Source organism: Bacillus sp. MYb78 (assembly GCF_002975115.1).
GTDB classification, from domain to species: domain Bacteria; phylum Bacillota; class Bacilli; order Bacillales; family Bacillaceae_G; genus Bacillus_A; species Bacillus_A cereus.
The window spans coordinates 57,672-115,342 of sequence record NZ_PCOB01000017.1 but is presented as its reverse complement, the minus strand read 5'-3'; the positions used below and the strand labels follow the sequence as shown (position 1 = coordinate 115,342).

Sequence of the window (57,671 nt, the reverse complement as noted above, 5' to 3'; positions counted from 1 at the left end):
AGAGCCATTCGTGGATAAAGCAGAACAACTTTCCCCTTCTTATGCCATACTTATCCTTTATTGTTCCTTTATACCTTTAGTAATTGTGTATCGGTAAGGCTTATCGCCTTCTCATACAACTTTGGATGAAGTGAATAGCTGAAAATAAAAGGAACTCTCAGAATAAAGTTTTTAATCAAGTGCGTTCCTTTTATTACTTACTATTTAGCCTACGTACATATTACATAGTGTATTTTTTTATCCAATAAATTGGATTAAAACCTGGTTAAACTTTTCCCGCTCTTCCCAGAATGTGCCGTGACCACTGAATTGAAAAGGTACAAGTTGTGCATTTCCCAATAATTTTTGCGTCTCTTCTCCCTTAGTAAATGGAACAATTTTATCGTGAATACCGTGAATAATTAGCGTCTGTACATTTATTTTACCAAGATCGCTATACACATTTTCATCTCTCAATGTTCTCATAATCGCAGCTGTCGACCAACTAGCCGCTTCCAATCCTAACTGTAGAAACCATTCGAAAAATGGTCCAGTGATTTTCTGAAAGAAAAATTGATCTGTTACACCCTGCAACATATTAGGGCGATCGTTCAGTGTGTCTGTAATGAACTTATTCGCAATCCCTTTTTCCACACTAGTTGGAGATGCAGCACCAATTAGGACTAATTTGGATACTCCAAATCCTTGATAACGAGCCATATAACGAATTGAAATTGCACCACCTGTGGAGTGTCCTGCTAGTGTGACATCTTTAAGCTGTAACGCTTTAATTACTACTGCTATATCATCTGCCAATCTATCAAAATTGTATCCACTGTATGGTTTGTCTGAATTGCCGTACCCCCTCCAATCAATGCCTATACATCGATATCCCATTGCTGGAAGTACATTGTACTGATATTCGAATTGCTTATGGTTTAATGGCCACCCATGTATAAAAAGTATTGTTTTCTTACCTTTCGGATTTATATCTTCTACAAAAATTCTTACATCAGATTCAACAGGTATTAAGTATCCCATGCAGACTCCCCCATGTAATAAAGATTGCCTCTACAATAAGATATTCAGCTTAAGTGAATCTATGCTGTTTCAAGTCTACTCTAAATTGCCCTAAGGAACAGTTCGACTACAAATAATGATTCATGAAATTCGCGTTACATATACAATCGCAACGGTTGTGTTAGATAGAGAGCCTACTTTCAATTCCTTCATTTGTAAATAAGGTGTTGGAAGCTTTCTACGTACTAAATTTAAGTTTACATCTAAATCTTCAACAAACGCGATTTGTGGACCCACGATATTGTATTCAATTTCAGCTTTTGTAATATCTCTTTTTTCTTTCTTTGCCACATTGATTAACAAGCCATTTAATTTATCTGTATCGAACTGAATAAGTATATAGCCGTTTAAAATACTATCCTGAATATCTTCCATTTGATTTGTTATTTTTGAATTTTCAAAGGGTAAGACAGACCGAATATCTTGTAATGAATCGAAGCTCTTCTCTTTTATATAAGTTAAAACCTCTTCATGAAATATATTTACATCGATCAAGGTTCTAAAATATGAAATGACTATAGAGGATTTGTTTGAAGCGATCTCCAACGTTATAAAATCTTTAGATTTTTTTAGTAATTGCATTAATTCCTGCAAAGATTTTATAGAGTGAACAGGTACTTTTTCATGTGGTTTCAATTGATAATACCCTTCCTTTCAAAAAGAACCTATATATAGTTTTTAGAAATTTCTATTTTAAAAATGAGGGATATTTATATGTCAATATGCTCATTAAAAATAATACCTTTTTAACTAACTTAACCAAAATTAGTTAAAAAATGTATTACAAGTAAAAATTTGAAATGTCCCCAAGAAAAATTACAATATTAAAAACATCCTTTCTTTTGGTTCTAAAGAAAGGATGTTTTTATAACAGGCTTTTTCAAGTGTCTATTCTATAGGGTACATTTACCAGTGTTCTTCTCTTTATTATTTCATTAAGTAACATTGGCATTACATTCTGTATGGTTTCTTAAAAAATTTCAGTAAGAGAATATCTTAATTTTGAAGTGTACAAATAGGGAGAGTGACTTCAACTGTAGTCCCCTTATTCATTTCACTCTTAATAAATATCTTTCCCTGATGTGTTTCAATGATTTTATAACAGATCATTAATCCTAAGCCAATCCCCTCTTCTTTAATACTATAAAAAGGTTCTCCGAGGTATGGTATACGTTCTTTTGGAATCCCACACCCTTGATCGATAAAACGAATGCTTACTTGATTATTATCAAGTATATTTATTTGAATCAGAATTTCCCCTCCCATCGGCATAGATTCAATTGCATTTTTTAATATATTAACAAATACTTGTTTTAATTGATTTCCTTCACATGAAATCAATGGAATACCAGGGTTAAGATCGATTCTAAATTTTATATTATGCATCATTGATTGAGGTTGTAGTAGCATTAAAACTTGATCCATTAGCACACTAATGTTATTAGGTTGCATTTTTACTACCTGTGGTTTGGCTACCGCCATAAATTCAGTTGTTATGCTCTCTATACGCTCAATCTCTGATGATACTATATTAATATAACCCTGATTATTCTCATTTTCCGTTGATTTTAGTAATTGCATGAACCCTTTCATTGCAGTTAATGGATTATTAATCTCATGAGCCATTACAGTCGCTAATTGTCCTACAACAGCAAGTTTTTCAGATTTTCGTAATAATTCTTCTGTTTTTAGCCGTTCAGTGATATCACGAGAAATACTTAGAAAAACTTTTTTACCATTTAAGTTAAAAACACGAACACTAAACTCAGTTGTTATTACTTTTCCTGTTGGAAAAACATATTCATCTTGCAAAGTGAAGGAAGTTTGTCCCTTTTTAATTTTTTCTAATAACCTTACGGTTATTTTAGAATCTTGTGGTACTATATTTGAAAATGATAATGAGAGCAACTCTTCTCTACTATATCCAAATCTTCTACACCCAACAGGGTTTACCTCAATAAATCGACTTGGAGCATTATCTTCATTCAGCTCTACTACATATACCGCATCAGTTGCTTGTTCGATTAGTGCACGGTACTTCATTTCACTATCTCTTAATTGCTGGTGTAATCGATGCCGTTCTCTTTCTGCTTGTTTTCTTTCAGAGATGTCTCTACATATTGCTGATAAAGCTATCACATTTCCTCTTACATCTAGTATAGGAGAAACTGTCAGACTGATATCAAGAAGACTCCCATCACTCCGTTGTCTAACAGTTTCTAATCTAGTAACCACCGATTCTCCTGTTAGAATTTTCTGAATATTTTTAAGTGATTCTTCCATTAAAAAATCTGGTACACAAGGTAATCTCTTACCTATGATTTCTTGTGATGACCACCCAAATATCTTTTCATAAGCTTTATTGGCTTGTAAAATATGCCCTTCTCGATCAGAAATGGTAATAGCATCTAGATTGTGCTTTATAAATGATTCCAATAATTCTTTGGTAGCGCTTAATTCTGATTCTACCTTTTTCCTTTCGGTTATATCAACTGTAGAACCAACAACTTCAATAACTTGTCCATTTCGTTTAATCGGCCTAAGCGCAATAAGAATAATAGTTTTATCATTTGGCCAAGGTAATTCAAATATAATTTCTTTTCCTTCCCATGCCTGAAGATAGTACTTCATCAATTGTGGAACTAAATGCGGAGGAACAATAGAAGCATCAATAGTACGTAAGCTTTTTCCTACCACCTGTTCAGAATAAAATCCGTTTTGATAATAAAACTGTCCATCACATAAAGTGTGTATAAAGTGCTTATCCACTTTTTTAAATTTAAAAATTCCTCCTTGAAGCTCATGTACGGTATCTGCAAGTTCTTGCTTCGATTTTTTTAATTCTCGATTCATTTTAGATAAGTCCTGTGTTAAATAATACAATCTCTGGTAGGCTTCCATAAGAAATAGCCCAATTAAAAGTCCTAACGCTATATATAATAGGCCTCCTGTGTAAAGTAATGTAGTATTAAATAATACGCCAACTAACCACTTTATTCCAATAAAAACAGAAAAATATAACGATGCACTTTTAAAAGGATGTAGTTTTTTAAAATAAGTTTTAAAAGTAGAAAATAGAATCCCCATACCTAAATAAGCAATCACAGGAGGTTCCCAATACCCTCCAGTGTAAAAGATACGCATTACAATTATGCTAATTAACGTAATCCAACCAGCAATACGACCAAAGTAAATAAAAGATAGAATAAGAGGAACAACTCGAAGATCGTAGGAAAATCCCATGTATGGAAAAGAAAAGAACATTAACGTAACTGCAATAATCCCTCCATAGAGCTTTTCGAAATATCGACTAGAATTAATTGTAAACACTTGAATAAATATTGCTGCGCTAACTAATAAAGAAAAAATAGAAAGGTTGATGAAATAATCTTTAATAATCATGTAATGTCCCTCCTTGCATTAAGTGTATTCGACAAAAAAACTAAAAATCCTACAAATAGTATAAACAGTTCAAATGCATAAAATTTAAACTAGGATAAAATCTAGAAAAGAAAATAAGGCGAACAGCAGATAAGATATTTTAATGAAAAATAGTTTAAAAAAGATAATAGCAACCGTTAAATACTATTATCTTTTTTCTTTAAGTTATCGTAATATGTCTGATACTTTAAGGGACGTGGTATGTCATTTCATCGAACAATGATTATATGCCGAGTCATAAATATAGAAATTTCAGCCGTAATTTTTAAAAAATAACACAAAAAACAAAACTATCTTTGAAAATGGAAAAAACCTATATAAATGTCAACTAATCTATGTACAAAAACGTTCACTTAATTTTGCATAAAATTACTCCACTTAGGAAGCGAAGTAGTTCTTCAAGGTCGATAAGAACACCTGTAGATGCTTCAGGATAACTACATAATTGTATGGGTAATGTACTTGAAACCTTTCGGTAAAACCATACACATAATACAACTAACTCCTTGGTTCAATATTTACTTTTTCGCTGAACAAATTCTTTTTCTTGAGCAAAATATTCTAGGATATAAGGAGATTTTTCGATTAACTTGGTGTCTAGTTTATTCTCCAGCTCCAATTACTTCGTTACTTTCAGATTCAGTTCATTATATTTTGTACTTTGTCTTTATACACAACATATTCTTTACCATCCACTACTGCTACTACCGCAAATTCATCATTTGGATTGAATGAAAGCCAATCAGCCCACATGTTAGTATTAGCCCCTCCACTCCACATATTATGAACAGTGTTTTTCGTTAAATTCATAACTTTATAAGACGCATTTGGCGCATTTGTTCCAGTCTTTATTTCAAAAGTGTATGCGTTATGAATTTTTTTATAAAAGTAGAAAACGTTTGATGGACGAAGCTGATTCAAAAAATCCTGTTCTTTTTTCTCTGCAATTTTTATCCCTTCTTGCAAAGTGACAACATCTGTTTTTAATGTTTTCCAACTGTTTTTCGCTGCATTCAAGCTAGGGGTTAAGAATTTATATTTATTTTGATCAGCTTTTTGATCAGCTTTATCAATATGTCCCAGTACACCCGAATATTGAGAATCTAAATCCTCCCATTGCGTAGACATATAAGTAAGAGCAGTGATAGCACTATCAAGCATACTATGCATATCACTAATATTATGAAATGCAACTCCAACTACACGATTCAATGTTATTTTATAATCTACAGTCTGACGCAATTTTGCTAATTCAGGTTCTAGCCAACCTAACTTACCTCTTGCATCACCTATCATTATGCCACCAGCAATCAAGGTTGGAATAAAGGGGATTTTCACCATGTCTAACCCCTTAGATTCTATGTCTTTCTGATATTTTACTTGTCCTAAAAGGTCCTCTAGACGCTTTTGGTCCGCCTCCACATCAGCACCTTGGTTTTTTAAAATCGATTGCAATGTCTCTTTATGACTTCCAAATGTTCTAACATCTTCTCCAATAGCATTTTTTAATTGAATTAATTCTTCTATTAATGCTTTTGCAGACTTTTGATTTTGTTGAATTCCTCCCTGTAGATCTTTAATCCCTTTTTTTAAAGTATCTCCATTTCCAGTATTGATCGCCTCTACTAATGTTTCATAATGATTTTCAAATTTTGTATCGTATTCTATAATGCCTGTCAATGTATCAAAAAGTTGTTTTTTTACTTGTGTATTCCATGTAACAGCATGTGCTCTTGCATTCTTTTGATCTTGTACAATTTTACTAGGTAAATCTGCATTTCCATTAATAGTTATTCCTTCAAAACTCACATCTGGATTATGAATTAGCAAATAAGAATATTCATTCATAGCTTTTGCAAATAAACCAGCATCTTGCAAAGCTTTTTTCATCTGTTCTTCATTTGCTGAAAGAGATATATTTTCATTGTTCGTTTGTTCAATTTCAATCGCAAAAGTTTCTAGTGGTATGACTGCATAAGTAGTTGTTATAGTTAAAAACGCTGATACAGCGAGTAGTTTATTAGGGATTTTTTTCATCATTTCGTATTCCTCCTATATAAGGTATGGTTTCAAGTTCTAATCTTATTAAAAAGCGATGTCTTTCAAAATGAGTTCTACATCTTTTATCAGTATCGTTTGAACTTTCTTTAGCAGCCTTCAAATCATTAAGTATTAAAGAAAATGTATATAATCTGCTTCAAATTAACCGATTCTGTTGCAAATTTTAAAAAAGCAATTAAACTACAAGGTTATTTTTTATTCGAATCATACTTATATATAATTGAAAGGCGAAGTCTTTAATGAGACTCCGCCTTTCTGTTATATAAGGATTTATTAATTATTACTTTTCTGTTTAACAGTGTAATCATAGACTTTCTATGTTTTAGTTCACTTTACGCAGAATTAATATTTCCCTATTTTTGTGGAGTAACAGTTTCCACTTTTAATTCCTTTATTCCTTCTTTTAATGTAACAGCATCTGTTCGTAATGTTTTCCAACTGTCTTTCGCTGCATTTAAATTAGGTTTTAAGAATTTAAATTTATTTTGATCGGCTTTTTGAGCTGCATTCTCAATATGCCCTAGAACGCCCGAATATTGAGAATCTAAATCATGCCACTGCGTGGACATATAAGTAAGAGCGTTAATAGCATCATCAAGCGCCTTGTGCATTTCATTAATATTACTGTAAGCAACTCCAACTACACGATTTAAGGTTACTTTATAATCCACGGTCTGACGTAATTCTGCTAATAAAGGCTCTAACTTACCTAAATTCTCCCTTGCTACTCCCACTATAATACCGCCAATTATTGGTAGACCCAAAATAGCACCCTTCATTACATTAAACCCATCAGATTCTAATTGTTTATAATAGTTTACTGATCCTAATACTTCTTCTAGACGCTTTTGATCGGCATCAACATCTGCACCTTGATTTTTTAAAATTGACTGCAAGAGCTCTTTATTACCTCCAAAAGCTCTAACATCATGTCCAATAGAGTCTCTTAATTTAGTTAATTCTTCTATTAGTTGTTGTGCATACTTTTGATTTTGTTGAATTTCACCTCGCAAATCTGTAATCCCTTCTTTTAAAGTTTCTCCATCCCCTGTATTAATCGCTTCTACCATTGTTTCATAATAATTGTCAAATGTTGTATCGTATTCAACAATACCATTCAATGTATCTAAAAGCTGTTTTTTTACTTTCGTATCCCAAGTAACAGCATGTGCCCTTGCATTCTTTTGATCTTGTACGATTCTACCAGGTAAATCTACATATCCATTAATGGTAATTCCCTCAAAATTCACATCAGGATTCTTAATTAACATATAAGAATAGGCATTCATAGATTTTGCAAATAATCCAGCCTTTTGCAAAGTCTCTTTCATTCTCGCTTCATTTGCAGAAAGAGCCGTATCTCCATTGTTCGTTTGTTCAATTTCACTTGCAAAAGTTGTTACTGGTGAAACTACATTAGCAGTTGTAATAGTTAATAGCGTCGATACAGCTAGTAATTTATAAGGGATTTTTTTTATCATTTCATTTTCCTCCAATTTAGGTTTTAAATTTCAGTTCTACTCCTGTTTAAAAGCAATATCTTTTGAAATGAATTCTGCATCTTTATGAATATCATTCCAACTTTCTTTAGCGGCTTTTAAATCATCTGGTATTAAAGAGAATTTGTGGTCTTGCATAGAATCGATATTATCCAGTAAATCTGTATAATTTGCGCCCATTGTATTCCATTGCTTTTGAATATTTGTTAGAGACAATATCGCTTGATCTACAGTCTGATATAAATATGCCAATGTTTCTTTCGCGTTAGTAAGCGAAAGAACTGCTTGATTAGCACGATCTGCTTTCATACTTAATTCTCCGATTTTGTTAGAAATTTCATTATAGGAGTCCATATGCTTAGATGCTGTGACACCAGCCGCTGTTCCTAAACCAATACCAGCTGCGCCAAGAGCCGAGAGTCCACCAACAACAGCCGGTGTTGCTGTACCGCCAGTTACAACAATAACTACCGCTCCTCCAATAGCTGCAATAACTAAAATAGCTGCTCCCAATCCACCACCAATTGACCATGCTAATACATCATCAAAATGTTTTTTCTGAGTAGAACGAAGTTGCTCAATTTCAGCTTGAAGTTGTGGAATCGTTGCCTGTTGACCTGCTAATATTGCAGTTAATCCACCTTTCCCATCTGGACCACCAACATTATTTTTAAAATCTGTAGAATTTTGATATAGTTTCCCTTTGAAGTCTTGTAGCATCTTAATCACATCTGTAACTTCGTTTGAATTTGTATTGATTGTAGTAATTAAATCATTTATACCCTCTTTTAGACCTGCCTTATCTTTCTTTTGTACAGTTTCTACTAATGTGTCGTAATAATTTTGAAATTGTTCATCGTAATTTACAATATTACGAGCAGTTTTTTGAATCTGTGGCTTCGCTGTATCTAACCAGTAATTCGCATTGATTCGTGATAGCTCTTGATTAAGGTGAATATTTTTGAGCAACTCTCCCCCCTCTGAGCCTAAATCGATATTAGATAAATTTACATTTGGTTGCTTAATCATTGTTTTTGCGTATAAATCCATTACTAGAATATGAGACCCTGTTTCAGCTAATGCTTTCTTCAGTCCTTCGGGGCCTAATGCATAATTGCCTACTTTTTGTTCTTGAGCGGTCGTTTCTTGTGCAAATGCATGAATAGTGTTACCGGTAGTAGCAGTTATAACAGTTGCTAATGTAGCTAAAGTTAGTACTTTGAATGGAAATTTTTTCATGACTATTCTCCTTCTTTCGCTAAATGCTTATACTCTTTATGGATTTCCAAAAACGTAATATCAAAATTTATATACTTGCTCTTCAAGGTAACTTATTACATTTTTTAATTGTCTTAATGTATCTTTTTGAGACTGCTCGTTAGTTGTATCAACATTAGTAGATAATTTTGTAATGCTATTTTTTATTAGATTTAAATCTTCTTTATAGCGCTTTAGTAGATCAAGTTCTACATCTACTTGATTTGCAAACGTATGCAAATCATTTTGTGTAAGAAGAAGCATTGATTTTTGTAAATCAGCTATTGATAATTTCGTTGTTAAATCATATATTTTTTGATTTTGTTTCTCTAAATCATCTAAATATGCTCGCTGCTCTGCTGTTAATTTATTTACTTCAGCAAAAACGCCAAATGTTTTCTTAATCTTTTCGGTATCAATGACCTTCATCAGGTCATACTCTTGTGTTTTTGCTGCGGCTGCGGCTGCTATTTCACCTTGTTTGCTTTTCTCAATTGCTTCACGAGCTGCTTTTTTTGCTGATTCAATCTCTAGAGCAGTTTTACCTTGCTCTGTTGCTTCTTGCACTGCTTTTTTCTCAGCTTCTAGAATAGAGTTCTTAATTTCTTTTCCTTTGTTATACGCTGCCACCCCTGCTTGAGCAGCTGGTTCAATAATTTCTTTTGAAAGACTATAAACTTCTTTGAATATAGCAAATCCCTGTTCATTTAAAGCCCCTGGTATTAATGCAATTTGCTGTAAATCATTTTGAATTGCTTTTTTGGTATTTAATATTTCATTTTTTAACTGGTCTATTTTTCCTGTTCCATCTGTACTTAGTATGCCTTGAGCAGTTGCCACATTGGTATCAAAATCTTTTAATTTTTTATCAAGCTGTAATTTAAGATCTGTTAATTCATTGATTTGCCGTTGCGTATTTTCTTGATTCGTCATAGCCATTTCTTGAAGTACTTCAAGTCTATCCGAAAACCCTTCTCTATCTTCTTTATTGTCTACAAACGATTTTAATGTCGGGTAATAGCTATTAAATTTTGTTACAAATCCTTTACTTTTTGAATTTAATAGAATTAACTGTGGATAGAGTTCCGATGACCATTCCTTCATATCTTGTTTGATTAGGAATTGATTTGTATTTAAAGCTGTGACTTCCTCTAACTGTACATTAGGACTCATTAAAGATTGATCAATATACGTTTGGATTAATTTAGATTGCGCACCTAATTTTCGTAATGAAGAGGAAATATCCATGCCTTCCTGTTGAGTTTCCGCTTGAACGGTTGGTGTTGCGAGAGTATTGATAGGAATATTTCCTCCAGTTACAATGGATGTGACTAATAATCCTGTAATTATTTTAGTTTTCATTCCGTACACTCCTTTACCATTGTTTTTATAACTTAATTCATATAACTTGTACGACCTCTCTCTTTGTAAACTGATTAAGAAGGAGAAATCTTTCAGATAGGATAATATCGTTATTTTTTACTTCTAATAGGATGTAAGGATTTTACTTACTTCTCACTTCGATACTTTATTTTTTCAAATATAAATAACAAAAATTTATTAACTATATTTGAATCAAGCACCCTATGAATAGTAAATGAGTAATTCTTCCCTAGAATTGCGGTTTAACTTACAGAACTGCGAGAATCAATAAACCAATGCTTACAGTTAATCTTGTCATAACATTGTTTAATTTAAATTTAATAATATTACTCTTAGTTTTATCAGCAAGCTCCTTACTAGACTACAAAAGGTGAAATTATACTGTACATCGCTTATACTTTTATTGCGGAATAACTTCACTTTTGTTATGCAGAAACTTAGAACAGGTTTATTACAAATTTGATTCTTGACCTCTTGTAAATAAATTGACTATTCATAAAATTATTAACGACATAATGTTACTTACAACTTCACTATAATTCCTATTAGCGTAACCTTATCCTTTCTGTCTGGTCATACCAGTTATGTTGTTCATTAAAACATTAAATTTTTAATGCGTAAATAGAAAAATTTTGTCGATTACGATCGATAATTTACTGTTAAATAAAAATATGAACCGAAAAAATTATATAAATATAGTTATCCGTAAATTTCATTTCTGTAATTGTAATGATTACAAATTAATGTGTATACGGTTAAAAATAACTATTTTAGCTCAACCAAGAAATTTTATTTTAGAAAAAATACTTATAGAATAATATAATAGGTCTTTTTATACTTTTTTACCTTTATTTAGTTATGTATAATTGCATAAAATGTAGATATATTTAGTAATATATGTTATATTGTTGATTTTTTCACAAAACATCCTAATATCATTATTAATAAATATTTAGTATGAAGATATTAGTCTATAAACTTATCATCGTTATAAACATAGGTTTTAAATTACAAAAAAGCTGCAAAGCTTACTTGAAACACTTTGCAGCCTTCTGTCTTTTTGTTTTCTTTAGCAAAATAATGGTTAGTGTATTTTCATTTTTTGGGATACTTATACCCATGTTTAAGTCTTTACATTGAAGACAGCAGATAACAAGCTTATATTACTGTATATTTTTCACGGTACTGCCTAGGAGTCATACTAGTGATTTTTTTGAAAACTCTTATAAAATAACTTTGGTCATTAAAGTTAAGCCACGCACAGATATCTGATAACGAATAAGTAGTGAGTGTTAATAATTTTTTTGCTTCTTCCACTCTTTCCCTTTGAATATATTCGCTTAAAGTAATTCCCATTTCTTTTTTAAATAGTTTAGACAGATAAGTAGGCGTAATTTCTAAATGATTAGCAAGTTCATTCAGAGATATTCCATCGTAAACATTTTTATTAATATGTTTTATACATGTAGTAACCGCGTAAGAATACTTTTTTGCATTGTATTCTTTCACACGATCTGCAAAGGTACGTAAAGCGTCCCCTGACAATCGCTTTACAGATTCTACATTATCTAATTGTTCTAGGGTTTGTATATATAAAATACTATGGGCAAAAGCAATATCTGGTGGCAGGTTTCCTTCTATTGCATATCGAGTGGCTAAGGTAATCGCAATAATTCCAAGGTTTTTTTGATTCCTGAGCGGATCCTCTATTAGCATAAGTTCAACATCTTCTTGCGAAACCGCATACATATACTGTATTAACTTTTTTTTATTCCCTTCTTTAATAGTCGAAAAGAAATCATTTACTAATGCCATATTGTGCGTTTTAGGTTTGTTTTGTCGGCGTTTTAAAATATATAAATCAGGTTTCACATTTTTATTAGGAATTTCCTCTAGTACTTTATTTTTTTCCAAGACAATATCTACATCTAACTTTTCATTGAAAATCATGTAATGTAATAAAATTCCCATATCAATTAATGTAGTTTTTTTAATCTCAGATAAACACTGATAATAGGCAAGTCTTTCTTGAATGTTATCATTTGATTTAAATTCTTTCTGAAATTTTATGATCATATCATCTGAATCTTTTGGATGTATAGTAGGACCGATTATGATAGTCCCTTTAATATCATCATGATTTTCTATATGAATTAGAACAAAATTTTCAAGATAGTTGTTACTTCGGAAAAGTGGCAAGTTAAAGGGATCGTTTTCTTGATAAATATCAGTAAGATGTTCTTCTTTTGAAGAATAAAAAGGACTACAAACATTATCAGATGTAGAATGATATAAAATTTTTTTGTCTGCAGATAAAATATGTACAGGGGCATTAAATGCTTTATGTGCAAGATCACACAAGTGTTGTATATCGATAGAAGTATTCATTACATTCTCCTTTATAGATCCATAAAATATATTCTGTTATATATAATTCACGACAAATAATACTATAAAATATCAAATTAGTACAATTCACAACAAAATATTACTATATCTTTTTTATAAAAATCATATATTATTTAATTGTAGTTAGCATCTAAATATCAGAGTAGATAAGTAAAGTAAAGGAAATAAGCTAAGTTCTTTTCTTAATTCTACAAAATATAATTATTGAACTTGAGAAAATAGTGAAGTACTACAAAATACAGTGGTAGTCAATGCGAGGACCAAGCTGGAAAAAGATTTAAAATACAGCGAAAGTAACAGGAGATACTGTACCACCGCAAGAAACAACAGTCAAAGTTCCAATTCAATCACTTATACAAATTGAATTCAAAAAAATAAATACTGCTAATTTAAATATGAAACTGAAAAACTATTTTGCTCCAAATTTTAAAAAAAGATAATAAAGAAGTTGTGAAATTGGAAACAGATGAAAGCGATACGGTTATTTTTGAAGCACTATGCTTTGAAAAGTACAAGGTGGAGGAAATTCAAGTACTCAACTAAACATAAAAAAACGAATGGAATATTCAAAAAATGACACTATATTACTGGTCGCAACATTAGTTTTACTTTCCACAAAAGAGGAAAATATATAGACTTTACAAATACTAAAAATAGCAAACTAGATAGTTTTATTACCGCATCACATAAAGTGAAACTTTAATCAGTGGGGGTTTTGTTCATCCCCACTGATTATTAGCCCACACCAATCGGGCTTTTACGGACAGTTGATCCCCCACCTAACTTCTTTGCTTCCGCTGAATTTTGAGGTGGGGGTCTTACTGCCCAGCAAACAGCGAGATAAACTTATTATTAATTTCCAAATACAATAGTTGTTAATCAACAAAAAACTTCAATAACCAAGGTGCACAGTAAATTGACCTCAAAACAATAATTACTACAATATCAGGTTTTGCTTATTCTATAAAAAAGAAATATCACTTAAAAACTATTCCTTTATATCGATTTAGACATAAAACATTTTATTATATCGGCTTAAGTATTATGGAATTAAAATTATAAATAACACCAAAACCCTTTTAAAGGCTTATACATCGTTCATATCGAATTTATAACCTTTTGATACCTATGTCATTAGCACAACTAAAAAAGATTGTTACAAAGGAATCTGAGAGGTTTTTTCAATTTAGAAATTTATTTTTTTGTAAATTAAAGGAAAAATAATCCGTATATATACGGATTATTTTCTTAGTGTAGTCTGTATTGACCTGTTAACTGTTTTTCAGCCATTCAAACTAAGCGTTTTGTAATCTCTCCAACGATCCGAACCATTTGCAGATGATGTGATGTATCAGGTCCCAGTGTGACCCCTAGTTCAAAAGCACTTTCATACTTCATTTGCTCAATAGTACTTGTAGTAGCAGAAATAAGAATTTCATTTGTATTACTTTCGCATAAGTAACCTAATTTATTCCAGTATTTTTATAGGAACCCTTTCCCTCCCCTTATTCCACCAATTAAATTTGAAACACAAATGTACATTGCATTTCAATATAACAATAAAAGCTACAAAAGCAACGAATTTACTACTTTAAAGTTAAGTGTTTAACCTTGAAGTACTTAAATTCTTTTTTCCAGATAAAGCATACATTATATCTTGATGTTTTATTGTCCTCTTATAATTATGTGGTATCGGGAATTTATTTCGGTGTTCTTTTATTATAATTAAAGTTTGAAGTTCTATGCTCAATACTTTTGCGAGGACATGATAGTTATATCCATTGTTTAACAGAGAAATTATGTCATAAAACATAGTTTTTCCACCCACTAATTTTACTAATTTATTCTTTAACTTATCCCTTTTTTCTTTAGCTTCATCAATTTCTAACAACATAGATTTTTTATTTGTCTGCTTAATGTATTGAGTATACAACTCTGGGAATTCTTTTTGTACTTCTTTGTTTAATACTGGTTTATATTTAATCATATAAGTAACTTGTAACAAAGAGCGTTTTAACAAACTATCTTCAATGAGATACGCTACTTTATAAAATAAATGTACATATTCCTCAATATTGGAATAACTATTAAAATGAGCTAATACTCTACTTTTTATACTAAAAGCCTTGCCTACATAAATAATATTGTCATTATAATCTTTAATGAAATAAATACCACTGTCAGATTTTTTTAATTTATTATCCAATTCTTCTATACTCATAAAATGCAATTCACTCATACTTCTCTCTCCTTAGCAGTTTTAAATCGTAAAAAACAAGCAAGGTTTCTAAAAAAGTACTTAGCTGCCCTAGCATCTCTTATTTTATCTCTTGCTAAATGTCAAAAAACTGTTTCTATGTTACTCAACTATCAATATGATTATTAATAAAATTTTCAATCGTTATTATCTCGCAATTTTATCATGTAATTTCGAGATCGTTTCCTCATTTAAATTACTGTGTTTTATCGAATAAAGGAAATATATTACTACCCCAATAGTAATCCAAATGCTAAAGTACAACCATGTCCTTAACGGTAAATTTAGCATTAAAAACACACAGCATACAATTGCAACGCATGGTAATACAGGTACAAAAGGTACCATAAATCCACGTTTTAAATTTGGGTGTGATTTACGAAGGATAATAACTGATAGACAAACTAACGCAAACGTCACCAAACTACCGATATTAACTAAATTAACTAATTCTTTCAAATCAATAAACCCAGCTATTATAGAGCTCCCTATTCCTGCCAATCCAGTTATAAAAGTCGGTGCTCCAGTTTTCTTATTAACTTTCGCAAATGATTTCGGTAACAATCCATCACGACTCATTGCAAAGAATACTCGTGTTGCCGCATACATATTGGAAAAAATAACAGCCATAAGGCCAATTACAGCACCTGCAGCAATTGCACCAGCGACTTTTCCTTGTCCTACAACTTCCATTACATACGCCATTGCCTCAGGAACATTTAATTCTTTATAGGAAACCATTCCTGTCATAACAAGGCATACCATAACATAAATAATTGTACATATGATTAATGATGCAATAATACCAATCGGAAGATTACGTTTCGGATCTTTTACTTCTTCTGCTGAAGTTGCTAATATATCAAAACCCGTAAAAGCGAATAAAATAGCTGCTCCACCCGTAAAAACTCCACTTAAGCCGTATGGTGCAATTGGTATCCAGTTCATTGGTTTTACATAGAATATACCAACCGTAATAAACAACAAAATCATTCCAATTTTAATCAATACCATTATATTATTGATTCGTTTGCTTTCCCTCGTACCACGGGATAACATCCATGCTAATATCAATGTAATGATTACTGCTGGTAGATTCACAATACCACCATGCGAAGGAATCGTTACTAGAGCTTTAGGTATCTCTAATCCAAACCCCTTTATTAAATTGTGAAAATAGCCTGTCCATCCAGCAGCGACAGCCGCTGTTGCCACGATATATATTAACAGCAATGACCAACCTACTAGATGAGCAACAAACTCACCAATTGTTGCATATGAGTACGTATATACACTACCAGATGCCGGGAGTGTGGAAGCAATTTCTGCGTAACATAATGCTATAAATCCACATATAATTGCTGCAAGTACAAATGAAAAAATAACTGCTGGACCAGCATCTCTTGCTGCTACTAATCCAGTTAACACAAGAACACCCGTTCCAACTATTGAGCCTATCCCTAACATAATTAAATCAAATGCTCCTAATGTTTTCGTTAAAGTCTTGCTTTGATTATGCTCTAGCAATTGTGTAACGGATTTCTTTTTTAGTAAATTACTCATATTTTCTGTATCCCCTTTAAAATAAGGTTTGTTTTTCTCTTTAGTGTTGTATATAAATTTACTTAGTTATTAACTAGCCTCATAATATTTCTTTTACATTAAATAGATTTGAAATATTATATAAATTCGCTTCTCACTTACTAGTTAAACTAGACATTTCCATAGATTTTTGCGTACAACGTTTCATAGCTGAAATGATAGCTGTTCTTAAACCTTTTTCTTCTAGCGTTACTACAGCTTCTATCGTCGTTCCACCTGGAGAACAAACCATATCCTTCAATTCACCTGGATGTATTCCTGTTTCCAATACCATTTTTGCAGAACCTAATACAGCCTGAGCCGCAAATTTATAAGCTTGTTTTCTCGGCATACCGCCAAGTACAGCAGCATCTGCCATGGCTTCTATAAACATATACACATATGCTGGAGAAGAACCACTAATAGATGTAACAACATCCATTAGTTTTTCATTTACGACCTCCGTCTGGCCGAAAATATTAAATATGTTAAGTACCTCTTTTATATCTTTTTCTGTAACCATTTCATTAAAACATAACGCAGACATTCCTTCTCCAACAAGTGCCGGTGTATTAGGCATTACTCTAACAACCTTTAACTTTCTACCAAATTCATTCTCAGTGCTCTTAATACTTTTTCCTGCAGCAATAGTTACAACGATTACATCATTTTTTATTTGATCTTTTATTTGGTTAATTACCGATGAGTATAAATCTGGTTTGATTGATAAAATTAAAATATCAACACTGTTAGCGACTTCATTATTGTTAGTAGTTATAGTTATGCCATATTCATTACTAGCATTTTTTAAATTAATGACGTTTAAATCTGAACAAATTATTTGATCCGGAGAAACTATATTTTTTTTAATCATCCCACCTATCATAGCAATACCCATGTTTCCACATCCGATGAATCCTATTTGTTTATTCATAATAATTTGCTCTTGCTCCTTCTACTCTAAATTTTATTGATTTTGAAATTATTATTCTAAATAAGGACTATTACAATTACTTGGTTTATCAATAGAATTTCAAAATTCTCCTTCCTATATAGAGCTTACATATACCTCTAATAACTTCTTTGCTTTCGCTGAATTTTGAGGTGGGGGTCTTACTGCCCGGCAAATAGCCGGATAAAATCATTTCTTTAATCTATAATAAGAAGGACATAAAAAAACAAAAAGTTACAAAAATTTTTAAATTAAAATTTTTGTAACTTTTTGTTTTGATGCAAATATAATTTCAATTAAGGTATCTCACCGTTTTAAACTTGACGCTCCATAATCTTGTATAGTTACATTTATATGATATTTAATCGGTACCTTACTAAATGTTTGATCCCAATTTTTTTTGACTTTCTCCCATGTTCTCGGGTGTTTAATTCTTAATTGGTTGCCAAAACCCGCAATATCGACTTGGTATTCTTTTTGTATTTTTTTTGTAACATGATGTACTAAGTGCTTTACTTCTTTTTCAATAGCGTTTTCTTCCCTTTTTAAAAATTCATTTTCAAAATCTTTTCCTGATTGCATCCAATTTTCAGACAAACGCCCTTCTGATTCAATGTTTACATCAAAGGAAATATTATTTCCGTTAACATGTGGTATGATTTTGCTTTTTATTGACTTTATTTCGTATATAATGAGTTTCTTTGATTCTTTATCAAAAGTTTTTACCACACCACCATTCCTTTTTCCGTTTATCCATACTACTCCTTCCAATTCCTGTTCATTTAAAAAGCCCATCAACTTTTTTGTCTTTCCTTTAATTACAGCAGCTCCTGCAAATTTTGTTTCTCCTTTTATCGAGATTACATTTTGCAAAAGAAAACTGGACCCTGACCGCATCTTTCCTTCCAATTTAGCGAGCGATACAGGAGGTAAAATCCTTGTTGTTCTATTTCTATTATCTGCAATTCCAGACAAACGAAATGCTGGGATTTCTCCTTTTTTGTTTGATTCCAGTACCTCCTTCGCTAGACCCTTGCTAATTAAGAGCATACAGCTAAGCCGAACTTCATTGTCACGGAGATACTGTTCAAGTAATTGTTCTAAACTGTATGTACGTACAAGACTATCACTAATAACAATGTTTTTTAAATGTGGGCTGAACATTGTGCTCTCTCTTTTCAATGAAAACTCACGAACAATTTGATGAATGGAATCACCGGTCTCAGAAACATTTATATAACGTTTTTGTTGTCCATTTCCTTTACTTTGTGCTTGCGAACTAACAATTTGATAAGTAGCTGTTATAAGATTTCTTTTAGGATAACCTCCTTCCTCATCCTCTTTCTCAATTGTTGAATCCTTCCCTTTATCTAGTGCTATACCTGCAGTTAAGCTCAACTCTTCTACTTCTTTACTGCTCCAACATCCTGTTAAAAATAGAAGCAAAAGCGTCCATAACAAAGCCAAATAGAACCGCATATAATTAAATTTATGTTTCACACTACTCCTCCTTTTAATCGCGTAATAATAAGAAGAAGCAGTGGCAGTAAACCAAATAAAAATAAAGCAGCATTACCGAGCATATCCCCCAATTTAAGCAAGTCATTTATATTTTTCGAAGTCATAGCAATGATGTAAATGATTGGAATTAAAGCAAAAATAAACGGATGAATACTCTTTTTAAAGAGTTGTGCTAATCCTAATGCAGCTGCATAATAACTAATCGTATAGGTAGCAAATATTTGCATAATCCATATTACAAGCAGTAAAGATTCAAAACGTTCAAATATCAATCCAGAAATTTCAAAACTGCGCATAAGGTCAATTGTCGGCCATGTTCTTGTTACAACTCCATCAATTGATAATGCACCAATGACCATTACAACAGTTATTACATAAAAGATTAACGGAATAGAAATTCCAACTAAAATAGCTTTTACTGCTTTATTTCGTTGTTCCATAAATACCAAAAGAATTAACATAATTTCAGGACCTGTATATGCGAGAGACGTTGTTTTTATCCCATCTAATACTGGTTTAATTCCCAAACCTAATACGGGACGGAGATTATCTATCTCGAATATTCCGATACTCATAAAGGAAATGATTAAAAAAATAAAAACAGTAATAGGAAATATTATTTCAAACATCCGTGCAATTGAATTAATACCACTCATAATCAAATAGAGACCTATCCACATAAAAGGCATAACAATAGCCCATGTGGGGGTTCCTTCTAGCAAAAAAAAGTTTATTACTTCTGCCATTGAACGAATTTGAAATGCTGAAGTTGTAAGAAAATACCCTATAATAAGAAAACTAAGCAACCTGCCTATCCATTTCCCTACAATATCTTGACTGTATTGATAAAATGTTTTATTTGGAAACTGCTGACTTAATTTGACCATAATTACTCCTGAAACCATTGCGAGTATCCCACCTAATATAACACTTAGCCATACATCTGGTGTTTTCACTTTTTCCACAGATGCTCTAGGCAAAGTGAGAATTCCTGTCCCAAGTATGTAATTTACAATAATAACAACTGCTTGCGAAGTTGTTATTCGGTCTTTAGGTTTCGTAATCACTGAAGGCCACTTCCTTTCGTCATCAGCTACCTTTTGCGGATAGTTTTTTTTGTATGCATTATTTTCGGTCGACGTCTCATTATTTTTAATGGCATGCGAACCATAAAATCTTTCCAATCACTAAATCGATACGGAACAGCAGGGCTAGTATAAGGAACGCCAAAACTTTTCAGTTTCACTAAATGACTGCAAAGTAAAAGAAAGAAGAGAATAACACCATACAAGCCAAATATCGCAGCACAAAACATAGCTACAAAACGAAGAATGCGTAACGTAATTCCCACACTATATTGCGGAATAGTAAAAGAAGAAATAGCTGTTACCGCAACAACGATAACCATTATTGGACTAACAATTCCTGCTTCTACGGCAGCCTGACCAATTATTAAACCGCCCACAATTCCCATTGCAGGTCCAATCGGTTTAGGCAGACGTAAACCTGCTTCTCGCAAAACTTCGATAGCTACTTCCATAATTAACGCTTCTATTAAAGCGGGAAAAGGAACTCCTTCTCGCGATCCGATAATAGAAATAGCGAGCTTAGTGGGAATTAATCCTGGATGAAATGAAATAAAAGAAATATACAGTGCTGGAGCAAATAATGAAACAAAAGCTGTCATGAAGCGTAATAAGCGGAGAAGCGTACCAGGAAGCCACCTTTCATAATAATCTTCTGGTGATTGCAGCAGCATGCTAAATGTAACTGGAGCAATTAAAACAAATGGTGTTCCATCTAACAAAATAGCTACTCGACCTTCCATCAAAGCACTAATAACACGATCAGGTCGTTCTGTATTTTGAATCTGCGGAAAGGGACTGAGATAATTATCTTCAATGAGTTGCTCTATATAACCAGATTCGAGTACACTGTCTATGTCAATTTTCTGAATTCTGTTTTTTATTTCATCCACCAATTCTGTACTAGCAAGATCTTTAATAAATGCGACGACTAACTCTTTCTTTGCACGTTCTCCTACTGGTAGCTTTACTAATGATAAGCTCTCATCCGCACAGTGTCGTCGCAAAAGTGAGGTATTATCACTTAATACTTCAGTAAAACCGACCCGTGGCCCTCTGACTAATGCCTCCGATACTGGTTCTTCAATGTTTCGTTTATTTGCTTTTGTTGTACCAAGAATAAACACATCTGCTAAACCATCAATTAAAAGAGCTGTTGAACCTATCAATACTTTGGGTATTAAATCTTTTATGTAATGGACTTCTGCTACTTCACTAATTGTAAGAACTTTATTTTTAATATATTCTTTTGAAACAGTCCCCTCCACATAAGAAGATTCATTTTTATATTCATCAGAAAAATCATCCATTAGTAATTTCATAATATGTTTGTCAATTATCTCTTTATCTGATAGACCATCAACAAAAACGATCCCAGCTTGAATATCTGTGCGTCCAATATTAAACTTCCGAAAGCGAACATCAGAATTATGTCCGATTTGTTGCTTTATAAGTTCTAAGTTTGAGGCAAAATCATTTGTGAAATGAACGTTTGCATTTTGAGATGGTTTATGATCTTGTTTCGTTTTACTTTGAATATTATTTTTTTTCACTTGTTTGTCTCTTGACTTCCACCAACTCATTCTTCCCACTCTTTCTCTGCCATACGAACCCAATGAAAAAATCTTGAGATAGTATACGGAATTAAAAACAAGATAAAAGCTTGTACAAAGACTTTCCAATCTGGAAGATAAGAAGTAATTACGTTCCACATTTTTATCACCCAATTTATATACTCTGCTAGGATTGAGATTTTTAAAAAACGATATGTACTTAATAAAAAATAACGATAAGATTAAAGAGCAGAAAAGCGAGACATTATGCTTATTTAGTACCAATAACCTAATTAGTATAAAAACATTTCTGACCTAAAATACCATTTCCAATTATAATTTGTTAAATATTATCTCCTTTTCCCTTATTTATATGCCCGCATTTGAATTTCAAATAATATAAGGATCAATGATATTTCCTCTTAAAGAAAAAAAGATGCTAGAAGATAGCATCTTTTTTTAAATTCAACTTACTATGTATTTATATTTTATTGTGAAAATACTCGTTTTTTTAATGAATATTAATGTTTAAAAAAATAAAAATACATATTCTTTTGTTCTAAGTTCATACACTTCTACCGAATCGATACGGAATTTTCTGATTTTAAAACTAATATGAAATAAAAGAGAATAAAAAGAAAAATTATTATCAATCTATCAATTGAAAATAATTATTAGCAAGAGTTTATCATCTTAACTCCAGGTGTATTCGTTTTGCTTCAAAATAAAGAACTTGAATAAATTTTTTCGTATCAATACGAGCAGGTAATGTTGGTTCATTATTCAATTCTGTCATCTTTCTCCTTACGGTAGTAAAATCAAAAAATCTAGAAGCATAATTTTCGAACTTCGGGTTTAAAAAATCAGTAAGTCCAAGGGATGCTAAATGGTTTAATGATTGATAAATTGCTCTCCGAATCCGTTGTTTGGAAGCTTCTATGAACCTTTTTAATTCGGCATCTTCAGCTGAATCCCCAAGTTTTTTTTGAGCCAAATTCATAAAAATCTCTTTTAGTGAGGGAAAGCCTTGTTCCAACGTGTTATCTTGTTCATATTTATATAAATAATCTAGCATATCCATTAAATCTTTACTTCCACTTTCACTGGCTATTCCTAATTCAGACAAAAGAAAATGAATGGAATTTTGAAAATGATTGAAAGTATTTAAATGTTTTTCATTACGGTATTTTTCTTGCACACTTGAATTACTATCCAATTTTAGTACCATATTAAGCGATTCTTGAATGTTTTTTATTGATTTTTCCAAACGAATTCGTTCAATGACTTTCCGAACAACTGTTAATACTTCAATCCGGTTAATTGGCTTAATAATATAGTATTCAACACCAAGCGAATAAGCCTCAGCAATTAATTCTTTTGATTCTACTTGAGAGACCATGATGATTTTCCCTTTAAACGAAGGCTTTATTTGACGAATTGTTTTTATTCCATCTTGATTCGGCATTAACAAATCGATAAATAAAATGTCTATATTTTTAAGGATTACCATTTGTTGCTCTAAAGATAAACCATCCTCAGCTTCTCCTATAACCTCCCCAAGATCTTCATCCTCGATAATTTGAGCCAACATTGAGCGAACCGCTTTTTCATCATCTACTATATAAAAATACATAGAATCACCCTTTCGAAATTATATGATCAATCCCTAATTTAATTATAAAAATTGATCCTTTTCCTTCGGTTCTGTCCTCAAGCGTAACATCACCTTCAAGTTGTGCGACCATTTCTTTAACATACGATAATCCGATACCTGTCGATGGATTGCCTAAATCATCATATTTAGAAGTAAACCCAGGCTCAAAAATTGAATCTTTATATTTTGAAGAAATACCAGGACCATTATCGCCTATTTGAAATTCAACAAAATGGTGGTCTTTATTAATGTCAATTGTGATGGTTCCCATACCTTGGATAGCTTCTACAGCGTTTGTAACGATATTATTTATAATAGATAAGATTGTATAAATATGATAATGAGGATGCACACCATCAATTTTATACACAAATTGGATATCTTTCTCTAACAACTGAGCATATTTCGTATTTGCCCGTATAATGATATTTACTAGTTCATGTACAGACATATAATCTGTAAAACTTTCATCTGAAATTAATTTTGAAAGTCCCGCAAAAATACGTTGGTTATCCTTTTTAACGTCATGGACCTCACCAGCAATTTGTAATGCCTGTTGCCTTAAATCCTCAAACTGAAAATCCATCTGTTTATGCTCAAAAGAGTCCAAAGTTTTATATAAATCATAGGATTTTTTTGTTATATTCTCAGCATCTTGTAATGTTTTTTTTAAATGAACAGCATCTTCATATAAATTAGAGATGAGCATGAGCATATGTTCATTTTGTTTCTTTATATGTCGCTCCCTTGATTGTGCTTCATACAATTTCATCATATTGAAAAAGCTTAGAACTATAAAACTATGGGAACATGCGATAACAATGATCTCATTTATTGCCTCGGATGTGATCGATGTTTTTAATACGAAATATTGAATCATTAATTCCACACAGTCTGACAGTATTTCAATCATGCAACCAATAAAACCAATCATTAGTGGTTGATGATAAAAACGTTTGATTTTTGCTAAATGAAAGAGATACGAATAAGTAAAATAAAAGAAAAAACTAGGATAGTGAGTATGAAAAGCGGCTAGCCAATCCATATTTTCCTTTATAATGACATCCATTGAGATACGAAATACTACCACGACTATCGCTGTTAAAAAACCCGGTAAAAATGCTGGAACTCGTCGAAACAATAACAAAAAAAAGAAAAATGTTGGTGCACCAAAGCTCATTCTAAATGTTTCATTTAAGGGAAATGACTTTATTTCACCTACTAAGGGTACTGTAAGTATCATTAAAACGAGAATATAGATGTCTTTTTTTACTAAATTACTAAGATTCAAAATAATCACTTCTCACTTTCGCCTAACAGTCAGTATACAAACCTATTTGCATTAATACAATACTTACTCTATTTTTTTCAAAAACTGATAAATAAGTTATAAACGAAAGCATTATAGATTGTGAGTATTCATTACACTCTTCTACTTTAGAAAGATACTTTATAACTCAAAAATGTTCAGACACAATATAAGGTCTGAACACTTTTGGACTCGCTCTAACACCAAAATATCTGTGCTCCTTTTTAAAATATACTTAAATCCCATTCTTTTGCAATATGTTCTAACAACATAATTCCTGGTAAACTATTCCCATACTCATCAATGGCTGGTCCGTAAATACCAATACCACATCCATCTTGAAACGATAAATCCTTCCTAGATTTTGAGGGAACAAGTGTCATAATTCCGCCGGATACCCCACTCTTAGCTGGTAATCCAATGAAAGCAGCAAATTTTCCGGAAGCATTGTACATTCCACAAGTAAGCATTAAAGCTTTTGTTAACCTAGCTACTTCTTTAGGGAGCACTTGTTCTTTGCGAATAGGATGATATCCATCATGTGCTAGTATAAGCCCTATTAAGGCAATATCTTCTGTATTTATTTCAATCGAACATTGTTTTAGGTAAACCTCTAGTGTCTCCTCCACATCTGATTCTAGAAAACCATTCTCCTTTAAATAGTATGCTAATGCTCTATTACGATGAGCCGTTTCCCATTCTGATTGAAATACTATTTCATTAATAGCGGGACGCTTCTCTATCATTTTTTCAATTAATACGTATAGAGATTCTAATTTTTCTTGCACCGATGTCCCTGGCAAAAGTGAAGCTATCGTAATTGCTCCAGCATTAATCATAGGATTAAAAGGTTTTCCTGGTTTATGTATCTCTAAACGAATAATTGAATTAAAGGCATCTCCAGTTGGCTCTACGTCAACTCGTTCTAATACATAAGAAATACCGCGACTTAAACAAGCGGCTATAAAACCGATTACTTTTGATATACTTTGTAATGTGAAAGGTATCTCCCAATCTCCTGATTTTATCATTGTTCCATCTGGCTTTACTATACAAATACCTAACTGCGATACATCTATTTCCCCCAGAGCAGGAATATAACTGGCGCTTCGTCCCTTAGCTGCATACGTTCGATAATGAGCTACCCATTGATCTAAGCAAACTTTTTCTTGACCCTCAACTTGAACGCTAGAATCCTTTATCATTTAATCATATTCCCCCGTACTATTAACTTTATATAGAATGATTTTTTCTTTACTATAATCAATACTATTTGCACTAGAACCAAGAAAAATATTCAGACATATTGCAGTCTGAATATCCTTCTTATTACACACTTTTCTTTTTTGAAGTTTTCTCATAACTATCCCAACATTCAATATTTTCAAGTCCTTTAATGTTTTCTTTATAAAAAATAGGATCTTTACCAACTTTTTTCTGGTTTATATAATCTTGTAACGCCGCAAATGCTACTTTTGAAAGTAAGGTAATAGCAATTAAATTAATAATAACCATAAAGCCCATAAATAAGTCCGCTAAATCCCATACAATTTGAATCTTGGCAACAGAACCAAATACAATCATAGCCAACACACTTATTCTGTATATCATTAACCACACTTTACTTGTATGTAAGAAGCGAATATTTGTTTCACCATAATAATAGTTGCCAATTAACGCACCAAATCCAAATAAAAAAACAAAGATAGCAAGACAACCCGATGCCCAAGGACCTATGTGTTCACTTAATGCTGCTTGTGTAAGTGCAATACCATTTAACCCCGGTTGTTTATATGCATCAGACAGCAAAATAATAAAGGCAGTGCTAGTACAAATGATCAGTGTATCCGTTAATACACCAAATGCTTGAATCAGTCCTTGTTTCACCGGATGACTTGTTGTTGCTGTTGCGGCAACGTTTGGTGCACTTCCCATACCAGCTTCATTTGAAAATAAACCACGTTTAACTCCATTCATAAGTGCTGCACCAATTGAACCGCCTGCTATTTGTTTAAAACCAAATGCGTTTTGAACAATAAGAGAAAGAACTTCCGGCATTTTTGATATGTTGGTAACTACAACAAATAATGCAACTCCAATGTATAATACCGCTAAAAATACCACCTTGTATTCAGCCATTTTTGCAATACGTTGTACACCACCAAAAATAATCGCAGCGAAAGCAATGGCCATGATTATCCCAACTGTTAGACGATCTGTACCAAATGAGTTTTGAAAAGCAATTGTAACTGTATTTGATTGTACTGAATTGAATACAAGACCAAAAGTAATTGTGATTAAAATAGAGAATAATACTCCCATCCAACGTTTATTCAACCCTTTTTCCATATAATAGGATGGACCACCGCGGAAACCAGTTTTATCTTTTACTTTATATATCTGTGCTAATGTGCTTTCGACAAAACTGGAGGCCGAGCTAATAATAGAAATAATCCACATCCAAAATACAGCTCCAGGACCACCTAATGCAATTGCAATCGCAATTCCTGTGATATTCCCTGTTCCAACGCGGGCTGCCATACCAATACAAAACGCTTGAAAAGGAGAGATTTGATCTTTAGAACCACTTTTCCCCTCCATTAATACACGGACCATCTCTTTTAACATTCGAAACTGTACAAAATTCAATTTAAATGTAAAATAAATTCCGCAAATAACAAGCATAATAATTAACAATTTAGACCATAAAAAATCATTTGTTGATCCGACTAAGTCTACAAAAAGCCTTTCCATACCATCACCCCATGCCAAAATTTGTATATCATAATATATATAAAATCACCTATATTTCCTGGTACAAATACCTCTTTCATATTCAAATACAACAAGGATAAAAATTTTCTATATTAATCGGATTGGCCTGTTTAAGCAAACATCACAACATGTAACCGTAAAACTGAAATTTTGAAGTACTTAACGCTTATACAAACGGATGCTCTACCCCTTTCTGCAAACTAATATTTTTATCCACTAACATTGTTGTACTATTATGTTTGTTTCGTTTACCGGTGATTTAAATCATAATAATCAATAGTGATTAAGTGTTTTTTTGTTAATTGTCTCAAGAACATGGAAATATCTCCTTTCTCGCTACTAATCTCAAGAATAGGCTAGGTAAAAACTTCGCGAAAAACCTATAAAGCGCTTTCACTATTCAACTAAGAAAACCTTGTCTTTAATTTATAATTAAAAGTACAGAATGTTACGAAAAAGTACAGATTTTTATAAAAACAAAAAAATATTTTAAGTTTTTTTTCATCTAAAAAACACTGAGATTTTGTGAATTTTATACAGTATCCAAACGTCGCAGATTCCGTTCTACCTAACCTTTGACAAGCCTCTATTTTCTTCATAAAAACATGCATACTTTTCTCTTTTAGAAGTTCATATAAAGGATTTGAAATCAAGAATCAACGGAATATTATAAGAATATTTAAAAAATAAAACATTTAATTTATTTATGGTATCATACAAAAAACATTTGTTTTATCAATTAATCATTCCTCTATATTGCACATATTTACAACATTACAGACACTTAGCAAAAAAGGATTTTGTTGAAGGGATGAAACATTACAAAACTCTTATTTAGGACCTTATGTCATCCTCTTTTCTAGCAATATCGAGTTATCCAAAAATATGATTTTGACAGCTCCACAAATAAAAAACTACTCATATTATTATTTTTTTGAAAACGTTATTAATATTATTCCATTTAAGTTTCAAATTTTAGAACAACCAATTGATAAGAAAAGCTATTAATTTTATTGCAATATAAGAGGATTTGTTGAATATCTATCATTAAATGTATATTTCCTTTGCTTTTCATTCTACTAACATAGATTACAGGTGGTGTATTGTGAAAGAAATAGTATTCGTTCAAAATAAAAAAAGACTCCTTATGAAATTCAAATTTTTAAAAAAGGATTTAATACTTACCATTTCACTGATACTAGCAATTGTAAGCTGCTTAATACATTCACCAAAGATCGAATATATTAACTTTGAAGTGTTAATTAGCTTATTTAATCTAATGGTGGCCATTAAGGCCTTTGAACAGCTAAAGATATTAGACAAACTTGCCGTTGTGATTTTAAATAAATGCAATAACAGCAGGTCAATATCTATTATTCTAATTTTGTTATGCTTTATTTGCTCCATGTTTGTAACAAATGATGTCGCTCTCCTCACTTTTGTACCAATAACACTTGTCATTAGTAAAAAAACACAAATGAACATGATGGATACAATCATCCTGCAGACAATTGCGGCAAACATCGGTAGTAGCTTGATGCCTATGGGAAACCCACAAAATTTATACCTATATTCTTACTATGGAATTAAGCTCATCCCATTTTTAGGTTCAATCCTGCTTTTAGCTGTACTTGGAATTAGTTTGTTATTTATATTTACTCAAAAACTTCAAAAAACAGATTTGAAAATAGAACTACCTGTTATTACCGTGAAAAATCGAAAAAAAGCTACCGTCTGGATTTTGATACTTATCACTATCATTGCATCTATTTTTGGTGTCATTAATTATTACATTGCACTAATAGTCACATTGATAGCAGCATTTACGTTAGATAGAAACTTACTATTTAAGATTGATTACTTTCTTCTAATAACCTTTGTCTGTTTTTTTATTTTTATCGGAAACATTTCCCATTCGGATGCGCTGGAGACATTTGCTCGCACTAATTTAAGAGGTGATACTTCAGTCTTCTTTAGTTCCATATTTTTGAGTCAATTGATTAGCAATTTTCCTACTTCAATTCTTCTATCAAACTTTACTTCTGATTGGAAAGCTTTATTACTAGGAGTAAATATTGGAGGGCTTGGAACAATTATCGCATCTTTAGCCAGTGTAATCTCCTATAAACTATTCATTCAGGCCAATGTTAAAGAGAGTAAGGCGTATTTAATTAAATTTAGCATTTACAACTTTTCATTTTTAATCATACTTACATGTATACAATACTTTATTTTTAAATTTCTATAACTTTAAAAAGTGATTACTACTAGAATAATAAAAACCAAAACTTTCTCAACATTAAATTGAGAAAGTTTTGGTTTTAAAGTACATAATACTTACAATTAGCATTATAAGCAAGATCCACAAATTGCATCAATTAACTCACCAGTTATCCAACGACTGTCTGATGATGAAAGAAAACCTCTAAAAACTAGTTGATAATCTTTTAGAATTTAACTTTCCTATAATACTCTTTGCTATTTCTTCAATATTTTCATTTAGAAAGAAATGACTACCTTCAAAAGAATGAAAAGTACACGTTTTACTTGTATATTGCTTCCATTTTATTACTTGATCAGATGTAGTAAATTCATCATTTTTCCCATTAAATATAAGAAAATCAATATCACATGGTTGTATATTATTATCATGAATGTATGTCTCGACAATCTTAAAATCTGCTCTTAAAATAGGGAGAAAAATCTCCATTAATTCTTCTGATTGAAGTACCCCAGATGGTGTACCTCCCATTGCAATAACTTCTCTTTTAAATTGTTCATTAGGAAGATTATATCGGATATTTTTTATTATACTATTTGGATGGTTTCTACCGGACAAAACAAGAAATTCAGGTAATTCGTTATTAGAATCCTGTATTTTCCTGGCTACTTCATAGGCAATCAAACTCCCCATGCTATGCCCGAATAGAATGTACGGCGAAGCATCTATTTGCTTAACTATACTAGTGTAGGCATCATTTACGGCCTCTTCCATACCTTGGTACAAGCTTTCTTCAATTCTATATCCTCTGCCAGCTAATTCTATCGGGACTACTTCAATATATGGATTAAAGTAATTTTTCCATTTTGCGTAGTTAAACGCAGATCCCCCAGCATGTGGAAAGCAAAAAAGTTTAGTCTTCTGCATTGATTTTCTCCTTACTTTCAAATTTGTATATAGTTTGGCAAATTGTATAAATGTCTTTAATTATTATCTCTTGCGGAAATTCATCTCTTGTTGCACAAGCAGATAACTTATAATTTGGATCAATGTTATATTGTTTAAAGTAAAAGTTTTTAGGTATATGCTTGTATGAAATTGAAGTTCGTGATTCTTTTTTTATAGAGAATGAATTTAATGGGGTATAAAGCCCTTTTCCAATCGTTTTTATATAGCTTTCTTTTAATGTCCATAAATCATAAAAATAATTAATTTGTTCATCAGAATTCATATTAGATATATCATAAAATTCTTCCGCTGAAAAAAATTCTTTTGCTAATTTAAAAGCCTCTATTTCTGAAACTTTTTCTATATCAATACCCACATTAAAATTAGCAGTAGTACAAACCACCCATTCTCCTGAATGAGACACATTAAAATGAAAGTCAGAAAAGTTTTCAACAAAAGGTTTTCCATACTCATTATATATAAATCTAATTTCTTCATTATTAATTTTATACTTTTGGCAGATTAGAGATCGGATTAGTAAATCCCCTATCAGGGTCCTATTAATGTCGCATGAATTTAATAATCGCTTCATTCGCTCTTTCTTCCCATTTGAAACCAAGTTACTAAGTTTCTTAAACAAATGACTTTCAATATTCTTTGGTATTTTCACAGCGTGAATTTGTATGATAAATCACGTCCTTTTTTAAAGAATGGCTTCGTATATGTACGTTACAGAAATTCAAATTAACTTTATTAACTTTCATATACAATAGGAAAGGTGCATATTTACATATCAATGAAAATATACACCTTTCCTCAGTTATATCATCAAGGTATTCTCTTCTATTACAAAGAATTCAGAGCATTTACATCATACTTTGAGCAACTCATATAGGTTTATATGTATCTATCAAGTAATTTTTGCACTATCCCCTTAAAAAATAATGCTCTTGATATATTCATCATTGCCTACACTTGTTTGCAGTTATTGGGCTGCCCTTTTCATTCATAAGCGTTACATCTTTTGTGCTCTCTACTTTTCCGTTAATGAAAGGGATGTTTCTTTTATTCCTTCAAATTCATTTAGTACATACATAGCTATTTTTTCAACTGCAGGTGAATCCACTATCTCTTCATGTGATCCAGAAACAGAATACATATTTACTCTTCCTTTTAATAAAGGTCCCCAATCTGTAAACAACTCTTTTCCTTCCTCAGCACTAAAGTAGAGAACTTTTCCAAAGTATGGTATCAAATCATTCTCTGCCATTAAGTTCAGGCATTTCCTATGAGCATTGATAACTTGCTTTAAATTCATAAGATCTGCATCTGGCGGGAGTACTCCTTCCATAATTAATCGCTCCACAAGCATATCTTGTTTATGGATGAGGCCTTCTTCCTGCTCAGTAAAATCTCTAGGAATGAAATGCTCATATATATATGAGAGCATTTCTTCTCTTGTTTTATAATCCTGCTCTGATGGTACTTTTGTATCCATTAGTACCAACAACTCAACTTCCTCACCTTGACTCCTTAGTACAGTTGCGACTTTATAAGCAATTGCACCGCCTAAAGACCATCCTCCAAGACGATATGGACCTTCTGGCTGAACACTTTTTATTTCTTCGATGTAAAATTGAATTACTTCCGGCAAGGTCAACTCGTCAATTTCTTTCTTTTCTATAAGAGGATTCTGTAAACCATAAAATGAACAATGGTTCTTAAGTAATCTTGCTAGTTGAATGTAACAGAATACATTCCCCATAAACGGATGAATGCAGAAGAACGGTCTTTTTTCTGATTCTTGCAGTGGAACCAGCGCTGATACTGATTTCGTCATATCATACTTATCACGAATAAGGCATGCGATTCCTTCCACTGTTGGATTCTTAACCAATGTAGACACCTTAATCTCTTTTCCAAACTTCTCCCTAATTTTTGAAACTAGTTTAATTACAAGGAGAGAGTGTCCCCCTCTATTAAAGAAATCATCATTTACATAGACATCTTCTATCTGTAACACATCCTGCCAGATTTTAATCAACTGATATTCAATTTCATCCCTTGGAATGATTGGTGTAGAGAAGTTATTTTCTCTTTGAATAGTTAAATTGTTCAATGCCTTTCGATCAACTTTTCCATTCGTTGTAAGAGGCATCTCGTCTACCTTAATAAAGTGTGCAGGAACCATATAATTCGGTACTTGTCTCTTGAGATATTCACGCCAATCATGCATACTTCCATCTCCAACTACATAAGCAACCAATCTCTGCTCTCCTAATTTATCCTCTGTTACCAAAACTACTGCTTCTTTTACCAATGGATGCCCCTCTAGATTCGCTTCAATCTCTTCAAGTTCAATACGAAAGCCCCTAATTTTCACTTGATTATCAATTCTTCTCAAGTAATCTAAATTACCATCAGGTAAATAACGAACCAAATCTCCCGTACGATATAAACGCTCTTCTTCATTAAATGGATGACGGATAAATCGCTCTGCTGTTAATTCTGGACGATTCAAGTATCCTCTCGCTATACCTGCACCACCGATATATAGCTCACCTGTTACACCAACTGGAACAGGTAGCAAATTTTTATCCAATACATAAGTTTGAACGTTCGGCAACGGACGTCCAATCGTAACTCTCTTACTATCTGTTTGAATATGATAACACGTTGCATCAACCGTACATTCTGTAGGACCGTATACGTTATAAAAATCAATTTTTTCGGTCTCTACTAGCTGTTCCCATAATGACGGCATGATTGCTTCACCACCGACTAATATCTTACTTGGTACATGAACATCAGCACTCATTTCTAGCAACCCTCCATCTATAAGTAATTGAAGTAATGAAGGTGTCATATCAAACATTTCCAATTTATTCTCCCTAATATAGGACACAAATTGTTCCGGATTAGTGCGAACTTCACTTGGGATAATATATAAACTTGAACCATAAAGCAACATTTGTAATTGCTGAATAGATACATCAAAGGCAATTGACGCATTCAAACCGACGCGCATATTACTAGGTATGTCATGTGAGAAAACTTCTTTTTGTAAACCATAGGATAGGTTTATTACAGAATGGTGCTGTACTAAAGCCCCCTTTGGATTCCCTGTCGAACCAGAAGTATAGATAACATACGCTAAGTTTTCCCCTGTTACCTCACATATTGGTGAAAGTTTGCTTTCTTGAGAAAGCATTGCTTGGTCCCTATCTAGGCAAACTGTCTTGATGTCTTTAGGTATCCATCCTAGTAATACCTCATTTGTAACTAACACTTTAATTCCCGTGTCTTGTAAAATATATTGCAGGCGGCTTTCCGGATTCGATGGATCCAATGGAACATAGGCTGCTCCAGCCTTCCAAATTCCCATGAGACCAACAATCATCTCAACTGATCGATCAAAGCAGAGGCCAACTAATGACTCTGTCCCAATTCCACATTTCTGTAAATGATGGGCTAATTGATTAGCTCTTTCATTCAGCTCTCGATACGTTAGTTGCTGTTTTTCATCTACCACTGCCACCGCGTCAGGTGTACGATTTACTTGCTCTTCGAATAGTTGATGAATTACATTCTCACGTGGATAGGATATAGCATTATTATTCCATTCTTCCAATAGCTTTCTTTGTTCAGCCTCCGTAATATATACTAGCTCCGATAGATTTTGATCAATGTTTTTGAGCATTTGCATTAACACTTTGTGTAAATGACCCAGCATTCGTTCAATGGTTACTCTATTAAACTTACTACGGTCATACATTAACTTTAACGATAACTGAATTCCTGGAACTACAGCCAATCCTAATGGATAGTGGGTTTGTTCTACCCCTTTCAATTCACCAATTTCCAGATTTTCTGAAGATTCTTCTTTCACTGGATAATTTTCAAACACATATAAACAATTGAACAGCGGTGTACCTCTAGGAACCTCACTCCACCCCTGAATCTCTGTCAAAGAAGCATACTCATATTGTCTTCTTTCTATCTCTTCCTCTTGTAACTTCTGCAACCAATCTATTACTTTTATATCATCCATCAATTGAATTCGCGTCGGTGACGTTGTAATGAAAGGACCTACGATGTTTTCAACACCAATAATCTCCGTAGAACGCCCTGAGCTTGTTACACCAAAGACAATGTCATTTTCTCCACTATATCGGCTCATGAGATATGCCCATGCACCTTGAATTACTGTACTCAAAGTAAGTTTATTTCGTTTCGCCCATCCTTGTAACTCTTGAGTCTGCTCTTCTGATAAATACGTAACCTTCTCTGTGTAACCTTTTTCTTCCTCTTTATTTTCTAAGCCCAGTAAAGTTGGTGCAGTAAAACCTTTTAGCTTCTCTCTCCAGAATTGTTCCGCCTGCTCCTTATCTTGTTCTCTGAGCCATTGGATATATTTCTTATATGGTGAGGATTTAGGTAACTTTACAGCTTCTCCATTCATTCTCTTCTGATAGACTGTAAGTAATTCATTAAAGACCAATGGTAAACTCCATCCATCCAGTAAAATATGGTGATGTGTCCAAACAACCCGATATTCTTCCTCACCTTCTTGAATGACCGTTACCCGCATCAATGGTGCTTCATCAAATTGGAAGGCTTGTTTTCGATCTAATTCCAAAAAGACTTTTCTTTTTTCTTCTATCTCTTCACTTGTCATTGTACTCCAGTCTTCTTTGTTCACTTTAAATGGGATATTTTCATACACCACTTGTACAGGTTCTTCAATTTCGTCCCATACAAATGCTGTACGAAAAATTTCATGCCGCTGAATTACAGATTTCCACGCCTGCTCAAAAGTAGGAATATCCATTTCCCCTTGAATCATAAAACTCAATTGCACTATATACGGTGCAACATGTTCATCCCCTTGATCATGCAATGTGTGGAAAATCATACCTTCTTGCAAAGGTGATAGTGGATATAAATCAGTAATCTGATTGTTCTTTCCACGATGCATTTTGTTTAGTACATTTGTCAAACCTTCTTGGCTAAGATTAGCCATTGCAAAATCCGAAATGGTCAGTGCAGATTCTCTATCTGAAGATTGAATCAATCTACTCAGTTGATATAGCATATTCTGTGCAATACTTTGAATCGTTGATTTGGCAAATTGTCCAACATTGTATACCCAAGTGAACTGAAGTTTTCCATCCGTTACAACCCCAATTACATCAATTACATGCGATCGCTTGGAACCGGCAGCATGATCTAAACGCTTAAATTCGTTCTCTGGAATAAACATTGCATCGCTAGAAAACATTTGGTCAAATTGTCCAAGATAGTTAAAACTAATAGACGGTGTATATTGGGAGCTTAATGGCTCACACATTGTTGTGTTCATGTAACGCAACACCCCATAATCAACACCCTTATTAGGAATTTTGCGAACTTGTTCTTTAACTGCTTTTAATGCTGCAATTGGCGTATTAGCATTAGTAATATTTAAATGAACTGGGTAAATACTTGTAAACCATCCCACGGTTCTCGATAAATCAACATCTTCAATAATCTCTTCTCGACCATGTCCCTCTAAATCTACGCTTAATATCGGCTGCCCCGTACATGCTGCTGTAGCTTGTACCAATGCTGCTAATAATACTTCATTGATTTGGACACGGTGAGTGCTTAAAGTCTCTTGCAATAACATACGGGTCTCATTCTCGTTTAACACCACAGTAATTTCCTCAGTTACTGCGCTTACTGGATTACTTATAGTACCATCTACTGGCAGTATAACTACGTCTTGTTCAACCTGCTGCTCCCAGTAATGTAGCACTTCTTTTGATATTCCAGTTTGAGCGTAATGTTGTAATTTCTCCGACCATTCTTTAAAAGATGTACTCTTCATAGGTAATTGAATTTTTTGCCCTTGGACTGCTTGCGTATATGCTGTTTGCAAATCTTCCAATAAAATTCGCCAAGAAACACCATCGACGGCTAAATGATGAATTGTCCAAAATAATCGGCCAGTCTTCTCACCTTCATCAAAATACACCATTCTCATTAAAGGACCATCATGTAAATTCAATCTTTCTTGTGCAACATTAATCTCTTTTTGAATAACTTCATGCCAATCCGCTTCCGGCACTTCGTCTAATGAAATGACAGTCAGCATCAATTGTTCTTCAATTCCTTCATTCCACTGTTCCCAAGTCCCATTAGGTAAACGTTCATATCTTAAACGCAGGGCATCATGATGAAGTAGAAGGTTACGCGCTGCCTTTTCCAGTGATCCTATGTCCAATTTTTCTTTCGTTCTAAAGAACATGGATTGATTCCAATGATGTGGATTAGGATGATTTTGTGCAAAAAACCTTTGCTGAATAGGTGTAAGTATCGTCTCTCCAGTTATAATTCCTTGTTCAGCTTGTACACCTTGTTCTTCTTTGACTACTGGCGCCAACTCAGCAATCGTTTGGTGTTCAAATAGTTGTTTTGGTGTCAACTGTAAACCAGCTTGCTTTGCGCGAGAGACAATCTGAATGCTAAGAATTGAATCTCCACCAATTTCAAAAAAGTTATCATAAATACCAATACGTTTTGAACCTAGCACACGTTCCCAAATCATAGAAAGCTTATGTTCACGTTCATTTCTTGGGGCCGCGTAGCCTTCTTGTGTTCCTTGATAATCTGGTATAGGTAACGATTTCCGATCAACCTTTCCATTTATGGTTAGCGGTAATTCTTTCATTTCGACAAAGTAGGAAGGTATCATATGGATTGGCAGTTTTGTTTTAAGATACTCTCGCCATTCTTCTACACTACCTTCGCCCACTACATAAGCTACTAACCTCTTATCTCCCGACTGATTTTCCCTAACTATTACAACTACCTCTTTTACCAAGTCATGCTCTTGTAAAGTCGACTCAATCTCCCCAAGTTCGATTCGAAATCCTCTAATCTTCACTTGATTATCCATTCTTCCTAAGTAGTCTATATTACCATCAGGAAGATATCTCACAAGATCGCCTGTTCTATATAACCTCTCGCCTTCTTTGAATGGATGAGAAATAAATCGTTCGGATGTTAACTCTGGACGATTCAAGTACCCCTTTGCTAGACCTGCTCCTCCGATATAAAGTTCCCCCATCACACCAACTGGAACTGGCAACCTATTACTATCTAATACATAAGTTTGGACGTTAGGCAATGGACACCCAATTGTTACTCTCTTACTATCTTTTTTGATATGATAGCATGTTGCATCAACCGTACATTCTGTAGGACCATATACATTATAAAACTGTATTTTATCAGTCTCTACTAGCTGTTCCCATAATGACGGCATAATTGCTTCACCACCAACCAGTACCTTACTTGGAACATGAACGCCATCGCACGTTTCTAACAATCCGGCATCTATAAGTAATTGAAGCAATGAAGGTGTTATATCAAAGATTTCTAACTTGTTCTCCCTAATATAAGCTACAAACTGCTCCGGATCACTTCGTACTTCATTCGGAATAATATACAAACTTGAACCATAAAGCAGCATTTGTAATTGCTGGATAGATGCATCAAAGGCAATTGACGCATTTAAACCGACATGCATGTTAGATGGTATCTCATGTTCGAAAACTTCTTTTTGTAAACCATGCGACAAGTTTAGTACAGAATGATGCTGTATCAAGACACCCTTTGGATTCCCCGTTGATCCTGAAGTATAGATAACATACGCTAAGTTTTCTCCTGTTACTTCACATTTTGGTGAAAGAATGCTTTCTTGTGAAATCATTGCTTGATCCCTATCTAGACAAACTATCTTGATTTCTTTAGGTATCCAGTCTTCCAATGACTCGTTCGTAACTAATACTTGAATTCCAGTGTCCTCCAAAATATATCGTAGACGACTTTCTGGATATGATGGGTCTAATGGAACATAGGCTGCTCCAGCCTTCCAAATCCCCATAATACTAACAATCATCTCAACTGAACGCTCAAAGCAAAGTCCAACCAATGATTCATTCCCAATCCCGCATTGCTGAAGATAGTGGGCCAATTGATTAGCTTTTTCATTCAGCTCTCGATACGTTAACTGCTGTTTTTCATCTACCACTGCTACCGCATCAGGTGTACGATTTACTTGCTCTTTAAACAGCTGATGAATCGTACTTTCCTGTGGATATGCTACAGCATCATTATTCCACTCCTCCAACTGTTTTTGCTGTAATCCTGACAATATAGGCAACTTAGCTAATGATTTATCAGGATTCTCCACGATTACATTTAACCAGTTCCCAAAATGTTCAGCCATGGATTCAATAGTTAAGCTGTCAAATAAATCAGTTCTATAAACAAAAGTAAGTAATAAACCCTCTTCCACTTCTGCAGCAGTTAAACTTAAATCAAACTTAGCGATAGGAGCATTACTTTCCATTACTTCTATATTTCTTCCATGTAGTTCTGGTAGCTTCTGTCCCGTATTTTGCAAAGTAAACATGGTTTGGAAAATCGGAGAATGGCTTGTATTTCGTTCAGGTTGGATAACCTCTACAATTTTCTCAAACGGAACATCTTGATACTCATACGCCTTCAATGCTTTTATCCTCACTTGAGACAACAACTCTTGAAATGCCGGTGCATTACTTAAATCAGCTCGATAAACCAATGTATTGACAAAGAAACCAATCAGCCCTTCAATTTCTCGATAATTTCGATTTGCAATTGGGCTGCCAACAATAATATCCGTTTGTCCCGTATAACGAGCAAGGAAACTTTGATACGATGCCAATAAGGTCATGAAAAGTGTGGCCCCTTCTTGACGACTTAGTTCGTTTAATTTATCCAGTAATGAGCGCGATAACAAAACATTATGAGTTAATCCATGGTGGGTTTGCACTGGCGGACGCGGACGATCCATTGGCAACATTAAGACTGGTAACTCACCGGATAATTCTTCCTTCCAATACGCAAGTTGTTGATATAGTACTTCATCTTTCAACCATTCTCTTTGCCACTGAGCAAAATCGGCATATTGAACTGGTAGTGGTTCCAGCTCTGCTTGTTTTTCACCAATCGCATTCTCATAAAATGCCATCCATTCTTGAAGCAAGATTTCCATCGACCATCCATCTGAGATAATATGATGCATATTACATAGAAGAACCCATTCTTCTTCTGAAATTCTTATGAGTTTCCCACGGAACAATGGCCCTTTTTCTAAATCAAATGGAGATTCGACTTCAGTTTGAATCCATTGCTCCAACTTTCTTTCTCGCTCCTCTAATGAAAGCTTAGTTAAGTCCATTTGCAGAAGCGGACGGAAAACGTACGGTTGAATCTGCTGCATAGGATGGCCATCCTCTTCATAAAATACAGTCCGCAAAGATTCATGACGCTCTATCAACTGATTCCATCCCAACTCCAATGCCTCAGGTAACCAATTCCCTGTAAGACGGCATGCCATTGGCATATTATAAAGTGCACTATTAGGTGCAAATTGATCAATAAACCATAAGCGCTGTTGGGCATAAGACAGTGGAATATTTCCCCCTCGTTCCATCGGCATCAATGGTGGAATTTCTCGTTTTTCGCTCCCCTTACGTAACTGATCTATTCGTTTCGATAATGCCTCGACCGTTGAATATTCGAACAGTTCACGTACTGGCAATTTGATTTGAAAGACTTCCTGTAAGCGTGAGACCACTTGTGTAGCAAGTAGAGAGTGACCACCAAGCTCAAAGAAAGAATCCTGAACATCAATGTCTCTTATTCCTAGCACTTGACTCCATACTGAAGCAATAAGTTCTTCCAGCGGAGTTCTTGGGTATACAGTATTTTCAGCGGATTGTTCACTAAGTATAGGCAATGCCTTCAAATCAAGCTTTCCATTCGGTGTAAGTGGTAAAAATTCCATCTCAATAAAGTTTGTTGGAACCATGTAATTAGGTAAATGTGTTTGTAGATGTTCTCGCCATTCATGGACACTTCCTTCACCAACTACATAAGCTACTAATCTCTTATCACCTTGATTATCCTCTCGCGCCAATACAACAGCTTCTTTCACAGAAGAATGCGCCTGCAAAACAGCTTCTATTTCTCCCAATTCAATCCGGAAACCACGAATTTTCACTTGGTCATCTATACGTCCATGGAACTGGAGATTACCATCAGAAAGATAACTTGCTTTGTCTCCTGTATAATAGAGACGTTCTCCTGACTTGAAAGGATGTGGAATAAATTTTTCCTTTGTAAGATCCGGACGATTAGCATATCCACGTGCAAGGCTCTTCCCTCCAATATAGAGATCTCCAATTACACCAATTGGTACTAGCTGAAGATGAGAATCTAACACATAAACTTCTGTATTCGCAATCGGTCGACCAATCGATGGCGTACCCGTTGTCACTCCTACAGGTACGTAACAATCTGTGGTAACAACGGTATTTTCCGATGGACCATACTGATTAATTACCGCAAAAGGAATATCGTTAGATGGATACTGCGTTAATTGATCCCCACCAGTAATGATAAAACGAAGCTCCGTTTTATCTGGCCAAGATAATTTCAATAGTCTTTCCAGAATAGGCGTAGGTGCAAAACTAACTGTTATTTGTGAATCGATGAGCCAGTCCCTTAGCGCTTCTGGATTAATTCTCAGTTCCTCTGTTGACAAGTAGAGTGCTGCGCCAGCAGTTAGATACGGCCAAATCTCCTGGACAGCCGAATCAAAAGCAACCCCTGCAATCTGAGTCGCACGATCCTCTGCTGAAATATGATAAACTTCTTGATGCCAAGAAACCATATTCATTAATGAGCGATTTTCAACCATGACACCCTTCGGTTTTCCTGTAGAACCAGAGGTATAAACAATATAGGCTAAGTTCTCTGGATTTATTTGACGTGTAGGTGCGATTACGCTTTCCACTGTTAGTTCTTCTAACCTCACCATTTCGACGTGTGCGAAATGTCCTTCTTGTCCTTCCGCCGTCACTACAAATTGAATTCCTGCATCTTCAATCATGTATTCTAACCTTGATTTTGGATATAACGGATCTAAAACAACATAAGCTCCACCAGCTTTTAAAATGCCTAGTAAACTTGCCATTAGCTCAGCTGACCTCGGAAGATAAACTCCTACCACTGACTCTGGGGCTACTCCCTTTCGCCGTAAAACATTTGCCAACTGATTTGCTTGTGTATCCAGTTCACCATAAGTCCACTGTTTTGTTTGATCAACTACCGCAATCGCATCCGGACGCCTTGCTACTTGCTCCTCAAATCTGTCGCAAATAAGACCCTGATGAGACATTTCCATTACAGTGTCATTCCATGTTTCTAATAACAAAGTACGTTCGGGTTCTGATAGCATGCTCAGGTCATGCAACGGATTTTGTGGGCGATGAGAAACTTCATGTAGCCATTTCTCAAAGTGTCCTGCCATCCGTTCAATAGTAGTAGCATTGAATAAATCCTTATTGTACTCAAAAGTAAAAAGTAATCCCTCTTCCGTCTCAGTTGCCATTACACTTAAATCAAACTTTGCAATTGGACTATGGCTTTCTATCATTTCAATACTTCTACTAGATAACATCGGAAACTCTTGTTTCATATTTTGCAAGATGAACATAGTCTGGAAGATTGGCGAATGACTTGTACTTCGTTCCGGTTGCACAACTTCTACAATTTTTTCAAATGGAATATCTTGATATTCATACGCCTTCAATGCCTTTTGACGAACCTGATATAGTACATCTTGAAATGTCGGTCTACCACTTAAATTAGCTCGATAAACCAGCGTGTTAACGAAGAAACCAATTAGTCCTTCAATTTCTCTATAATTCCGATTCGCAATTGGGCTTCCGACCAGGATATCTTCTTGTCCCGTATAACGAGATAGAAAACTTTGATATGCAGCTAAAAGCGTCATGAAGAGTGTAGCCCCTTCTTTTCGACTAAGTTCATTCAATTTATCATGTAGCGTGCCTGGCAGAACCAGAGTGTATGTCGACCCGTGATGAGTTTGTATTGCGGGACGCGGGCGATCCATAGGAAGTTGGAGTACAGGAAGCTCCCCAGACAATTCTTCCCTCCAATATTGGAGTTGTTGATCAAGCACCTCCTCCTTTAGCCATCCTTTTTGCCACTGAGCAAAGTCTGCATATTGAACCGGTAATGGTTCAAGTTCCGCTACCTTTCCATCCGTTGCTTTCTCATAAAATGCCATCCATTCTTCAAGTAGGATTCCCATTGACCATCCATCTGAAATGATATGATGTAGAGTACAAAGGAGTATCCATTCTTCCTCTCCCACATGCAAAATACTTGTCCTGATTAATGGACCTTCTGTTAAATCAAATGGCACTTCTGTTTCTTGTTGAATTAAACGTTTAACTTCTTCTTGATCTTCAGAAGAAAGCATAGTTAAATCCGTTTTCGGAATTGATTGAAAAGCATACGGTTCAATTTGCTGTACGGGTTGACCGTTCACTTCGTGAAAGACCGTCCGCAGTGATTCATGACGTTCTATTAGTTGATTCCATCCCGTTTCCAATGCTTCAAGTAGCCAATTCCCTGTAAGGCGGCATACCATTGGCATATTGTAAAGGGCACTATTAGGTGTAAATTGATCAATGAACCATAAGCGTTGTTGGGCATAAGATAGTGGGATAGCTTCTCCTCGTTTCATTGGTATTAGCGGCGGAATCTCTCGTTTTTTATCTCCTTTACGTAACTGATCTAGTCGCTTTGCCAGTGACTCCACCGTTGTATATTCAAATAGTTCACGTACTGGTAATTCGATTTGAAAAATTCCCTGTAAACGTGAAACTACTTGAGTAGCTAGTAGTGAATGACCACCGATTTCAAAAAAGGAATCCTGAACATTAATATTTTTTATTCCTAACACTTGGCTCCAAACGGAAACGATAAGCTCCTCCACTGGTGTTCGTGATGAAGTAATATCTTCACTTATGAACTGTTCTTCTAATTCCAGTAAGGCTTTCCGATTCACCTTACCATTTGGAGTGAGTGGCATACCTTCAATTTTGAAAAAGTATGCCGGAACCATATAATGTGGCAGTTGCTTCTTGAGATATTCACGCCACTCCCCAGTATCGCCTTCACCCACTACATAAGCTATTAACTGCTTATCTCCTGGTCGATCTTCCTTCACCAACACGACTGCCTCTTTTACAGATGAGTGATCATGTAAAGCTGCTTCAATTTCTCCCAATTCAATTCGGAATCCTCTAATTTTAACTTGGTTATCTATTCTTCCAATATATTCTAAGTTACGATCATTCATATATCTCACCAAGTCACCCGTTCGATATAATCGTTCCCCGTCCTTAAAGGGATGCGGAATAAAACGTTCAGTAGTTAAATCCGGTCGATTGAAGTAGCCACGTGCTAATCCTACTCCTCCAAGGTAAAGTTCCCCTGCCACACCAATCGGGACCACTTGTTGATATTGATCTAACACATACAACTCTGTATTATTAATCGGACGACCAATCGGAATAAGCATTGGTTCTTTTTCTAAATCACAATCGTAATAAGTCACATCCACAGTTGCTTCAGTAGGACCATACAAGTTAATTAACTTTGTTTGCTGAGCATTGTAAAAGATTCCCTTAAACCGGCGAACCTGCTCAGTGTTTAACGCTTCTCCACTAGTAAAAACTTGAATTAAAGACGAGACATCCCTTTTCGAATTATATAGTTCCATATAATCTAAGAAAGTAGATAACATCGACGGAACAAAGTGCATGGTGGATACACGGTATCGTTCAATATACTCCTCAATCACCGCAGGATCTTTCTCTCCTCCTGGTGGAAGTAAACAAACACGTGCTCCTACAAATGACCACCAAAATAATTCCCAGACAGAAACATCAAACGAAAACGGTGTCTTTTGTAGGATTGTATCCTCCTCAGACAATGGGTATTTTTTCTGCATCCACTGTAGGCGATTGATAACAGAATGATGTTCAATCATTACCCCCTTTGGATTTCCCGTCGAACCCGAAGTGTATATAATATAGGCTAAGTTATTTGCTGTTACTCCACTTACCGGAGCTAAATTACTCTCTTTAGAAATCATCACTTGATCCCGGTCTAAACAAATTGCTTGAATATCTTTAGGTAACCAGTCCTGTAGTGTTTCTTTTGTTAACAGCACTTGAATTTGTGAATTCTCCAAAATATATCTTAGGCGGTTTTCGGGATAACTTGGGTCCAGTGGGACATAAGCCCCACCTGCCTTCAAAATCCCAAAGAGACCAATAATCATATCAGGAGAACGTTCAATACATATACCAACCAATGATTCAGGTCCGATACCTCGTTTTTGTAGAAAATGTGCCAATTGATTCGATTTTTCATTCAGTTCTTGATACGTTAGCTTTCCACCCTCATAAACTACCGCCACTGCATCAGGTGTCCGTGCAACTTGCTGCTCAAATAGCTCATGAATCATACGATCATGACCATAAACTACGTCCGTATCATTCCATTCTTCTAGGAGTTGTTTTTGCTCAGTATCCGATAACATTGACAGCTTTGTATATGATTCATCTGGATGATACGTGATTTCATTTAGCCAGTTCTCAAAATGTACTGCCATACGCGCAATGGTACTACTATCAAATAAATCCGTGTTGTATTCAAATGAGACGAATAGACCTTCTTCCACTTCATAGGCAGTTAAGCTCAAATCAAATTTAGCAATAGACATATTACTTTCTACCATTTCAATACTTCTATCAGGCAAATCTAGTCGTTCTTGTTTTATATTCTGTAGCGTAAACATGGTCTGAAATATAGGGGAATGACTCATGCTTCGTTCAGGTTGCACAGCTTCTACCACTTTTTCAAATGGGATATCTTGATATTCGTATGCTTTTAACGCCTTTTTCTTTGTTTGGTTCAAAATCTCCCGAAAAGTAGGGGTGCCACTCAAATCTGATCGATAAACCAACGTATTAACAAAGAAACCAATTAATCCTTCTACTCCCTTATGGTTCCGATTTGCAATCGGGCTACCAACTAGAATATCTTTTTGTCCCGTATAACGAGCAAGAAAGCTCTGGTATGCGGCCATTAAAGTCATAAATAAAGTAGATCCTTCTTGTCGACTTATATCCTTCAATTGACTGAGCAATTTATAAGGAAAAATCACATGATGCGTAGCCCCAGAGTAAGTCTGCTTAACCGGCCGAGGTCGATCCACTGGCAGTTGTAAGATAGGAAGCTCCCCAGACAATTCTTCCTGCCAATACGTAAGCTGACGATTTAGCACATCACCTTGCAACCACTCCTTTTGCCACTTCGCAAAGTCTGCATATTGAATGGATAATGAACTTAATTTAGCAGGATTTCCACCCATTTCTTCTTCATAGAAAGCAAGTAATTCATTCATGAATATACCAATGGACCAAGCATCAGAAATAATATGATGCATCGTACACAGTAATAACCATTCATCCTTCTCTAATTGAACAAGCTGATTACGAATTAAAGGACCATTCATTAAATCAAATGGTTCTTGCGCTTCTCTCGCAATTAAACTATCTACCTCTTTTTCTTTTACTTCTGGAGGAAGTTGAGAGTAATCTCTTACAGGTAATGCTCTAGGAAGGAATTCGGCAATTTGTTGCACAGGTTGTTCTCCTACTTCTTTAAAAACAGTTCGTAATGATTCATGGCGTTCAATGAGTCGATTGAATCCCTTTTCTAATGCTTCAGGTATCCAATTTCCTTTTAGATGCCATACTGTTGGAATATTATATAAAGAACTGTTTGGGTTAAATCTGTCCATAAACCACAAACGTTGTTGTGCATAAGACAACGGGAGTGCTTCTTTATTCTCCTTTTTTTGCATTTGCTTCTGAAGCCATGCTCTCTTCTCAGGAGAAAGTGAACTCAGCTTTGCAAGTAAATCACTTCTCATTTTTTTACCCCTTCCTCAATCAAATTACTCTCGAATATCCCTTGTGCTTCTTCCTCTGATAGCTCCTCTAATTGCTTAAGTAGTTCCAGTAATTCTTCATCATTACTCACTTCTGCTTCTTTTTGAACATAGTCTTGAAGACTTACATTCTCCTTACTATCATTCTGCATTTCTTGATTTTTGTTATCGAGCAATTGATCAATCTGTTCTGCCAATTGCTGCACCGTATGAAACATAAATAAATCATGCAATGGTATCTCGATTCCAAAAGCCTCTTTAAGATTGGAAACAGCTTGCGTAGCGAGTAGTGAATGGCCACCAATTTCAAAAAACGAATCTTGAATTCCGATGTTTTCCTTACCTAAAACTTCATGCCATATCGAAACGATTGTTTTTTCCGTAGACGTACGAGGAGCAATATAACCACTTGCTATCTCCTGTCTCTCTGGCGCTGGTAAGGCCTTCCTATCAATTTTCCCATTAGGAGTGAGTGGAAATGCATTTAATCCAACAAAATAGGCTGGAATCATATAATTTGGTAGTTGATCCTTGAGATAATCACGCCACTTTTGAGCATCCCCGTCTCCTACAACATAGGCAATTAAACGTGGGTCGCCAGGATAATCTTCCCGCACCATCACAATAGCTTCGTTAACTAGTGTATGCCTTTGTAATGTCGCTTCAATTTCTCCTAGTTCAATCCGGAACCCACGAATTTTTACTTGATGATCGATTCGTCCAACATACTCCAAATTTCCATCCGGCAAATACCTTACTAAATCTCCAGTCCGGTATATTCGCTCTCCTTCTTTAAACGGATGCGGTATAAAACGATTTTTCGTTAAGTCAGGGCGCTTTAAATATCCACGTGCTAATCCTGATCCACCAATGTACAACTCACCAACTACACCAATTGGAACCATTTTTTGTTCAGCACTTAGTACATATACTTCTGTATTGAATATTGGTTTACCAATCGGTGGAACCCTATGCATGACACCCTTTTCTAATTCCATATACGTGGAATACGTAGTATCTTCGGAAGGTCCATATAGGTTGTACACCTTTTCAATCGTATTTCTCTCGTATAAATCTTGAACAAGCGAATATGGCAATGGTTCTCCAGCCAAATTCATCACCTTTACCGAAGAAGGTATTGTTTTTGCTCGAACCAGTTCCTTTGCTGCCGATGGCACAGTATTAACCAAAGTCACACCTTTGGAAGACAACTTCTCTAGATGTAGCGCATTTTCAGTGACAATCACCTTACCACCCATCGTTAAGGGAACAAATACTTCAAAAACGGATAAATCAAAAGATAGCGAAGTTGAAGCTAACACTCCCGCTAATTCCTTTCGGGAATACGTGTGATGCGCCCAATGAATCATTGTTACTGTATTCCTGTGCTCAATCATTACTCCCTTTGGATTTCCAGTGGAACCTGAAGTATAAATAATATAGGCTAAGTTATCGCCCGTCACTTCACTCGTACATACCGTAGTTACTTCTTGTTCTATTTCTGCTCGATTACGATCAATACAAATCACGTTGACGAATTTAGGTATAGCCATTTTTTGTTGTAACTTTTCCTGTGTCACCAGTACCTTTATTTGAGCATCTTCTAAAATGTACTGCAGTCGACTTTCCGGATACGCTGGATCAATTGGGACATATGCTCCTCCCGCCTTTATAATTCCTAAGAGACCGACAATCATCTCGGATGAACGTGTAACGCAAATGCCAACTAATGATTCGCATGTTACACCATTTTTTTGTAAATAATGTGCCAACTGATTCGAGCGTTCATCCAACTCTCGATATGTTAGTTCTTCATCTTCGCACACTACTGCAATTGCTTCTGGTGTTTTTTTCACCTGTTCTTCAAACATTGTATGAATCGTACTTTCTTCCATATCTATAACACGCGATTTATTCCATTCCTCTAGTAGTTGCTTATATTCTACTTTCGATAACATATTCAGTTCTGATAGTACACATTTTGGATGAGAGACAATTTGATTTAACCAATGTTTAAAATGACTTGCCATACGTTCAATGGTTGTATCATTAAACAAATCAGTATTATATTCAAAGGTTAGTGATAATCCTTCTTCCGTCTCAGAAGCAAATAAACTCAAATCAAATTTGGCAACCGAAGCATGGCTTTCCATGAGTTCCATTTGTCTTTCAGATAGCTGAAGAAACTCTTGTTTCGTATTCTGTAAAGTAAACATAGTTTGGAATATTGGTGAATGACTTGTATTCCGTTCAGGTTTTACGGATTCTACCACTTTCTCAAATGGGATGTCCTGATACTCGTATGCTTTTAGCGCTTTTTTTCTTACCTGCGACAAAAGTTCTTGGAACGTCGGATTTTCACTGAAATCAGCTCGATAAACCAACGTATTTGCAAAGAATCCAATTAATCCCTCAATCTCTTTCACATTTCGATTAGCGATTGGGCTTCCAACTATAATGTCGTCCTGTCCTGTATAACGAGAAAGGAAGCTTTGATACGCTGCCATCAATGTCATAAATAAAGTGCACCCTTCTTGCAGACTTAAATCTTTGAGCTTTTCCTGTAGGGAATTCGCCACTATTAAGGACTGACTTGCACCACGATGGGTTTGAACTGCAGATCGAGGACGATCCATCGGTAATTGTAAAACCGGTAGTTCCCCAGATAATTCTTCCTTCCAATATTGAAGGTGCTGATTCAAATTCTCCTCTTTTTGCCATTCCTTCTGCCACATGACAAAATCTGCATATTGGATAGATAACTCCTTCAATTCCACTGGTTTTCCGGTTAGTGCTCCTTCATAAAAAGCCATCCATTCTTCAAGTAAGATTCCCATTGACCATCCATCTGAAATAATATGATGCATCGTACAAATGAGAACCCATTCTTCCCTGTCCACTTTCAATATTCGTGTTCGAATCAGAGGATTTTGTCCAAAATGAAATGGTTCCTCAGCTTCGTTTTGAATGAGCCGTTTCATTTCTCTTTCCCTATCTTCCAAAGAAAGATCTGTTAGATTCGTTTGAGGAATATGTCTGAACACATGAGATTGAACCTGTTGAAAAGGTTCACCCTCTTGTTCTAGAATTGTCGTCCTTAATGATTCATGACGCTCCAACAATTGATTCCATCCGACCTCCAATGCTTCAATTGACCATTTACCTGTTAAGCGACACGCTGCATGAATATTGTACATAGCACTATTTGGCATTAATTGATCAATAAACCATAGACGTTTCTGCGCATAGGAAAGTGGGATAACTTCTTCTCGTTTCATAGGTACAAGAGGAGCAACCTCTCGTTTTTTATCTTCTTTTCGTAACTGATTCACTCGTTTCGCCAATGCTTCCACTGTATCGTGCTTGAAAAGTTCACGTAATGGAATTTTAATTTGGAACAGTTCTTGCAATCTAGAGACGATTTGAGTAGCAAGTAGTGAGTGCCCACCACGTTCAAAGAAGGAATCCTGAATACCAATATTTTCTGTTCCTAACACTTGACTCCAAACCGAGGCAATAAGCTCTTCTGATGGCGTCCGGGGTAGCACATTTAAATCTTCAATAGCTTGCTCATCAGGTGCCGGCAAGGCCTTTCGATCAATTTTCCCATTCGGAGTAAGCGGGAAGTGTTCTAACTCTATAAAGTGCGCTGGAATCATATGATTCGGTAATTGGTTTTGTAAATACTCTCTCCACTCTTGGGTATTTCCATCGCTTATTACATATGCAACCAATCGTTGATCACCTGGACGATCTTCTCTAACTAATACAACAGCCTCTTTAATAAACGAACATTTTTCTAAAGTGGCTTCAATTTCTCCTAATTCAATCCTAAAACCACGCATTTTGACTTGATGGTCCATTCTACCTATAAATTCTATATTTCCATCAGTTAGATATCTTACTGAATCTCCTGTTCGATATAGTCGTTCTCCCAATTGGAATGGATGCGAAACGAATTTTTCAGCAGTAAGATTCGGACGATTTAAGTATCCACGTGCTAAACCAGCACCACCAATATATAACTCACCCTCAATTCCTATTGGTTGCAAGCGTTGATTTTGGTCTAATACATATAATTGCGTGTTCTGTATTGGCTGCCCAATAGAAACAAATTCTTGATTAGGCTGAATATCAAATGCATTGACATAAATAGTGGCTTCAGTTGGCCCATAAAAGTTGGTTAATTTCACTTGTCCACTATAATTCCATTTTTGTTGAAAACGTCTAACTAACCCTGAACTTAGTTCTTCTCCACCAGAAAATACATGGCGTACGGACGAACAATTCATGTTCAATTCAATATGATTGAAGTAATCTAAGAAAACAGATAACATCGAAGGTACAAATTGAACTATAGTAACCTGATGTTGTTTAATCACTTCAGCTATAATAGAAGGATCTTTTTCTCCACCTGGAGGTAGGAAAGATACACTTGCACCAACGTGAATGCCCCAAAACAATTCCCAAACAGAGACATCAAATGAGAATGGCGTTTTCTGCAAGACCACATCTTTTTCAGAAAGCGGATATTTATGTTGCATCCATTCTAGATAATTAATTACTGAATGATGCTCAATCATTACTCCCTTTGGATTCCCTGTAGATCCTGAAGTATACATAACATACGCTAAATTTTCTCCTGTTACACCACTTATACATGGGGTTGTTTCTTCTTTTTCAATTGCAGTGTAATCTTTATTCATACAAATCGTTTCTATATTTTCAGATACAAACAAATTTTTAGAATTCTCTTCCGTCACTAGTACTTCGATTCCAGCATCCTCTAATATATATCGAAGTCGACTCTCTGGATAAGTAGGGTCAAGTGGAACATACGCTGCTCCTGATTTTAGAATACCTAATAACGCTATCATCATTTGTAATGAACGTTCCATATATACCCCAACTAGAGACTCTGGGCCTACACCATGCTTTTGTAAATAATGAGCTAACTGATTTGCACGCTTCTCCAACTCTTTATAGGTAATTTGTTCATTTTCGTAACTAGCCGCGATTGCTTCCGGTGTTTTTTTTACTTGCTCCTCAAACATCGTATGAATCATGCCTTCAGCCGAATAATTAACTTGAGTATGATTCCATTCCTCTAGTAACTGTATTTGTTCTTCTTCTGTTAAATGAGTAATTTCAAATAGTTTTGAATCTAAGCTCTTCGTCATCTGAATTAATATTTGCAATAAGTGATTCTGAATCCGATTTATTGCTTCTTCATTAAAATAGCTTCGATCATACATCAACTTTAAAGTAATTTTCTTACCGGGCATTACAATGAGTGTTAAAGGATAATTTGTTTGTTCCGTGCTTTTAACATCTAGTAATCTTAAATCATCATTTCTCTCATCTTGAATTGGATAATTTTCAAACACATACAAGGTATGAAATAAGGAGCAATTTCGCGGAACCTCACTCCAGCCTTGAATATCTATCAACGAATTATACTCATACTGTCTTCGTTCCATTTCTTTCATTTGTATTTTACGAAGCCAATCTACTACTGATGTATTATCCGTTAATCGAATTCTGGTAGGTAATGTGTTAATAAATAGCCCCACCATATTCTCTGCTCCTATTAAATCAGTAGGACGTCCAGCGCTAGTTACGCCAAATACGACGTCACTGTCACCGCTATACCTACTCATCAAATAAGCCCATGCACCTTGTACTAACGTATTCAACGTTAATCGATTATTTCGTACCCACTTTTGTAAACTCTCAGTAAGTTCCTCAGATACTTGATAAGCACACTCTCCATAACCCTTCTCTTGTCCTTCATCCTTTCTTTCCATTGCTAATGGAGTAGGTGCATAGAACCCTTTTAATTCTTCTTTCCAAAATTCCTCTGCTTGACTTTGATCTTGTTTATTTATCCATTGAATATATTTTTTATAAGGAAGAGATTTAGGAAGATTCAACAATTCTCCCTTTATCATCTTGAGATAAACTTCCATCACTTCACTAAGGATCAATGACACACTCCATCCATCTAGCAAAATATGATGATGTGTCCAGATAATTCTCGTTTCCTCTTTTGCTTCTTTAATCGCAGTGACTCTCATCAATGGTGCTTCATCCAATAAAAATCCTTTCCTACGATCTGCAGTCAAAAACTGTTGTAATTTCTTCTCGTTCTCCTCATGCGAATAGGTACTCCAATCCTCTTGATGAATAGTAAAAGGAAGACGTTCGTAAACTGCTTGTAGAGGTTTTTCTACTTCTTCCCAAACAAATACTGAGCGTAGAACCTCATGTCGTTGAATAACATATTCCCAAGCTTTTTCAAAAGTAGCAACATCCAATTGCCCCCCGAGCAAGAAACCTACTTGTACAATATAGGAAAAAGAATGTTCATCATCTTGATCGTATAAAGTATGAAACAGTATTCCTTTTTGCAAAGGTGATAAACCATATATATCAATAACGTCTCCCATTTTTACACCCTCTTCTTTGTTAATTTAAGTAATACTTTGCTTAAGCTTTCTTCCGTAAGATCCTCTGCATCAGCAAAATCTGATACCGTAAAAGCAGACTCTGTTGTTGGTTTATTTATAAGTTGACGGAGATGCCTTAACATACCATCTGCTATCACTTGAATTTTTAATTTAGAAAACTGTTCCCTACTATACATCCAAATAAAATGTAACTTTTCATCTTTCACCATTCCGATAACTTCAATTAGATGAGATGGTTTGGAATCTGGAGCATGATCTAAAAATGTAAACCCTGCCTCTTGCACAAACAAAGATTCCTTTGAAAACACCTGATCAAATTGGCCCAGATAGTTAAAGCTTATCGAAGGCTTTTGCTGATAAAACGGAAGTATTTCTTTATTCAAGTAACGTAAAATACCATAGTCAACTCCGCGATTTGGAATTCGACGTAATTGTTCTTTGACAGCCTTTAACCCTTCAATAGGTGTCTGAGTTCCTTGAAAATTGAGATGAACGGGATAAATACTCGTGAACCAGCCCACTGTCCTTGATAAATCAATACCTTCAATCATCTCTTCTCTTCCGTGTCCTTCTAGATGAATAGAAACGGTTTGCTGATTTATACAATCAACGATAGCTTGTCCTAATGCCGTTAATAGTACCTCATCAATCCTTGTCTTATGAGTGACTAGAACTTCGTGTAACAATGTTTGTGTTTCTTCTATTCCTAAAGTCCTCGTCACTTGATCAATCGATTCTTCTGTTGTTTCTTGTATTGGATAGTCCATTGGAATTTTCATCGTTTCTTTTTCTACTTGTTCATTCCAATAATTTTGTACTTCTTTTGAAATACCCGAATCACTGTATGTCTGGAGTCGTTCAGACCACTCTTTAAAAGATGTACTTTTCGCAGGTAAGCGAACTTCTTGACCTTGTTTCATCTGGTTATATACCACCTGTAAATCTTCCAATAGAATCCTCCATGACACTCCATCTATTACTAAATGATGAATCACCCAGAATATTCGATCATTTCCAGTCAAGTTATCTTCAAAGTACACTACTCTCATTAACGGACCAGTAACTAAATTGAAACTAGCTTGATTAATGTTCATCTCTTCTTGTATTATTTTATTCCACTCTTTTTCATTAACTTGATTACGTTTTACAACATGGAGTACTGACAGCTCATCAGTCCCTTCATTTCTCTGCCTCCACGTTCCGTTTGGTAACTGTTCGTACCGGAAACGTAAAGCATCATGATGTTTCAGTAAATTTAATATCGCTCCCTCTAGTAATTTCACATTCAATCTTTCTTTTACTCTTAAAAGCATTGATTGATTCCAATGCTCTGTATGTGGATGTTCTTGCTCGAAGAACCAGCACTGAATTGGAGTAAGAGGCACATCACCTATCACAATTCCCTGCTCCGCTTGTACTCCCTGCGTTTCTATAGCCACTTGTGCCAGCTCAGCGATAGTTGGGCATTCAAACATTTGCTTTGGAGTAAGTTTTAACCCCACTTGACTTGCTTGAGATATGATTTGAATACTGAGAATCGAGTCGCCACCAATTTCAAAGAAATTATCATAGATTCCCACCTTTTTAACACCTAATACTCGCTTCCAAATGGTAGTCAGTATCTGTTCGTTACTATTCCGAGGGCCAACACATTCACTATTAATCTGCTTTTCCTCTGGCATAGGTAAGGCCTCTCGATCAACTTTACCGTTAGCTGTAAGTGGAATAGCTTCCATCGCCACAAATCCCGAAGGAACCATATAACTTGGTAGTTTCGCTTTAAGATACTCTCTCCACGCATCTACATTTCCATCTCCTACAACATATGCTACTAATCTTTTATCGCCCGGCTGATCTTCTCTTACAATTACAACTGCCTCTGTTACAGATGCATATGTATTTAAAGTAGACTCAATTTCCCCAATCTCAATTCTGAAACCACGTATTTTAACCTGATGATCAATTCTTCCACGATAATCTAGATTCCCATCTGGCAAATACCTAGCTAAGTCTCCTGTCCGGTATAATCTTTCTTTCGAATTACTACTAAATGGATGAGATATAAAACGCTCTGCTGTTAATTCAGGTCTATTTAAATATCCACGTGCCAATCCTGCTCCACCAATATAAAGTTCACCATCAACACCTATAGGAACAGGTTGTTGATAAGCGTCTAGTATATACACTTCTAAATCGGGAATCCGCTTTCCAATATTACTTCTTGAAGCATGCTGCACATCATCTAGAGTAATTGGATAATATGTAACATGAACTGTAGTTTCTGTAATTCCATACATATTAATTAACTGTGGTTTTTTCTCTCCATACCTTTGAAACCACGGTAACAAGCTAATAGGTTCTAACGCTTCTCCGCCAAATATTACGTAACGCAGCTGCAAATTTTTATTCTTATCTTCTTGTTCACACACTCGTATTAATTGTCGAAATGCGGAAGGTGTCTGATTTAGAACTGTGACTTCTTCCTCCACCAATAATTGATAAAAATCCTTAGGTGATCGACTAATCCAGTACGGAACAACAACTAATTTTCCACCATATAATAACGCTCCCCAAATTTCCCATACTGAGAAATCAAATGCATACGAATGAAAAAGCGTCCAAGTATCTTTTTCATTAAACTGATACCAACAATCCGTCGATTTAAATAGCCGAATAACATTGTGATGCTCTATCATAACGCCCTTTGGATTTCCCGTTGATCCCGAAGTATAGATTACATATGCCAGATTTTGGGGACCGACACTAGAAACCGGAAAAGACTTACTTTCTTTCCCAATCTCATCTTGATCACGATCCAGGCAAATCGACTCAACATTTTCTGGTAACCAGTTCAATTTTTTTAAACTTTCTTGCGTTACGAATAACTGAATGCTAGCATCTTCTAAAATATATTGAAGTCGTTGCTCTGGATATGTTGGATCAAGTGGGACATAAGCCCCACCAGCCTTCAAAATCCCTAAAATACCTACAATCATCTCGTGGGAACGTTCAACGCACAGTCCAACTAAAGTATCAGGTCCTACTCCCTTTTTCTGCAGATAATGAGCTAACTGGTTTGCACGTTCATTAAGCTCCTTATAAGTAATTTTTTCTTTTTCATACGTAACTGCAATAGAATTTGGATAAATCATCGCTTGCCGTTCGAACATTTCATGAATAGTTACTTGAGGTGGGACATCCAGTTTAGGATTGTTGAACTCAACTAAACTTTTTCTTTTATCTTCCTCAGAAATGATTTCTATTTCAGCCACCTTCTGCTTTGGGTTTTCAAAAATATTTCCCAGTATCACTAGCATAACGTTAAAGAATCGTTCTATCTCTTCCTTAGAAAATAGCTCCTCACGATAATCAATATGTACATGTAAAGAGTCTATATCAATTAGATTTTCAATATGCACTGCAAAATCTTGTACTTCTTCACGGTTTGGAATCCATAGTGAGTCACCACTTTCATCACGATCCCTATAATCAATCGTAGTTCCGAAAAGTCTCACATTACTGTTATTCTCTTTATTAATCTGCTTTAATAACAAATCAAATGGATATTTCTGGTGTCTTAATGATTTACTTTGTTTTCTGGACACTCTACTAATAAATGAAAGTACTTCTTCTTCTGGATCAATATCCATTCTTAAAGGAACTGTACTCACCATCATTCCAATCAATTTTCGTTCCATTTTAGTCATACGGTTGCCGTAAGCCATTCCTAAACCAATATCAAGCGATGAGGTCCACCGATACATGGACAACGAGAAAGCAGCAACAAAAAGAGTATATAAACTAATTTTGTAATCTTCAGAAAATTTTTCTATCTTTCTCTTCAAATGTTCCGTTAATATAAACGTCTCACGTGATGCTTTGGTACTAACTTGGTACGTATTATAAGGCTTCAATCCAGTCACAGATGGCAGTGTTTTAAATTCCTCTAACCAAAATTTTTGATCTTTTTGAAAGCGACTACTATTCAAGTATGTTTGTTCGTTGGTCAGAAATTGAACATATGAATTTTTAATTTCACCCTCCTCATTCTCGTTATGCATATCATAATAATATTTTGCAATCTGCTCAGTAAATATTTGAATTGATAAACCATCCATAATAATATGATGAACATTTCCAAAGACTGCACATTCATTATCGTTTAATTTTATTAAAGCGAAATAGTATAAATTTGAATTAAATAATGTAAACGTTTCTTTTGTTTTCTGCTCAATCCATTCCTCAAGCAAATTTATATTCTCCACATTACTGAAATCAAAAAACTCAAATTCTTGTTCTTCATGT

General features: G+C 34.7%; 26 protein-coding genes and 3 pseudogenes (1 of these 29 only partly in view). 2 read left to right on the top strand and 27 right to left on the bottom strand.

Translation table 11 applies throughout. The features are described from left to right. Positions 1-237 precede the first annotated feature (237 nt). From CQ064_RS24990 to CQ064_RS24955, 9 genes and pseudogenes are all read right to left on the bottom strand, one after another. On the bottom strand, positions 238-1,020 hold the full coding sequence (locus CQ064_RS24990) for an alpha/beta fold hydrolase (protein WP_000540875.1): 783 nt from the start codon (positions 1,018-1,020) through the stop codon (positions 238-240). A 126-nt stretch (positions 1,021-1,146) separates the two neighbouring features. After that, positions 1,147-1,695: pseudogene (locus tag CQ064_RS24985) on the bottom strand (spore germination protein); the annotation flags it as partial. A gap of 360 nt (positions 1,696-2,055) precedes the next feature. Next, on the bottom strand, positions 2,056-4,461 hold the full coding sequence (locus CQ064_RS24980; RefSeq protein ID WP_000584296.1) for a PAS domain S-box protein: 2,406 nt from the start codon (positions 4,459-4,461) through the stop codon (positions 2,056-2,058). A gap of 430 nt (positions 4,462-4,891) precedes the next feature. Beyond that, positions 4,892-5,119 (bottom strand): annotated as a pseudogene (locus tag CQ064_RS34525) (hypothetical protein); the annotation flags it as partial. A gap of 20 nt (positions 5,120-5,139) precedes the next feature. Continuing rightward, positions 5,140-6,540: a hemolysin BL regulatory component HblB gene (gene hblB, locus CQ064_RS24975; protein ID WP_000976158.1), complete on the bottom strand. Its 1,401-nt coding sequence runs from the start codon at positions 6,538-6,540 to the stop codon at positions 5,140-5,142. A 374-nt stretch (positions 6,541-6,914) separates the two neighbouring features. Further along, the gene (hblA, locus tag CQ064_RS24970) at positions 6,915-8,042 is read right to left on the bottom strand and encodes a hemolysin BL binding component B (protein WP_000591971.1); all 1,128 of its coding nucleotides are present in this window, start codon (positions 8,040-8,042) and stop codon (positions 6,915-6,917) included. A 36-nt stretch (positions 8,043-8,078) separates the two neighbouring features. Next, on the bottom strand, positions 8,079-9,299 hold the full coding sequence (hblD, locus tag CQ064_RS24965) for a hemolytic enterotoxin HBL lytic component L1 (protein ID WP_000714440.1): 1,221 nt from the start codon (positions 9,297-9,299) through the stop codon (positions 8,079-8,081). Between the two features lie 60 nt (positions 9,300-9,359). Further along, positions 9,360-10,679: a hemolytic enterotoxin HBL lytic component L2 gene (hblC, locus tag CQ064_RS24960; RefSeq protein WP_000850154.1), complete on the bottom strand. Its 1,320-nt coding sequence runs from the start codon at positions 10,677-10,679 to the stop codon at positions 9,360-9,362. Positions 10,680-11,858: 1,179 nt separating this feature from the next. Next, positions 11,859-13,088 carry a helix-turn-helix domain-containing protein gene (locus CQ064_RS24955; RefSeq protein ID WP_001097903.1) on the bottom strand — a complete coding sequence of 410 codons (1,230 nt, stop codon included), beginning with the start codon at positions 13,086-13,088 and terminating at the stop codon, positions 11,859-11,861. Positions 13,089-13,523: 435 nt separating this feature from the next. Between CQ064_RS24955 and CQ064_RS24945 the strand changes: the two genes are divergently transcribed. Continuing rightward, a complete protein-coding gene (locus CQ064_RS24945; protein WP_003270913.1) occupies positions 13,524-13,652 on the top strand; it encodes a hypothetical protein in 129 nt (42 codons plus the stop codon). Between the two features lie 747 nt (positions 13,653-14,399). On the opposite strand, the gene CQ064_RS24940 is transcribed toward CQ064_RS24945, so the two are convergent. The 12 genes from CQ064_RS24940 to CQ064_RS24885 all read right to left on the bottom strand — a co-directional run bounded on the left by CQ064_RS24940 (position 14,400) and on the right by CQ064_RS24885 (position 27,775). Then, entirely contained in the window at positions 14,400-14,543 is a 144-nt protein-coding gene (locus CQ064_RS24940; RefSeq protein WP_071729993.1) for a small, acid-soluble spore protein, alpha/beta type, read from the bottom strand. Positions 14,544-14,706: 163 nt separating this feature from the next. Then, positions 14,707-15,348 (bottom strand): nucleotide excision repair endonuclease, encoded by a 642-nt coding sequence (locus CQ064_RS24935; RefSeq protein ID WP_001292167.1) that lies wholly within the window; start codon positions 15,346-15,348, stop codon positions 14,707-14,709. 165 nt (positions 15,349-15,513) lie between these two features. Then, a complete protein-coding gene (locus tag CQ064_RS24930; RefSeq protein ID WP_000067434.1) occupies positions 15,514-16,929 on the bottom strand; it encodes an amino acid permease in 1,416 nt (471 codons plus the stop codon). Between the two features lie 133 nt (positions 16,930-17,062). After that, positions 17,063-17,881 carry a pyrroline-5-carboxylate reductase gene (proC, locus tag CQ064_RS24925; RefSeq protein WP_001041298.1) on the bottom strand — a complete coding sequence of 273 codons (819 nt, stop codon included), beginning with the start codon at positions 17,879-17,881 and terminating at the stop codon, positions 17,063-17,065. A 324-nt stretch (positions 17,882-18,205) separates the two neighbouring features. Continuing rightward, entirely contained in the window at positions 18,206-19,399 is a 1,194-nt protein-coding gene (locus CQ064_RS24920; RefSeq protein ID WP_000680797.1) for a Ger(x)C family spore germination protein, read from the bottom strand. Next, positions 19,396-20,487, bottom strand: coding sequence for a spore germination protein (locus tag CQ064_RS24915; RefSeq protein ID WP_000628988.1), 1,092 nt, complete (start codon positions 20,485-20,487; stop codon positions 19,396-19,398). The genes CQ064_RS24920 and CQ064_RS24915 overlap by 4 nt, the downstream gene beginning before the upstream one ends. A gap of 26 nt (positions 20,488-20,513) precedes the next feature. Further along, on the bottom strand, positions 20,514-22,088 hold the full coding sequence (locus CQ064_RS24910; protein WP_000119220.1) for a spore germination protein: 1,575 nt from the start codon (positions 22,086-22,088) through the stop codon (positions 20,514-20,516). Further along, positions 22,085-22,219 carry a hypothetical protein gene (locus tag CQ064_RS34150; protein WP_000267389.1) on the bottom strand — a complete coding sequence of 45 codons (135 nt, stop codon included), beginning with the start codon at positions 22,217-22,219 and terminating at the stop codon, positions 22,085-22,087. The genes CQ064_RS24910 and CQ064_RS34150 overlap by 4 nt, the downstream gene beginning before the upstream one ends. A 527-nt stretch (positions 22,220-22,746) precedes the next feature. Next, complete coding sequence (locus CQ064_RS24900) at positions 22,747-23,691, bottom strand: response regulator (RefSeq protein ID WP_000274088.1); 945 nt, start codon at positions 23,689-23,691, stop codon at positions 22,747-22,749. 4 nt (positions 23,692-23,695) lie between these two features. Then, positions 23,696-25,012, bottom strand: a complete 1,317-nt coding sequence (locus tag CQ064_RS24895) for a sensor histidine kinase (protein ID WP_000584810.1) — start codon at positions 25,010-25,012, stop codon at positions 23,696-23,698. Positions 25,013-25,245: 233 nt separating this feature from the next. Continuing rightward, positions 25,246-26,226, bottom strand: a complete 981-nt coding sequence (gene glsA / locus CQ064_RS24890; RefSeq protein ID WP_000588651.1) for a glutaminase GlsA — start codon at positions 26,224-26,226, stop codon at positions 25,246-25,248. A gap of 124 nt (positions 26,227-26,350) precedes the next feature. Next, positions 26,351-27,775 (bottom strand): alanine/glycine:cation symporter family protein, encoded by a 1,425-nt coding sequence (locus tag CQ064_RS24885; protein ID WP_000440275.1) that lies wholly within the window; start codon positions 27,773-27,775, stop codon positions 26,351-26,353. Between the two features lie 1,126 nt (positions 27,776-28,901). On the opposite strand from CQ064_RS24885, the gene CQ064_RS24875 reads away from it, so the two are divergent. Further along, positions 28,902-30,044, top strand: a complete 1,143-nt coding sequence (locus CQ064_RS24875) for an anion transporter (protein WP_000659303.1) — start codon at positions 28,902-28,904, stop codon at positions 30,042-30,044. Between the two features lie 101 nt (positions 30,045-30,145). Here CQ064_RS24875 and CQ064_RS34325 read toward each other — a convergent pair. From CQ064_RS34325 to CQ064_RS24845, 6 genes and pseudogenes are all read right to left on the bottom strand, one after another. Next, positions 30,146-30,220 (bottom strand): annotated as a pseudogene (locus CQ064_RS34325) (short-chain dehydrogenase); the annotation flags it as partial. Between the two features lies 1 nt (position 30,221). Beyond that, the gene (locus CQ064_RS24865; RefSeq protein WP_001172924.1) at positions 30,222-30,944 is read right to left on the bottom strand and encodes a thioesterase II family protein; all 723 of its coding nucleotides are present in this window, start codon (positions 30,942-30,944) and stop codon (positions 30,222-30,224) included. Then, on the bottom strand, positions 30,931-31,635 hold the full coding sequence (locus tag CQ064_RS24860; protein ID WP_002042141.1) for a 4'-phosphopantetheinyl transferase family protein: 705 nt from the start codon (positions 31,633-31,635) through the stop codon (positions 30,931-30,933). Before CQ064_RS24860 ends, CQ064_RS24865 begins: the two co-directional genes overlap by 14 nt. Before the next feature lie 363 nt (positions 31,636-31,998). Continuing rightward, positions 31,999-46,878, bottom strand: a complete 14,880-nt coding sequence (locus tag CQ064_RS24855) for a non-ribosomal peptide synthetase (protein WP_001255756.1) — start codon at positions 46,876-46,878, stop codon at positions 31,999-32,001. After that, positions 46,875-53,345: a non-ribosomal peptide synthetase gene (locus CQ064_RS24850; RefSeq protein ID WP_000503031.1), complete on the bottom strand. Its 6,471-nt coding sequence runs from the start codon at positions 53,343-53,345 to the stop codon at positions 46,875-46,877. Before CQ064_RS24850 ends, CQ064_RS24855 begins: the two co-directional genes overlap by 4 nt. Before the next feature lie 2 nt (positions 53,346-53,347). Continuing rightward, a protein-coding gene (locus CQ064_RS24845; protein ID WP_000180440.1) for a non-ribosomal peptide synthetase crosses the window boundary here: on the bottom strand, positions 53,348-57,671 show its 3' portion. Its footprint extends 233 nt past the window's final position; the window shows 4,324 of its 4,557 coding nt (coding positions 234-4,557); its start codon lies off the right edge, out of view — the gene reads right to left on this strand; it ends in the stop codon at positions 53,348-53,350.

Bases quoted from the DNA above. Each gene is read 5' to 3' on its own strand.
- CQ064_RS24885 (WP_000440275.1), bottom strand. From the start codon at position 27,775: ATGGAAAGGCTTTTTGTAGACTTAGTCGGATCAACAAATGATTTTTTA.
- CQ064_RS24930 (WP_000067434.1), bottom strand. From the start codon at position 16,929: ATGAGTAATTTACTAAAAAAGAAATCCGTTACACAATTGCTAGAGCAT.
- CQ064_RS24990 (WP_000540875.1), bottom strand. From the start codon at position 1,020: ATGGGATACTTAATACCTGTTGAATCTGATGTAAGAATTTTTGTAGAA.
- hblC (WP_000850154.1), bottom strand. From the start codon at position 10,679: ATGAAAACTAAAATAATTACAGGATTATTAGTCACATCCATTGTAACT.
- CQ064_RS24850 (WP_000503031.1), bottom strand. From the start codon at position 53,345: ATGGGAGACGTTATTGATATATATGGTTTATCACCTTTGCAAAAAGGA.
- CQ064_RS24980 (WP_000584296.1), bottom strand. From the start codon at position 4,461: ATGATTATTAAAGATTATTTCATCAACCTTTCTATTTTTTCTTTATTA.
- CQ064_RS34150 (WP_000267389.1), bottom strand. From the start codon at position 22,219: ATGTGGAACGTAATTACTTCTTATCTTCCAGATTGGAAAGTCTTTGTA.
- CQ064_RS24865 (WP_001172924.1), bottom strand. From the start codon at position 30,944: ATGCAGAAGACTAAACTTTTTTGCTTTCCACATGCTGGGGGATCTGCG.
- CQ064_RS24910 (WP_000119220.1), bottom strand. From the start codon at position 22,088: ATGAGTTGGTGGAAGTCAAGAGACAAACAAGTGAAAAAAAATAATATT.
- hblB (WP_000976158.1), bottom strand. From the start codon at position 6,540: ATGATGAAAAAAATCCCTAATAAACTACTCGCTGTATCAGCGTTTTTA.
- CQ064_RS24935 (WP_001292167.1), bottom strand. From the start codon at position 15,348: ATGAGTGAATTGCATTTTATGAGTATAGAAGAATTGGATAATAAATTA.
- CQ064_RS24900 (WP_000274088.1), bottom strand. From the start codon at position 23,691: ATGTATTTTTATATAGTAGATGATGAAAAAGCGGTTCGCTCAATGTTG.
- glsA (WP_000588651.1), bottom strand. From the start codon at position 26,226: ATGATAAAGGATTCTAGCGTTCAAGTTGAGGGTCAAGAAAAAGTTTGC.
- CQ064_RS24955 (WP_001097903.1), bottom strand. From the start codon at position 13,088: ATGAATACTTCTATCGATATACAACACTTGTGTGATCTTGCACATAAA.
- hblA (WP_000591971.1), bottom strand. From the start codon at position 8,042: ATGATAAAAAAAATCCCTTATAAATTACTAGCTGTATCGACGCTATTA.
- proC (WP_001041298.1), bottom strand. From the start codon at position 17,881: ATGAATAAACAAATAGGATTCATCGGATGTGGAAACATGGGTATTGCT.
- CQ064_RS24855 (WP_001255756.1), bottom strand. From the start codon at position 46,878: ATGAGAAGTGATTTACTTGCAAAGCTGAGTTCACTTTCTCCTGAGAAG.
- hblD (WP_000714440.1), bottom strand. From the start codon at position 9,299: ATGAAAAAATTTCCATTCAAAGTACTAACTTTAGCTACATTAGCAACT.